Annotated in this window: 53 protein-coding genes, 1 tRNA gene and 2 pseudogenes (1 of these 56 cut by a window edge); 26 read left to right on the top strand and 30 right to left on the bottom strand. The window is 38.5% G+C overall.

From position 1 onward, the window contains the following. On the top strand, positions 1–92 hold the end of the coding sequence (gene argR, locus B0183_RS09760) for a transcriptional regulator ArgR (RefSeq protein WP_005713376.1). 370 nt of this gene lie to the left of the window's left edge; 92 of the gene's 462 nt are visible here — the last part of the coding sequence; the start codon falls outside the window, past its left edge; its stop codon occupies positions 90–92. After that, on the top strand, positions 92–970 hold the full coding sequence (locus tag B0183_RS09755; protein WP_035497058.1) for a TIGR01777 family oxidoreductase: 879 nt from the start codon (positions 92–94) through the stop codon (positions 968–970). The genes argR and B0183_RS09755 overlap by 1 nt, the downstream gene beginning before the upstream one ends. Positions 971–1,113: 143 nt before the next feature. On the opposite strand, the gene rfbB is transcribed toward B0183_RS09755, so the two are convergent. The 4 genes from rfbB to tkt all read right to left on the bottom strand — a co-directional run bounded on the left by rfbB (position 1,114) and on the right by tkt (position 5,888). Beyond that, a complete protein-coding gene (rfbB, locus tag B0183_RS09750; protein ID WP_035493424.1) occupies positions 1,114–2,169 on the bottom strand; it encodes a dTDP-glucose 4,6-dehydratase in 1,056 nt (351 codons plus the stop codon). A 140-nt stretch (positions 2,170–2,309) separates the two neighbouring features. Next, positions 2,310–2,663, bottom strand: coding sequence for a pyridoxamine 5'-phosphate oxidase family protein (locus B0183_RS09745; protein ID WP_234802054.1), 354 nt, complete (start codon positions 2,661–2,663; stop codon positions 2,310–2,312). Between the two features lie 104 nt (positions 2,664–2,767). Then, on the bottom strand, positions 2,768–3,808 hold the full coding sequence (locus B0183_RS09740) for a glycosyltransferase family 9 protein (protein WP_035493422.1): 1,041 nt from the start codon (positions 3,806–3,808) through the stop codon (positions 2,768–2,770). 73 nt (positions 3,809–3,881) lie between these two features. Beyond that, the gene (gene tkt, locus B0183_RS09735) at positions 3,882–5,888 is read right to left on the bottom strand and encodes a transketolase (protein ID WP_021113724.1); all 2,007 of its coding nucleotides are present in this window, start codon (positions 5,886–5,888) and stop codon (positions 3,882–3,884) included. 391 nt (positions 5,889–6,279) lie between these two features. On the opposite strand from tkt, the gene B0183_RS09730 reads away from it, so the two are divergent. The 5 genes from B0183_RS09730 to argG all read left to right on the top strand — a co-directional run bounded on the left by B0183_RS09730 (position 6,280) and on the right by argG (position 10,559). Beyond that, positions 6,280–6,843, top strand: a complete 564-nt coding sequence (locus B0183_RS09730) for a nitroreductase family protein (RefSeq protein WP_021113723.1) — start codon at positions 6,280–6,282, stop codon at positions 6,841–6,843. Between the two features lie 8 nt (positions 6,844–6,851). Continuing rightward, complete coding sequence (locus B0183_RS09725) at positions 6,852–7,418, top strand: elongation factor P hydroxylase (protein WP_021113722.1); 567 nt, start codon at positions 6,852–6,854, stop codon at positions 7,416–7,418. A gap of 8 nt (positions 7,419–7,426) precedes the next feature. Continuing rightward, a complete protein-coding gene (gene kdsB, locus B0183_RS09720; protein ID WP_016527686.1) occupies positions 7,427–8,194 on the top strand; it encodes a 3-deoxy-manno-octulosonate cytidylyltransferase in 768 nt (255 codons plus the stop codon). Between the two features lie 160 nt (positions 8,195–8,354). After that, positions 8,355–9,038, top strand: a complete 684-nt coding sequence (locus tag B0183_RS09715; protein ID WP_005713360.1) for a 2,3-diphosphoglycerate-dependent phosphoglycerate mutase — start codon at positions 8,355–8,357, stop codon at positions 9,036–9,038. A 189-nt stretch (positions 9,039–9,227) separates the two neighbouring features. Beyond that, a complete protein-coding gene (argG, locus tag B0183_RS09710) occupies positions 9,228–10,559 on the top strand; it encodes an argininosuccinate synthase (protein ID WP_005713358.1) in 1,332 nt (443 codons plus the stop codon). Positions 10,560–10,646: 87 nt separating this feature from the next. Here the strand turns inward: argG and B0183_RS09705 are convergent, their stop codons facing one another. After that, on the bottom strand, positions 10,647–11,207 hold the full coding sequence (locus tag B0183_RS09705; RefSeq protein ID WP_021111341.1) for a YtfJ family protein: 561 nt from the start codon (positions 11,205–11,207) through the stop codon (positions 10,647–10,649). Positions 11,208–11,412: 205 nt separating this feature from the next. Here B0183_RS09705 and yajC point away from each other — a divergent pair, with 205 nt between their 5' ends. Genes yajC through secF form a run of 3 tightly spaced genes read left to right on the top strand, consistent with a single transcriptional unit; the run spans position 11,413 to position 14,561 of the window. Further along, the gene (yajC, locus tag B0183_RS09700) at positions 11,413–11,706 is read left to right on the top strand and encodes a preprotein translocase subunit YajC (RefSeq protein WP_005713354.1); all 294 of its coding nucleotides are present in this window, start codon (positions 11,413–11,415) and stop codon (positions 11,704–11,706) included. A gap of 28 nt (positions 11,707–11,734) precedes the next feature. Beyond that, a complete protein-coding gene (gene secD, locus B0183_RS09695; protein ID WP_071610421.1) occupies positions 11,735–13,579 on the top strand; it encodes a protein translocase subunit SecD in 1,845 nt (614 codons plus the stop codon). Positions 13,580–13,589: 10 nt separating this feature from the next. Then, the gene (gene secF / locus B0183_RS09690) at positions 13,590–14,561 is read left to right on the top strand and encodes a protein translocase subunit SecF (RefSeq protein ID WP_021111340.1); all 972 of its coding nucleotides are present in this window, start codon (positions 13,590–13,592) and stop codon (positions 14,559–14,561) included. Positions 14,562–14,593: 32 nt separating this feature from the next. On the opposite strand, the gene lpxB is transcribed toward secF, so the two are convergent. The 5 genes and pseudogenes from lpxB to asd all read right to left on the bottom strand — a co-directional run bounded on the left by lpxB (position 14,594) and on the right by asd (position 21,437). Continuing rightward, positions 14,594–15,757, bottom strand: a complete 1,164-nt coding sequence (lpxB, locus tag B0183_RS09685) for a lipid-A-disaccharide synthase (RefSeq protein WP_078208726.1) — start codon at positions 15,755–15,757, stop codon at positions 14,594–14,596. A 79-nt stretch (positions 15,758–15,836) separates the two neighbouring features. Further along, positions 15,837–16,254: pseudogene (locus B0183_RS09680) on the bottom strand (transposase); the annotation flags it as partial. A gap of 55 nt (positions 16,255–16,309) precedes the next feature. Beyond that, entirely contained in the window at positions 16,310–19,540 is a 3,231-nt protein-coding gene (locus tag B0183_RS09675; protein WP_078208725.1) for a DNA methyltransferase family protein, read from the bottom strand. Further along, positions 19,540–19,876, bottom strand: a pseudogene (locus B0183_RS09670) (helix-turn-helix domain-containing protein). The gene B0183_RS09675 and the pseudogene B0183_RS09670 overlap by 1 nt, the downstream one beginning before the upstream one ends. 445 nt (positions 19,877–20,321) lie before the next feature. Next, positions 20,322–21,437, bottom strand: coding sequence for an aspartate-semialdehyde dehydrogenase (gene asd, locus B0183_RS09660; RefSeq protein ID WP_071610418.1), 1,116 nt, complete (start codon positions 21,435–21,437; stop codon positions 20,322–20,324). Positions 21,438–21,740: 303 nt separating this feature from the next. Between asd and ptsH the strand changes: the two genes are divergently transcribed. From ptsH to miaB, 4 genes are all read left to right on the top strand, one after another. Then, positions 21,741–21,998: a phosphocarrier protein Hpr gene (gene ptsH / locus B0183_RS09655; RefSeq protein ID WP_005714308.1), complete on the top strand. Its 258-nt coding sequence runs from the start codon at positions 21,741–21,743 to the stop codon at positions 21,996–21,998. 95 nt (positions 21,999–22,093) lie between these two features. Continuing rightward, the gene (gene ptsI / locus B0183_RS09650) at positions 22,094–23,815 is read left to right on the top strand and encodes a phosphoenolpyruvate-protein phosphotransferase PtsI (protein ID WP_021119192.1); all 1,722 of its coding nucleotides are present in this window, start codon (positions 22,094–22,096) and stop codon (positions 23,813–23,815) included. Between the two features lie 73 nt (positions 23,816–23,888). Beyond that, entirely contained in the window at positions 23,889–24,392 is a 504-nt protein-coding gene (gene crr, locus B0183_RS09645) for a PTS glucose transporter subunit IIA (RefSeq protein ID WP_078208724.1), read from the top strand. Positions 24,393–24,546: 154 nt separating this feature from the next. Continuing rightward, the gene (miaB, locus tag B0183_RS09640) at positions 24,547–25,974 is read left to right on the top strand and encodes a tRNA (N6-isopentenyl adenosine(37)-C2)-methylthiotransferase MiaB (RefSeq protein WP_021109763.1); all 1,428 of its coding nucleotides are present in this window, start codon (positions 24,547–24,549) and stop codon (positions 25,972–25,974) included. Positions 25,975–26,043: 69 nt separating this feature from the next. Here miaB and thrS read toward each other — a convergent pair whose 3' ends face one another. Further along, entirely contained in the window at positions 26,044–27,975 is a 1,932-nt protein-coding gene (gene thrS, locus B0183_RS09635; RefSeq protein WP_078208723.1) for a threonine--tRNA ligase, read from the bottom strand. A 263-nt stretch (positions 27,976–28,238) separates the two neighbouring features. Then, complete coding sequence (locus B0183_RS09630) at positions 28,239–28,532, bottom strand: helix-turn-helix domain-containing protein (protein WP_010786358.1); 294 nt, start codon at positions 28,530–28,532, stop codon at positions 28,239–28,241. A gap of 109 nt (positions 28,533–28,641) precedes the next feature. Here B0183_RS09630 and B0183_RS09625 point away from each other — a divergent pair, with 109 nt between their 5' ends. The 4 genes from B0183_RS09625 to holA all read left to right on the top strand — a co-directional run bounded on the left by B0183_RS09625 (position 28,642) and on the right by holA (position 33,355). Then, positions 28,642–29,037, top strand: coding sequence for a hypothetical protein (locus B0183_RS09625; protein ID WP_078208722.1), 396 nt, complete (start codon positions 28,642–28,644; stop codon positions 29,035–29,037). A 128-nt stretch (positions 29,038–29,165) separates the two neighbouring features. Then, entirely contained in the window at positions 29,166–31,751 is a 2,586-nt protein-coding gene (gene leuS / locus B0183_RS09620; protein WP_078208730.1) for a leucine--tRNA ligase, read from the top strand. 82 nt (positions 31,752–31,833) lie between these two features. After that, complete coding sequence (locus tag B0183_RS09615) at positions 31,834–32,328, top strand: LPS-assembly lipoprotein LptE (RefSeq protein ID WP_021112632.1); 495 nt, start codon at positions 31,834–31,836, stop codon at positions 32,326–32,328. 4 nt (positions 32,329–32,332) lie between these two features. Next, positions 32,333–33,355 carry a DNA polymerase III subunit delta gene (gene holA, locus B0183_RS09610; RefSeq protein ID WP_021110207.1) on the top strand — a complete coding sequence of 341 codons (1,023 nt, stop codon included), beginning with the start codon at positions 32,333–32,335 and terminating at the stop codon, positions 33,353–33,355. Here holA and B0183_RS09605 read toward each other — a convergent pair. From B0183_RS09605 to B0183_RS09575, 7 genes are all read right to left on the bottom strand, one after another. Then, positions 33,352–33,546: a DNA gyrase inhibitor YacG gene (locus B0183_RS09605; RefSeq protein WP_005712971.1), complete on the bottom strand. Its 195-nt coding sequence runs from the start codon at positions 33,544–33,546 to the stop codon at positions 33,352–33,354. The genes holA and B0183_RS09605 overlap by 4 nt on opposite strands. 3 nt (positions 33,547–33,549) lie before the next feature. Further along, complete coding sequence (coaE, locus tag B0183_RS09600) at positions 33,550–34,170, bottom strand: dephospho-CoA kinase (protein ID WP_010786354.1); 621 nt, start codon at positions 34,168–34,170, stop codon at positions 33,550–33,552. 86 nt (positions 34,171–34,256) lie between these two features. Next, positions 34,257–34,604, bottom strand: coding sequence for an ArsC family reductase (locus tag B0183_RS09595; RefSeq protein WP_078208721.1), 348 nt, complete (start codon positions 34,602–34,604; stop codon positions 34,257–34,259). 13 nt (positions 34,605–34,617) lie between these two features. Beyond that, positions 34,618–35,463: a dihydropteroate synthase gene (gene folP, locus B0183_RS09590; protein WP_075604945.1), complete on the bottom strand. Its 846-nt coding sequence runs from the start codon at positions 35,461–35,463 to the stop codon at positions 34,618–34,620. Positions 35,464–35,757: 294 nt separating this feature from the next. Beyond that, positions 35,758–37,056 carry an HlyD family type I secretion periplasmic adaptor subunit gene (locus B0183_RS09585; protein ID WP_021116061.1) on the bottom strand — a complete coding sequence of 433 codons (1,299 nt, stop codon included), beginning with the start codon at positions 37,054–37,056 and terminating at the stop codon, positions 35,758–35,760. Positions 37,057–37,132: 76 nt separating this feature from the next. After that, entirely contained in the window at positions 37,133–39,280 is a 2,148-nt protein-coding gene (locus B0183_RS09580; protein ID WP_021112629.1) for a type I secretion system permease/ATPase, read from the bottom strand. A gap of 129 nt (positions 39,281–39,409) precedes the next feature. Then, complete coding sequence (locus B0183_RS09575) at positions 39,410–40,672, bottom strand: TolC family protein (protein WP_035523169.1); 1,263 nt, start codon at positions 40,670–40,672, stop codon at positions 39,410–39,412. Between the two features lie 293 nt (positions 40,673–40,965). Here B0183_RS09575 and nudB point away from each other — a divergent pair, with 293 nt between their 5' ends. The 4 genes from nudB to ruvC all read left to right on the top strand — a co-directional run bounded on the left by nudB (position 40,966) and on the right by ruvC (position 43,473). Beyond that, positions 40,966–41,418 (top strand): dihydroneopterin triphosphate diphosphatase, encoded by a 453-nt coding sequence (nudB, locus tag B0183_RS09570; RefSeq protein WP_005712961.1) that lies wholly within the window; start codon positions 40,966–40,968, stop codon positions 41,416–41,418. A gap of 90 nt (positions 41,419–41,508) precedes the next feature. Then, positions 41,509–42,249: a YebC/PmpR family DNA-binding transcriptional regulator gene (locus B0183_RS09565; protein ID WP_021110979.1), complete on the top strand. Its 741-nt coding sequence runs from the start codon at positions 41,509–41,511 to the stop codon at positions 42,247–42,249. A gap of 116 nt (positions 42,250–42,365) precedes the next feature. Beyond that, the gene (locus B0183_RS09560; RefSeq protein ID WP_021110210.1) at positions 42,366–42,821 is read left to right on the top strand and encodes a hypothetical protein; all 456 of its coding nucleotides are present in this window, start codon (positions 42,366–42,368) and stop codon (positions 42,819–42,821) included. Between the two features lie 73 nt (positions 42,822–42,894). After that, positions 42,895–43,473, top strand: coding sequence for a crossover junction endodeoxyribonuclease RuvC (ruvC, locus tag B0183_RS09555; RefSeq protein WP_021116058.1), 579 nt, complete (start codon positions 42,895–42,897; stop codon positions 43,471–43,473). Between the two features lie 51 nt (positions 43,474–43,524). On the opposite strand, the gene B0183_RS09550 is transcribed toward ruvC, so the two are convergent. The 6 genes from B0183_RS09550 to rlmD form a co-directional block, all read right to left on the bottom strand. Continuing rightward, a complete protein-coding gene (locus tag B0183_RS09550; protein WP_021116057.1) occupies positions 43,525–44,505 on the bottom strand; it encodes a peptide ABC transporter ATP-binding protein in 981 nt (326 codons plus the stop codon). A 14-nt stretch (positions 44,506–44,519) separates the two neighbouring features. Beyond that, entirely contained in the window at positions 44,520–45,503 is a 984-nt protein-coding gene (gene dppD, locus B0183_RS09545; protein ID WP_021119184.1) for a dipeptide ABC transporter ATP-binding protein, read from the bottom strand. A 10-nt stretch (positions 45,504–45,513) separates the two neighbouring features. After that, positions 45,514–46,407, bottom strand: a complete 894-nt coding sequence (locus B0183_RS09540; RefSeq protein WP_005712949.1) for an ABC transporter permease subunit — start codon at positions 46,405–46,407, stop codon at positions 45,514–45,516. Between the two features lie 284 nt (positions 46,408–46,691). Then, positions 46,692–47,696, bottom strand: coding sequence for an ABC transporter permease subunit (locus tag B0183_RS09535; RefSeq protein ID WP_016527667.1), 1,005 nt, complete (start codon positions 47,694–47,696; stop codon positions 46,692–46,694). 93 nt (positions 47,697–47,789) lie between these two features. Further along, the gene (locus B0183_RS09530) at positions 47,790–49,385 is read right to left on the bottom strand and encodes an ABC transporter substrate-binding protein (RefSeq protein WP_078208720.1); all 1,596 of its coding nucleotides are present in this window, start codon (positions 49,383–49,385) and stop codon (positions 47,790–47,792) included. Between the two features lie 247 nt (positions 49,386–49,632). Further along, positions 49,633–50,973, bottom strand: a complete 1,341-nt coding sequence (gene rlmD, locus B0183_RS09525; protein ID WP_071610411.1) for a 23S rRNA (uracil(1939)-C(5))-methyltransferase RlmD — start codon at positions 50,971–50,973, stop codon at positions 49,633–49,635. Between the two features lie 70 nt (positions 50,974–51,043). Here rlmD and B0183_RS09520 point away from each other — a divergent pair, with 70 nt between their 5' ends. Beyond that, positions 51,044–52,366 carry an anti-phage deoxyguanosine triphosphatase gene (locus B0183_RS09520; protein WP_021115079.1) on the top strand — a complete coding sequence of 441 codons (1,323 nt, stop codon included), beginning with the start codon at positions 51,044–51,046 and terminating at the stop codon, positions 52,364–52,366. A gap of 18 nt (positions 52,367–52,384) precedes the next feature. Here B0183_RS09520 and ruvX read toward each other — a convergent pair whose 3' ends face one another. From ruvX to B0183_RS09500, 4 genes are all read right to left on the bottom strand, one after another. Then, positions 52,385–52,801 (bottom strand): Holliday junction resolvase RuvX, encoded by a 417-nt coding sequence (gene ruvX, locus B0183_RS09515; protein ID WP_021115078.1) that lies wholly within the window; start codon positions 52,799–52,801, stop codon positions 52,385–52,387. Continuing rightward, positions 52,801–53,358 carry a YqgE/AlgH family protein gene (locus B0183_RS09510; protein WP_021117520.1) on the bottom strand — a complete coding sequence of 186 codons (558 nt, stop codon included), beginning with the start codon at positions 53,356–53,358 and terminating at the stop codon, positions 52,801–52,803. The genes ruvX and B0183_RS09510 overlap by 1 nt, the downstream gene beginning before the upstream one ends. Continuing rightward, positions 53,359–54,093 (bottom strand): 16S rRNA (uracil(1498)-N(3))-methyltransferase, encoded by a 735-nt coding sequence (rsmE, locus tag B0183_RS09505; protein ID WP_012622020.1) that lies wholly within the window; start codon positions 54,091–54,093, stop codon positions 53,359–53,361. Positions 54,094–54,314: 221 nt separating this feature from the next. Then, positions 54,315–54,902 carry a YajG family lipoprotein gene (locus tag B0183_RS09500; RefSeq protein ID WP_016527661.1) on the bottom strand — a complete coding sequence of 196 codons (588 nt, stop codon included), beginning with the start codon at positions 54,900–54,902 and terminating at the stop codon, positions 54,315–54,317. An 83-nt stretch (positions 54,903–54,985) separates the two neighbouring features. On the opposite strand from B0183_RS09500, the gene B0183_RS09495 reads away from it, so the two are divergent. Further along, the gene (locus tag B0183_RS09495) at positions 54,986–55,297 is read left to right on the top strand and encodes a BolA family protein (RefSeq protein WP_021112617.1); all 312 of its coding nucleotides are present in this window, start codon (positions 54,986–54,988) and stop codon (positions 55,295–55,297) included. A gap of 110 nt (positions 55,298–55,407) precedes the next feature. Next, positions 55,408–55,497, top strand: a tRNA-Ser gene (locus B0183_RS09490). Between the two features lie 119 nt (positions 55,498–55,616). On the opposite strand, the gene rluD is transcribed toward B0183_RS09490, so the two are convergent. After that, positions 55,617–56,594 carry a 23S rRNA pseudouridine(1911/1915/1917) synthase RluD gene (gene rluD / locus B0183_RS09485; RefSeq protein WP_021110966.1) on the bottom strand — a complete coding sequence of 326 codons (978 nt, stop codon included), beginning with the start codon at positions 56,592–56,594 and terminating at the stop codon, positions 55,617–55,619. A 136-nt stretch (positions 56,595–56,730) separates the two neighbouring features. Between rluD and B0183_RS09480 the strand changes: the two genes are divergently transcribed. Beyond that, positions 56,731–57,510, top strand: a complete 780-nt coding sequence (locus B0183_RS09480; protein ID WP_071610578.1) for an outer membrane protein assembly factor BamD — start codon at positions 56,731–56,733, stop codon at positions 57,508–57,510. Positions 57,511–57,671: the final 161 nt, after the last annotated feature.

The raw sequence follows: 57,671 nt of genomic DNA, 5'->3' as shown, positions 1-57,671 counted from the left end.
GCGATGATACGATTTTCATTACCCCAACTCGTGATACCTCTATTTCAACATTGATTGCAACTATTACAGAACTTTTTGATAGCTCACTCTAATGAACATACTGATTACTGGCGGAACAGGCTTTATTGGAAAAGCACTTTGTCAGGCTTTAATCAAGCAAGGACATCAGCTAACCGTACTGACTCGCCAAAGGCTACCTCATCAACAAGCGGTAAGTTTTTGCCAAGATCTTACCGCTTTCCAGCATTTAAATACATTCGATGCGGTGATTAATCTTGCTGGCGAGCCGATTTTTGACAAAGCTTGGAGTACAACACAGAAACAAAAATTAATACAAAGTCGTCTTAGTATAACCCAGCGTTTAGTCGAACTAATTCAAGCGAGCGACACGCCCCCACACACTTTTATTTCGGGATCGGCAACAGGTTTTTATGGCAATTTGGCGGAAGGAAAAAGTTATGATGAACAGACCGCTTGTGGTACAACTTTTCCAGCCCAGCTCTGTTTTCAGTGGGAAAAGACCGCCTTACAAGCTCAAAGTGATAAAACGAGAGTTTGTCTTATCCGCACAGGCATTGTATTAGATAAAACAGGCGGTGCATTACAAAAAATGTTACCGCTTTACCGTTTCGGTTTAGGGGGAAAACTAGGATCTGGTAAACAGCACTGGGCTTGGATTTCGCTAAATGATGAAATTCGGGCAATTTTATTTCTACTCAATCATTTCGAATGCAATGGTGCTTTTAATTTAGTGTCGCCAAATCTACTGACTAATTCTGCCCTCAATCAAAAATTGGCTCAACACCTTAAACGTCCAGCTTTTTTTACTGTGCCTGAATGGATCTTAAAATGGTTATTAGGTGAACGTTCGCAATTGTTATTAGATAATCAACCGCTTGTGCCTCACAAATTACAATCTGCAGGGTTTATATTTGAAGATCCACTAATAGATAGGCTTACTCATTTATAACATAAGTATTTGAAAGAAGATAAAATTCAATAACTTTTGTTAAAATAGTAATTAGCAAATTCACTCTACAGCGATAAAATAACCAAAGGTATTCTTAAGTTTAATCATTCAGAATGTTGCTAAGGAATGAATATCTATTTTGTTTAACAAGAATACGAAAAATTATTTTTTCTTATGCTTTTCCACCATTTTTGATTATTTAAATACCACTCTACTGTCTTACGAATTCCACTTTCAAAAGTTTCTTGAGGTTTCCAATCTAATTCTTCGCGAATTTTAGTTGAATCAATAGCATAACGAGTATCATGCCCTAGACGATCCGGTACATAAGAAATTAGATCTTTATATTTCTTTACACCTTTTGGCTTATGTGGAAGTAGTTCTTCTAATATTTCACAAATAGCATAAACCACCTCCAGATTACTTTTTGTACTATCACCACCAATATTATAACTTTCTCCCACTCTACCTTCTTTAATTACCTTATATAAAGCTCTCACATGATCTTCAACAAATAACCAATCACGAACTTGTAACCCATTACCATAGATTGGTAATTTCTTTCCTTCTATTGCATTCAAGATGATCAATGGAATCAATTTTTCAGGAAAATGAAAGGGACCATAATTATTTGAGCAATTTGTTACGATAGTTGGTACCCCATAAGTACGCCTCCAAGCATGCACTAAATGATCGCTTGCGGCTTTTGATGCCGAATAGGGGTTAGAAGGAGCATAAGGCATGATTTCTGTAAACTGCCTCTCACTTGTTCCTAAATCACCATAAACCTCGTCAGTAGAAATATGATGGAAACGAAATATAGATTTTTTTTCCTCTGGCAAATCATTCCAATATTTACGAGCTACTTCTAATAAAGTATAAGTTCCCCAAATATTAGTCTTAATAAATACTTCCGAATTCTTAATAGAACGATCTACATGGCTTTCTGCAGCTAAATGCATTACTATGTCTGGCTGATATTCATTAAATATCTGCTCTAAGGCTATTTTATCGCAAATATCTATTTGTTTAAATGCATAACGAGAACTATTAGAAATCTCCTCTAATGAGCTTAAATTACCTGCATAAGTTAATTTATCTATATTAATTACTAAGTCTTGAGTATTATTAATAATATACCTAATCATTGCAGATCCAATAAAACCTGCACCACCAGTAATAAGAATTTTTATATTCATACTGTTATGTTCTAATAAATTTATTTCTCAAAAGAATCTATGATGTTGAAAGTATAAAACTATATATTAGAAATATTCTTCCCCATTCCATTCTATTACACTAAATAATCCTAATGAATTATCAATTAATCTAGCATACTCTAATTTTGCTTCCCAAATAGACAATTTATCAATAAGTTCATGTGAATATTCTTTTTTATATAATTCTCTAGCAATATTTTTTCATCCTCCTCTAATTTTCTTGCTTTACCTGTAAATTGAACACCTTGTAAAGAGGGATGAAAACGCGTTGGTACAAAGATTGTACCAGAAATATTAGGATTCTCTAACATCACTTGACTATGATAAGTCGTTAAACTCGTCACAAAAATTAAACGCAGATTATCTTCATCAAATACATAATAAAATGCATTAGACCAAGGAATATTATTCCTTGCACAACTTATAATACATAAATATTTTTTCTGGATAAAATTAAAAATTCTTTTTTGCATGTAGCCTCTCTAATTCAAAAGTAGATAGATTATAACAATAAAAAATACTATATTAATAACATTTAATTACTAGTAATAACTAAAACATATTACTACTTACTATCCTATAATTTTTTATTATCCATGATTTGTCTCATAAACGGCAGAATCTCCGTTAATGCTTTATCCATCGGAATTAAGGTTAAATTTTTTTGCGAAGCCTTATCCGATGGCGGACAAAATGCGATATGTTTATCGGCATCATTTAACGGTTTCCAACGGCGTGGAATAGCAGATAGACGACTTGGGTAAAAGCCGACCGTTGCAATATTTAATGCACCACAAATGTGTAAAGGTCCTGTTGAACCTGCAATAAAGAGATCAGCACAGGCTAACGATTTGGCAAAATCGACTAATCCATCATTTTTATCGTAAATCACCACATTCTTATGATTTACTAATTGTTGCAATGCCTGAGCAGTTTCACTTTCATTTGGCCCTGCTGTCAAAATCACTTGGCAATCAAATTTCGCTAAAATCCCTGAAATTAAATCTGCATATTGATTCAAAGATAAATTCGTCGCAGATCCCCCTGTACTACTATGAACAAAAAGCCATTTTTTATTGCCATCTAACTTTAGCAACTCCATTAATTTGCTTTTTTGCATATTCAAACATTCATTATCAAAAGACAAATAGGGTGTTGTTGGCTCAATCGCTGTAATTTGATTATCTTTTAAAAAATAACGTACCAAGTCTAAATTATATTCATACTCTGCTTTTTCAGAACGAGAACGACGCTGGGTTAAACGATGATTATATAAAAATTGAAAGAGTTTCGTTGCGGGTGCTAAACGGTAGACAATACGGCTTTTCCAAACCAATTTGGCATTATACCAATCAGACACAAAACTAATCACTGCATCAAACTGTGCTGATCTTACCGCTTGTAACACTCGTTCATTTTCAGCTTTATTTTGTTTATCTGAACTATCCAAAATAGTACCATCTAAATAAGGGCAGATTTCTGCTAATGGTGCTGTATATTTAGGAACAAGGGCAATAATTTGGCAATTCGGCATTGATTTTTTTAACATCGCAAATGCCGCCCAAGCCAGCATAAAATCGCCAATTTTATCGTTACGAATAACAAGAATTTTCTTCATTTTCTGATTTCCCAAATAGAAACTAAAAAATAAGGGGATATAAAATCCCCTTATTTTGCCACATTCTATATGATTACAGAATCTCTTTCGCCTTCGCTACCACGTTATCTACAGTAAAGCCGAAGAGTTTGAATAATTCACCTGCTGGTGCTGATTCACCGAAGCTATTCATACCAACAATGCGACCGCCAAAGCCAACATATTTATACCAGAAATCTGAAATACCCGCTTCAATCGCCACACGTTTGGTTACTGAGCTTGGTAATACCGATTCACGATAAGCTTCATCTTGTGCGTCAAACACGTTAGTGCTTGGCATTGAAACCACACGGACTTTATGCCCCTCTGCACTTAATACGTCCGCCGCTTTCATTGCTAATTCCACTTCTGAACCTGTTGCGATTAAAATTAAATCTGGGCAATCGCCTTTTTCGCAACATTGACGTAGGATATAACCACCGCGAGCAACGTTAGCAAGTTGTTCTGGAGTACGTTCCATTTGAGCTAGGTTTTGACGAGTGAAAATTAATGCACTTGGGCCATCTTTACGTTCAACAGCCGCTTTCCACGCTACCGCAGATTCCACTTGGTCACACGGTCGCCACGTTTGAAGATTTGGAATTAAACGTAATGCCGCAGTTTGTTCAACTGGTTGGTGAGTTGGGCCATCTTCACCTAAGCCGATAGAGTCGTGGGTGTAAACAAATAATGAACGTTGTTTCATTAATGCCGCCATACGCACCGCATTGTGTGCATATTCCATAAACATTAAGAAGGTTGCACCGTATGGAATAAAGCCACCGTGTAAAGCAATACCGTTCATAATCGCTGACATGCCAAACTCACGCACACCGTAGTTGATATAGTTGCCATCAACATTGTAATCTGCACGGATTGGTTTTGAGCCAGACCATAAAGTTAAGTTTGAACTTGCTAAGTCTGCCGAGCCGCCTAAAAATTCAGGAAGAATGTGTGCATAGGCTTCAATCGCATTTTGCGACGCTTTACGGCTTGCAATATTTGCTGGGTTTGCTTGTAATTTTTCAATGAATGCTTGTGATTCTGCCGCCCAATTTGCTGGTAATTCACCTGCAACACGGCGTTTAAATTCAGTGGCAAGCTCTGGGTAAGCGGTTGCATAAGCTGCAAATTTTGCATTCCACTCTTTCTCTGCGAGCAAGCCTTTTGCTTTTGCGTCCCATTCTGCATAGATTTCAGCTGGAATAACAAAAGGTGCGTGTTCCCATTTTAAGTATTCACGCGCAGCCGCAATTTCTGCATCACCTAATGGCGCACCGTGACAATCGTGCGAGTTACATTTGTTTGGTGAGCCATAACCGATAATGGTTTTACAGATAATTAAGGTTGGGCGATCTTTTTCTGCTTTCGCATTTTCAATTGCAAATTTAATTTGTTCCGCATTGTGTCCATCAACATTGCGGATAACTTGCCAACCGTAAGACTCAAAACGCATTGCAGTATCGTCAGAGAACCAGCCATCAACGTGACCATCAATCGAAATATTGTTGTCATCGTAGAAAGCAATTAATTTCCCTAAGCCTAAAGTTCCTGCTAATGAGCAAGCCTCGTGTGAGATCCCCTCCATTAAACAGCCGTCACCTAAGAACGCATAAGTGTAGTGATTTACAATCTCGTGACCTTCACGGTTAAACTGTGCCGCTAAGGTTTTTTCCGCAATCGCCATACCTACTGCATTAGTAATCCCTTGACCTAACGGACCTGTTGTGGTTTCAACGCCTGGTGCATAGCCATATTCTGGGTGGCCTGGTGTTTTAGAGTGTAATTGACGGAACTGTTTTAAATCTTCAATTGAAAGATCGTAGCCTGTTAAGTGTAAAAGGCTATAAATCAACATTGAGCCGTGTCCGTTAGAAAGTACAAAACGGTCACGGTTTGCCCAAGCTGGATTGGTTGGATTGTGTGATAAAAAATCACGCCATAACACTTCCGCAATATCCGCCATACCCATTGGCGCACCAGGGTGACCTGAATTTGCTTTTTGCACTGCGTCCATACTTAAAAAACGGATAGCATTTGCAAGTTCTCTACGTTCTGCCATTTTCGACTCCTAAAATTAATCAATATAAAAATGAATAGTGTTTAGACGACTAATCGATGATTAAAATCACCCTATATCATCACCTGAAAAACTTGATAAGTTTACACTATTTTTAGAATAACTTGCGGAAAATCTCACATAAAAAATGTGATCAAGATCAAATAATGAAAATTGGATCTTAAGCAAACGTTTACGATATTTGAAGCTCAATATTAAGCTATACAATAATGTGCTCAAACTGCTAGTGTACAGCAAACAATTTTAGGATCGCTAAATCTAAAAAATTATTTTAAATAAATAGCCAATCCTCCTTGTTTCCCTACAATCAACAAAACAAAGCGAAACAAAATATGCTATCCTTTGACCCATTTTTTATCACGAGGAATACTCAATGGAAACGTTAGATTTACTACAACGTCGCCGTTCAAGTAAAAAATTTGGTCAAGATGTACCAAATGCAGAACAACTAGAAAATATGTTTAAAGCGGCAGTTAGAGCGCCAGATCACGGGCGTTTAAAGCCCTATCATTTCGTAGTGATTGAGCCAACGGCAATGGAAATTTTCCGTCGTTGCCTGTTAGAAACCGCTCAAGAACTTGAAATGGGTGATGAAGGTGTTACAAAAGCAGAAAAATTAGCTAAACGCGCACCAATGGTTATCGGGATTATCGCTAAAATAGCAAAAGATTTACCCAAAGTACCCGCTTGGGAGCAAATGGTTACAGCAGGCTGTGCAACCTATGCAATGCAACTTGCAGCCAACGTTCAAGGCTTTGAAACTTGCTGGATTACCAATAAGTGGATTAAAGGACAGGCTTTACGCCAGGCCTTTGGTTGTCAAGCTGACGATGAAATTGTCGCATTACTGCTGGTTGGCTCGCCACTTGAGGGGGATAGCATTGCCACCGCTAGCCAAACAGAAGAAATTACTGATTTTGTAAGTTACATCAAATAGGATTTACAATGAACCAAAACGATCACGATCATGAAGATCTTATTCGTATCTTTGACGCTTGCTTTGCAGAAAGTTACAACACTCGTTTAGAGCGGGGCGGAGATTATCCGATTTATCTACCCGCTTTTATTGATGAAGGTAACGTAGCGAGTGAACGCCCTTATAATGTTATTTTATTTGCTCACGGCTACTACAGCAGTGCATTACACGAAATTGCTCACTGGTTAGTTGCTGGAACAGAACGCCGTAAATTAGAAGATTTTGGTTACTGGTATGAACCCGATGGACGCTCTGCTGAACGCCAAAGAGAATTTGAACAAGTCGAAGTAAAACCGCAAGCGATTGAATGGGTGTTAGCTACGGCAGCAAATTTCCGTTATTTTGCCAGTGCTGATAACTTAACGGGCGATGCTGGTGATAATTCTGCTTTCAAACAAGCCGTTTATGAACAAGTTAAAATCTATGCAGAAAAAGGCTTACCCAAACGTGCAGAACAACTTCGCCAAGCCTTGTGTGAATTTTATGGCACGCCAAATCATATTGATTTAGCGAAATTTGATCTTAGTCGCATTTAGGAGATTTTATGAGTTTTACCGTCATTATCCCTGCACGTTATGCCTCTACACGCTTACCGCGTAAGCCCCTGTTAGATATTGCAGGTAAACCGATGATCCAACACGTTTGGGAAAAGGCACAACAAGCTGGAGCCACCCGTGTAATCGTCGCGACCGATCACCCTGAAATCGAACAGGTTGTTACAAGTTTTGGGGGAGAAGTGTGCTTGACGTCAGATAAACATAATTCTGGCACAGAACGTTTAGCCGAAGTGATTGAAAAAATGGCGATTGCAGATGATGAAATTATCGTGAATATTCAAGGCGATGAACCACTTATTCCTCCCGTGATTGTGGCACAAGTAGCTGAAAATTTGGATAAACATCAAGTTAATATGGCAACTCTTGCAGTTAAATTGACAACACGAGAAGAGCTATTTAATCCAAATGTGGTTAAAACATTAACCGATAAAAACGGAATGGCACTCTATTTCTCTCGAGCAACAATCCCTTTTGGACGTGATTATTTTCCTCAATGTGACGATACTTTTGTTCAACAACAAAACTACCTTCGTCATATCGGAATCTATGCTTACCGTGCAGGTTTTGTTAAGCAATATGTGGCTTGGGAGCCAACGGCATTAGAACAGCTAGAGTCGCTAGAGCAACTTAGAGCATTATGGTATGGCGAGAAAATTCATCTCGATTTAGCCAAAGAAGCCCCTCAAGTTGGGGTGGATACGGCTGAGGATTTGGAGCGGGTGAGACAGATTTTAAATACCCTATGCTCGCAATAAGCAAATAGTAGCATTCTTACCAACATAGGAATAAATTATTACATCTTATTTTTTGTCATAGATCATTTTTATCTTCAAATTAATTGTGTTTAACTTTAAAAAAAAAGTATTTTTTGTTATAAATAGACATTAAATCAATTTATTTTATATAGGAGAACTTATGGAATTAGTATTTATTCGTCACGGTTTCAGTGAGTGGAACGCTAAAAACTTATTTACAGGTTGGCGTGATGTAAACTTAACAGAGCGTGGTATTGAAGAAGCAAAAGCGGCAGGTAAAAAATTACTTGATGCAGGTTATGAATTTGATATCGCATTCACTTCTGTTTTAACGCGTGCGATCAAAACCTGTAACATCGTGTTAGAAGAATCTAACCAACTTTGGATTCCACAAGTGAAAAACTGGCGTTTAAACGAGCGTCACTATGGCGCATTACAAGGCTTAGACAAAAAAGCAACCGCAGAGCAGTATGGTGACGAGCAAGTTCATATTTGGCGTCGTTCTTATGATATTTCTCCGCCAGATTTAGATCCGCAAGATCCAAATTCAGCACATAACGACCGTCGTTATGCACATCTTCCAAAAGATGTTGTGCCAAATGCAGAGAACCTAAAAATCACCCTAGAGCGTGTTTTACCATTCTGGGAAGACCAAATCGCACCGGCATTGTTATCCGGTAAACGTGTTCTTGTGACTGCTCACGGTAACTCTCTCCGTGCGTTGGCAAAACATATCATCGGTATTTCTGATGAAGAAATTATGGATTTTGAAATCCCAACCGGTCAGCCGTTAGTGTTGAAACTTGATGACAAATTAAACTTTGTTGAGAAATTCTATTTATAATTTAAATAGTTAATATAATGCATTTTATAGGCGGTAAGATAATACATCTTACCGTTTTTTTGTGACCTATAAATTCTTTTTCTTTGAATAGATTGTGTTTCACTTTTGCGTTAGAATATCGAACTTTGAACGCAATCGGTAAGATTGCGAGAATTTTTTAATTTCATTCAAAAAATATTAGGAAGTTTTATGTCAGCAACAATTTTAGAAACGCTTCCACTTGGTCAAAAAGTGGGAATTGCATTTTCGGGCGGGTTAGATACCAGTGCCGCATTACTTTGGATGCGTCAAAAAGGTGCCGTGCCTTATGCTTATACCGCAAATTTAGGGCAACCAGATGAAGATGATTACAATGCTATCCCTAGAAAAGCAATGGAATACGGTGCGGAGAATGCTCGTTTAATTGATTGTCGCCAGCAATTAGCTCACGAAGGTATTGCAGCAATTCAATGTGGTGCATTCCATATTTCGACAGGTGGCGTGCCTTATTTTAATACCACTCCGCTTGGTCGTGCTGTAACAGGGACAATGCTTGTTGCTGCAATGAAAGAAGATGATGTTAATATTTGGGGAGATGGCTCGACCTTTAAAGGCAATGATATTGAACGTTTTTACCGTTATGGTTTATTAACTAATCCAAAACTCAAAATCTATAAGCCGTGGTTAGATCAGACTTTTATTGACGAACTTGGTGGCCGTTTAGAAATGTCACAATTCTTAATTACAAATGGCTTTGACTATAAAATGTCCGTTGAAAAAGCATATTCAACTGACTCTAATATGCTAGGGGCAACTCACGAAGCTAAAGACCTTGAGTTACTCAGCACAGGCATTAAAATCGTTAAACCTATTATGGGCGTAGCATTTTGGGACGAAACGGTTGAAATCAAGCCTGAAGTCGTTTCTGTGACCTTTGAAGAAGGTGTGCCTGTTGCATTAAATGGTAAACGTATCGAAGATGCAGTAGAGCTTATTCTTGAAGCAAACCGCATTGGTGGTCGTCACGGTTTAGGAATGTCAGACCAAATCGAAAACCGTATTATCGAAGCAAAATCTCGTGGTATCTATGAAGCACCAGGAATGGCGTTATTACATATTGCCTATGAGCGTTTAGTAACAGGTATTCACAACGAAGATACGATTGAACAGTACCGTATCAATGGGTTACGTTTAGGTCGCTTGCTCTATCAAGGTCGCTGGTTCGATCCGCAAGCCTTAATGTTGCGTGAAACAGCACAACGTTGGGTGGCGAAAGCGATTACGGGCACAGTGACTTTAGAATTACGTCGTGGCAATGACTACTCAATTCTGAATACCGAATCACCAAACTTAACCTATGAACCAGAACGTTTAAGTATGGAAAAAGTAGAAGATGCACCGTTTACCCCAGCAGATCGTATCGGTCAATTAACAATGCGTAATTTAGACATTGTGGATACGCGTGGTAAATTAGGTATTTATACACAGGCAGGTTTGCTTTCTGTTCAGAATAATGTGATCCCACAATTGGATACAAAATAAATCGTAAAATAATTGAAATAACAAATCGCTTGTAGTGTAACACTAGAAGCGATTTGCACCATTTTTCTCCATTTGTGGAATTATCTATCACTGGGAAATTAATCTGTTCACTAATTCAATAATTTGTTGGTTTTGAGTATCAGATAATTTCCCTTCAGAAACAAACTGAACTTTACCGTTTTTATCCAATACCGCAATAAAACTCTCTTTTTCTTTTAGTTTCCACGCATTTTTTACACTACTTGTTTGATCAAGAATGACTTGAGAGTGAGGGTTTTCCAATTTACCGTTTTCTGCACTATTTTTGACAAATGCTCCCGTTGCAACAATCGCATCGTCTGCATTAATAATGGTTGTGGTTTGGTATTTACTGCGATCAAACCCTGCATTTTTAATTGCGTCCATTAATGGTTGATTTTTCTCTTTTACACTACTTCTGCCAGCAAGGTGGTGAACTACTCTTACCTTTCCAGCTAGGCTTGAAGATTGCCATTGGCGATAATCAACTTTTTTACCATTGGCAATTAATTCGCCATCTTGTTGAACGGTAACACTTGGTAACGTTTGGTTTAATTGTACATTATGGGCGAAAGCAACATTTGTAAGAAATAGGCAAGATACTGCCGCTTGTAATACGATTTTTTTCATCTTTTTTCCTTGTTAAGATTGAATTTCAATGATTTGACACAATATTTTGTGAGATTATCCTAAAACTTAACAGAAACAAAGCCGATCAGTAGATTTGTCTGAATTTCCACTCGTTAAACGGTAGATTTTATGTTATTTTAGTGAGTGATTATCTCAATGTCGAGATGAAGTCTAAATTTAGTTAATAATTTTAAAGGAGCTTTATATGCAACAAGGCGGCGGAATGGAAATGATCTTTATTTTGGTTGTTTTCGGTCTTATCTTCTATTTTATGATTTATCGTCCACAAGCAAAACGTCAAAAACAACAACGTGAATTATTAGCAGGTTTATCAAAAGGTGATGAAGTGCTAACAAGCGGTGGGTTAATCGGTAAAATTACTAAAGTAACTGCAGATAATGACAATGTTGTGATCGCATTGAACGATACTACCGAAGTAACTATCAAACGTGATTTCGTAGTTGCAGTGTTACCAAAAGGTTCACTCAAATCTCTTTAATTTTTTCCTTTAAGAAAGGGGACTTATCGTGTTAAACCGTTTCCCTCTTTGGAAGAACCTAATGGTGATCCTTGTGGTCGCCATTGGCATTTTATACGCCCTTCCAAATTTATATGGTGAAGACCCTTCGGTACAGGTTTCCGGTACTAGAGGGCAACAAGCTTCAGCTGAAACGCTGACGCAAGTTCAATCAGCACTCGCTTCATTAAATATTACGCCTAAGGCGATGAACCTTGAAAATGGTTCGATTTTAGTGCGTTTAAATAAGGACGAGGAACAGCTTCCAGCTAAGGAAAAAATCGCTGAAGTCTTAGGCAATAATTATTCTGTCGCTTTAAACCTTGCGCCTGCAACGCCAGAATGGCTAACTTCAATCGGTGGTGAGCCGATGAAGCGTGGTTTGGATTTGCGTGGCGGTGTTCGCTTCTTAATGGAAGTGGATATGAATACGGCATTGGCGAAACAGCAAGATCAGCTACAAGATACCTTGCGTAACGATTTTCGTAAGGAAAAATGGCAATACAAAGCGGTTAAAAAAGCAGAAAATTTTGCAACAGATGTAGAATTTAATGATACCGATACTGCAGATAAAGCAGTTCGTTATATTCGCCGTACTAATCCTAATTTAGAAGCAACTTATATTTCTCCAACCGTTGTGCGTTTTGCTCAATCTGCTCAGGGGTTAGCAACTTCTCGTGATTTAGCTATCGAACAAAACTTGTCGATTTTGCGTAAGCGTGTGGAAGAACTTGGTGTGTCTGAGCCGACTATTCAACGTCAAGGGGCAGATCGTATTGTTGTTGAACTTCCAGGGGTGCAAGATACCGCTCGTGCGAAAGAGATTTTAGGGGCAACTGCAACTCTTGAATTTCGTTTAGTCAATGGTAATGCTAACTTAGAGTCTGCGGCTCGTGGTATTGTTCCTGCGGATTCGGAGATTAAATATAGTCGTGATGGTATGCCGACGGTGTTATATCGCAAAACCATTTTAGGTGGTGAACATATTATTAATGCAACTTCGGGCAAAGATGAACGTGGTTTGCCTAATGTTAGTATTAATCTTGATGCACAAGGCGGGGATTTGATGTCAAATGCGACAAAATCTGCTGTAGGTAAGCCGATGGCAACCCTTTATAGTGAGTTTAAAGATTCAGGTCGCCGTGATGCAAACGGGAAAGTGATTCTTGAAAAACACGAAGAAGTGATTAACGTTGCAACCATTAACTCTCGTTTAGGTAGCTCATTCCAAATTACAGGTATTAACAGTGCGGCTGAAGCACAAAACCTTGCTGTATTACTACGTTCTGGAGCTTTGATCGCACCGATTGTGATTGTTGAAGAACGAACTATCGGGGCTTCATTAGGTGCAGATAACGTTGCTCAAGGTATGGACGCAAGTATGTTAGGTTTAGGTCTAACGATCTTATTCTGCGTGGTGTATTACAAAGTCTTCGGTCTATTTGCGACAGCTGCTTTATTAGCTAACTTAGTTTTAACCATCGGGTTGATGTCATTAATTGGAGCTACATTAACAATGCCTGGTATTGCAGGGATTGTGTTAGCTGTAGGTATGTCAATTGATGCTAACGTATTGATTTATGAACGGATTAAAGAAGAAATTCGTAATGGTCGTTCTATTCAGCAGGCAATTCACGAAGGCTATAATGGTGCATTCACCAGTATCTTCGACTCTAACTTAACCACAATATTAGTTGCGATTATTCTTTATGCAGTAGGAACAGGTCCAGTCAAAGGCTTCGCTGTGACTCTTGCACTAGGGGTAATGATCTCAATGTTCACCGCAATTACAGGAACTCGTATGTTAGTGAACCTTGTTTACGGTGGTAAACGTGTGAAAAAACTTTGGATCTAAGGGGAATTAAATGACTGTTCAAACAACAGAAAAAGAAGTAGAGATTAAACTACCTTATAAATTAGTTCCCTTTATGAAATACCGCTACATTGCGTATGTATTTTCATTGATCATTACGGCACTTTGTGTGTTTACCATTGTGACTAAAGGGTTTAACTGGGGATTGGATTTTACTGGCGGTACAGTAATTGAAACCAACTTTTCACAGCCTGCAGATTTGGCAAAGGTTCGTGAAGTATTAACAGAAAATGGTTATACTAGTGCTTTAGTTCAAACCTTTGGTGGACAAAAAGATGTAATGATCCGCCTACCTGCTTCGGCTGGCGATATGTCTTTGGGGAATACGGTAATGGATTTAATTCACCAAAAATTAGATCCAGAAGCTAAAATTCAAAGTATTGAGTTCGTTGGTCCAAATGTCGGTGAAGAATTAACCCAAGGGGCGATTTACGGCACATTAGCAACCCTTGCAATGTTGCTGATTTACGTTGGCCTTCGCTTTGAATGGCGTTTAGCAACAGGGGGGATTTTAGCCTTGTTCCACGACGTAATGGTGACTATTGGTCTTTTCTCATTCTTACAGATTGAAATTGATCTTACTTTCGTGGCTGCGATTTTATCCGTTGTTGGTTATTCTTTAAACGACAGTATCGTGGTATTTGACCGTGTTCGTGAAAATTTCCCTAAAATTCGCCGAGCAAATTCAGTCGAAATTGTGGATATTTCACTGAGCCAAACATTATCAAGAACATTGATGACCTCTGTTACAACGCTATTTGTAGTATTCTCACTCTATCTATTAGGTGGTCCAACATTACATAGCTTCTCACTGGCATTATTGATCGGTATCGCTTTCGGTACTTACTCGTCTATTTATGTGGCGGTAGGTGTTGCTCTTGAATTAGGCTTGAAACGTGAGCATATGATTCAGCCTGTAGTAGAGAAAGAGGGTGCGGATCAACAATCACTTGTTGATTATTGATTTTGTATAAAACGGGCAAAAATCGCCCGTTTTTACTCTCTATTCAAGACATCAACCACAGCCTGTGCAGCTTGAGCATCAGCATCACATTGAATATATTGATGTAATTCCATAAAACGCTGTTTCAACGCATTCTTCCGAGCCACATCTTCGGGCATTTGAGATAAATAAATACTCAAATGTTTTGCTAAATTTTCAGGGGAACAATCCGCTTGAATAAGTTCTGGGACAAGCGGTTCGTTTGCCAATAAATTTGGCAAAGAGATGTAATCTGTTTTTACCAATCTTTTTGCTAACCAATAGGTTAAAGGTTTCATCTTATAACCCACCACCATCGGCGATTTACATAACATCGCTTCAAGTGCGGCTGTACCAGATGCTAATAATGTCGCTTCAGCAACCATCATCGCAGCGCGCGCATTACCAGCTAAGGATATTACATCTAATTCTGGAGCGACTTGTGCTTTAATTGCTTCAAATTGTTCACGACGTTTTTCATTAACTAACGGCACTAAAAATTGAATATCAGGATATTGAGTTTTAAGTAGTTGTGCTGTTTTTAAAAATGGTTCAGCTAGGAAATTTACTTCACTTCCACGGCTTCCAACCAAAATCGCCACATAACGTTGGTTTTCATCTAATTGCAACAAACGGTAAGCCTCTTGTCGATTAGGTTTCAAGGCAATCGCATCTGCCATTGTATGTCCAATAAAACGGCAAGGGACATTAAAACGGTCGTAAAAGGCTTTTTCAAAAGGTAAAAATGCTAAAACAAGATCGGTTGCACGAGCAATTTTATACACACGATTTTGTCGCCACGCCCAGACTGACGGGCTAACATAGTGTATGGTTTTGATACCTTGAGCTTTGAGCTTTTCTTCTACGCAAAGATTAAAATCTGGGGCATCAATCCCGATAAAAATATCAGGTTTCAATGCAAGCATTGTATCAATGACTTGTTTACGGCGTTTGAGCAAACGTGGCAAATGCTTAACCACTTCGGCAAGCCCCATTACCGCCAGCTCTTCCATATCAAACAGGGTTTCACACCCTTCCTTTAACATTTTTTCACCAGCAACGCCGATAAAACGAGCATTTGGATAATGTACTTTGAGTGCTTTAATCAATCCGGCACCTAAAATATCGCCTGAGATTTCACCAGCGACAATAGCTATAAGGGGGGATGATATTATCATAAATAGTCCATAAATAGTTAAAGATGCTTATATTATATGAGAATTTACTAGGTTAGCCTATGTTTTTTGGTATATAGGTTTGATACGCCATATTTTCATCACACATAATATTACCACCTTGTTTCACGAATTGGTGGTTTAATGCTAAAATTGTTTTGGCATTTTCAGTATAGTTCATTGCCACAATAGTTCCATTTAAACCCCACAATCATCATTAAAAGCTCATTGATTGAGACTGATAATACAACGCTTAGTCGGCCTGAACTTTGGGAATTTTCGCCATTGTTTATCGGCTTTTTGTTACTATTTATAGCGATTTTTAGAGAAGTTAGTGTTGCACAATTAAAATTAACCTAGGCACCATCTGCGAGGATTTCACCTTGTAATGGGCTTAAATCATAAGTTTTGAATGGCACTTCACGTAATTTATGGCAAAGGACAAAATCGGTCTTATAGTTCACATTCAAATGGCGGCTCATTGAAATCGCTGAAACACCTCCAAACTTTATATAAATTTAAAATGTCAATTTAGTTTTTAGCCACATATTTATGTTAAATAGAATCGCATAATTCCAAGTATAATTCTTCTATTCTTGATATTCCTTCTTCATAATTTATTTTCTTCACAGTCAATTCTTGAGCTAATTTTGCTATTTCGTATTGAATTGAATTTTTGCGGTTAAATTTAGGTAATTTAATTTCAAAATTTATACTATAAGATCTTCCACTGAAAGTGAATTTGAAATATTTATTAATGATGTCGGTATTTAAAATTCCGCATAAATAATATGCTTCTTCTTCCGTTATTTCTGCGCCGTTCTTATCCATTGATATATAAGGGGCATGTTTTGCTGGAATAGGCAAAATTTTCTCTCCCCATGGAGTTTCCTGTTCAATAACAACACTAGCACACATACTTGTATTATCTCGAAAAACAACTTTATATGGAGAAAATGTGTAATTACCAACTTTGGATAATGAATAAAAATCATTTCCCATAGAAATCATCAAACTTCTTTTAGATTGTTTTTCTATTAAATTTTTATTAATTATTAAATAATTAGATAATAATTCACATTCTTTAACCAAATTCTCTAATGATATTGATTTCCGACTATTATTTTCATAAGGAAATATACAATAGTTATTAGACTTTAATATCTCAAAAGGTTTAATAAATGGGCTTTTTATTACTGGTTTTATATATTTTGTTTCAAGCTCAAATTTATAATTACTGTCATTTTTGTAAACTGAATTTTTGAATTCAGAGTTTCTAAAATAAAAAGTGTTTTTACTGGTTCTTTTCTCAGGTTCAATGAAGTAAACCTCAGCAGGCGTAAACTCAACACCACTCCTAGCTTTATAATCCGAAGTTCCAGAAATTAACTTTAGCTTCCTTAAAATTGTATAATCTCTTTCAGGGAGTAAAGTAAATCCCGTTCTATTTTCGCTTAATTGATAAGCCATTCCATCTTTAATCTGAAAGAAATCTTTTACTTTTTCAAATGTATGAAATCTATTTACTTCTGTGATTTTCACATTGGATTTTTTATAGAATAAATTTATAGGTATCCCATTTGAGTAATCTACAGGATTTTTTTCATAAAAATATGTCATAAACTTTTCAGTAGTTACAATAAAAGGGTTTCCGGCATTAGACCAATCATCTATTTCACTTAAATACATTCGACTACCATCAGATAAATAAAAATTTCTGAAACCAGCATAAGAATCTTGAGTCATAATTGTTTTTGGCATTAAGAATGCTAGTAAGCCTTTATTAGTTAGCCATTTATCTGATGTGACATTTGCAATTAAAGCACATAAATTGAGTGATATAGCTCCCATATAACTTTGGCCTGAGAATAATTTTCTATCAATACACAAACTCTTGATCTTTTCAGCATAATTTTGGGGTAAAAATTCCCATTTTACCCAAGGTGGGTTACCTAAAATTAGATCCATCTCTTTAACTCTTGCAATTAGCATAAAGTTTGATGTAATTCTAATCCAAATACCGTCCCATTCATTTTTATGTAATTCAACCAATTTACTTGACAATATTTTTATACTTTGTTTGATCTTGTTATTGATAGAGTCTTTATCTATATTTTCAATAATTTGATGGTATAATAATTTAGGGTCTTCAGCTTCTACTGTTGTTTGTAAACGATACATTCTTTCAAAAAAAGAACTACTTTCAACAAAATTACAAGGAAAAATAATATTAAAATCCCCTTGTTTTGTGTCTACGGTATATGTATAACAAGCTATATTATCGAGTTCAATTTTTTGTGGTATATTAGCTGAATCACCAAGATAGACAGGGATTTCTATTTTTTGATCGTCAATTAATGGTCTTATAGCCAAAAAATAACTAACTCTTGCAGTTAAAACTGATAGAGGGTTTAAATCAATACCATATACACTTGATAGTATTCTTAATAATAACTCTTGTTTTTCTTTTATAGTTAAACTATATAATTCGTGTTTATCTAGTATCGATTTTATTAATGATATTAAAAATACCCCACTTCCACAACATGGATCTATAGCTTTCCAAGATTCTTTGTTTAGTTTCTCAAGTGAACGAGATACAACATGATCAGCCATCCAAGATGGAGTGAAATATTCTCCTAAACTATGCCTAATTTCATTAGGCATTATTTCCATATATAAATCTTTAAAAATATCTATCGTCTGAAATTCATAACTAAAATTTGAACTTGAATAAAACTCTAACTCTTTAATTATATTTTTTATACTATTATATATTTTTTGGTTCCATTGGTTTTTATCTGAATACCAAGAATAGAAGTCACCTTCCAGTAAGTTTCTAATTCCACCACTAGAAAAAACATATCCATCTTCAAGTTTCTCCATAAAACGCTGTAATTTAATAGAATCAATAACACTAAGATCTGAGAAAAACTTAACATCTTCACTAAACGAAAGAGTTTGAATGACTTTACATGCTATTAATTTCACAATTATCGCATAAGATGTTTGAAGAACATAGAGAGCCAGATATTCTTTCTCATTATTATTAATGTTATCACTAAATATTTCCGATAGTTTTTTTCTTCTTTTTTCTATATCTTGATTTTGACCTTTATCAGACTCAGATAATCTAAACAAAACTTGCCATTCTTCCATTAGCATTTCTGTTTTTTGTGTTTTATGAGTACAAATGGCATCATATAAACTATTTGATAAGTTTTGTGTTATATGTGATGTGGATTTAAAGTCAGATACTATATTTTTCGGTGAAAATTGCTTTGAACCTACATTGATTAATGATTGAATAATTCTATCCAAATCCTTTACTTCTATTGTTGAAAATGCAGTATTTTTTATTTCATCACCAATAAAATATAAATATGCGATTTTCTTCCCATTTGTTACCAACCCTTGATAATTATTCCCAGATTCATTATGTATTTGTTTCAAATAATCTTTTGTTTGTGAAATAGCATTTTTTTGATCTTTTTCACGTGTTAATTTATCAATTGATTTGTACTCAATAACTAATCCATTTGATATGGCATCAATTCTTCCTAAAAATTTATGTCTAAAAAAATTCTTTCCGCTTTCTTTATGAAAAATTATTTCTTTTCCAAAAAAACTCTTTATTAAATAATGTAAATTATTTTCAAAAATAGAAGCGATTGTAGCTTCTGTTTCCGCTTTATTAATTTGCTTTATAATTGATGTTAAAGTTTCAGATAGTTTTACTTGATATTCACCACTACCAAGTTTTCTAAGAATGCTCGTTGAATACATTAATTAACCTTATTTAATTTATTGATTTCTTGAAATGAAATAGAAAATGAATTTTGAAGATTTTCAGGCATTGTGCAGTGACCTGCGAGCAGTTGTTCTTCCTGTTCCAACACTTCATTTCTTTGTTTTACCGTTTGAAACATTTCACCTTCACAACTAACTGACCAATTCAAATTTACTCCTGCTTTAGCAATCGCAGTCATTCCTTCTGCATTTGGCTCGCGTTCATCTCTGACATAACATTGGTGCGTAAGGGATACCTGTTTGCTCTGCAACGTCTTTAATTTTCCAGTTTTTTGCTTCACAAACTTGTCTTAACCTTTCTGATATATACATTTGAGCGTTCTATTTTCAAAAGTACACAACTGGCTGTTGTTACTTTCGGAGAAACACAATCGACAGTTAAACGCTTTGCTAAATGAGCATTAAACGGTTGGCAGTTCTCCAAGACATTTTGGAGAATGTGTCTCACAATACACATGAAACCGCATATCAAGAGGTGATTTTTCACTGATGGCAAAACAAGTGTATTTAAACCAAATTGAGAAAAAACTGACCGAGTTACAATGAGAACTAAAATAAGTGTTACAACATTTAGCATTGGTGGATGAAAAGATTGCAACACTTCATCAAGCTATCAACATTATGCAAGCACAATGCCGTTTCACTCAATTATACTGTATCAGAAATTAATTCATCAAGCGGATGAAACCTCTGCGCAACTGTTACATAATATCAGGATTTTGCAATAATCTGACCGCTTGATCATTAGATGAAAAGATTATTTAACTAACTGCACTAAAATACGACGAACAGGCTCTGCCGCACCCCATAATAATTGGTCACCAACGGTAAATGCCGCTAAGTACTCTGGCCCCATTGCTAGTTTGCGTAAACGACCCACTGGAACAGTTAATGTACCAGTCACTTTCGCTGGTGTTAATTCACGCAACGTCGTTTCACGATCATTTGGAATGACTTTCACCCATTCATTGTGAGCTGCAATGATTTGTTCAATTTCTGCTAATGGTAAATCTTTTTTGAGTTTGATGGTGAACGCTTGGCTGTGGCAGCGTAATGCACCGATACGCACACATAAACCATCAACTGGGATTGGATTTGCACTTAAACCTAAAATTTTGTTGGTTTCTGCGTAACCTTTCCACTCTTCTTTGGTTTGTCCTGTTTCCGGTAATAATTTATCAATCCAAGGAATTAAGCTACCTGCAAGTGGCGCCCCAAAGTTTGCCGTTGGGAAATCTTCTGAACGAATTTCAGCGGTCACTTTACGTTCAATCTCTAAAATAGATGACGCTGGATCTGCAAGCTCTGCTTTTACTGCATCTTCTAACTCGCCCATTTGTACCAGTAACTCACGCATATTCTTCGCACCTGCACCGGAAGCCGCTTGGTAAGTTGCCACAGACACCCATTCCACGAGATCTTTCTCAAATAAACCACCGATTGCCATTAACATTAAGCTCACAGTACAGTTTCCGCCCACAAAGGTTTTAATGCCTTTTTGTAAACCTTCGGTAATAACGTGTTGGTTTACTGGGTCTAACACAATGATCGCATCATCTTGCATACGCAGTGCAGAAGCGGCATCGATCCAATAACCATTCCAACCTGTTGCTTTTAATTTTGGATAGACTTCGTTGGTGTAATCGCCGCCTTGACAGGTCACGATAATGTCTAATTTTTGTAATTCTGCAATATCAAAAGCGTCTTTTAATGCACCAGCCTCTTTGTCTGCAAAAACAGGGGCTTTTTGACCCGCTTGTGATGTGGTAAAGAAAACAGGGTTAATGTTCGCAAAGTCGTTCTCTTGAATCATACGCTCCATTAGAACCGACCCCACCATACCACGCCATCCGATAAAACCTACATTTTGCATTTTATGCTCCTAAAAAGTTGAAGTTGTGTTTGAATTGAAAGTATGGATAAATACAAGATTTTAAGGGTAATTGCAATCAATAATTCTATAAAAAAGAAAATAAAACACATAATTCATAAAATACGCAAACGATTTTATAAATTGATTAAAATACACACTAATAATTGACATTTATCATTTATTTAATCTCTTTTATCGTGTTTTTATACCGATTTTGTAGTAAAGTAATCCCGTGACTTACTTTGGAGGCTCTTCCCTAAAAAGTCCTCCATTTATTATTTGATATACACAGAGGAACCAACAATGTACTCAAAAGATGTAACAATCACTTGCCCGAATGGCTTACATACACGCCCCGCGGCTGAATTTGTAAAAGCAGCAAAAGGCTTCGCTTCAGATATTACTGTCACATCTAATGGTAAAAGTGCCAGTGCAAAAAGTTTATTTAAACTTCAGACCCTAGGTCTTGCGCAAGGAACTATCATCACTCTTTCTGCTGAAGGCGAAGACGAACAGAAAGCTGTAGATTTCTTGGTAGATTTAATCCCTACTTTAGAATAGTTGTCCTTTTGATATTGATGACTTTACCATTTTATTTAATGGTAAAGTCTTTCGTGCTATTTAGCATCTACTAAATTCTAGCCGAGGATTAATTTATGATCACAGGTATTGCCGCTTCCCCAGGTATTGTATTTGGTAAAGCCTTAGTTCTGAAAGAAGAACCTATTGTTCTTAACACACATAAAATTACACCCACTCAAATTGAAGCTGAAAAAAGTAAATTTTTTACTGGACGTGAAAAAGCAGCAGCACAACTTACAGCAATTAAAGAAAAAGCAAGACGCACGTTAGGCGAAGAAAAAGAAGCAATCTTTGAAGGTCATTTAATGATCTTGGAAGATGAAGAATTAGAAGAAGAAATTCTAGGCTACATCGAAGACAATCTTGTAACTGCCGATGTTGCCGCAAGTAAAATCATTGATATGCAGGCTTCAATGCTTGCGGAAATTGATGATGAATATCTAAAAGAGCGCGCTGGTGATATTCGTGATATTGGTAACCGCTTGATCCGTAACATTTTAGGTATGAACATTGTTGATTTTGGTGATATCCAAGAGGAAGCTATCCTTGTTGCTTACGATCTCACTCCATCTGAAACTGCACAATTAAACTTAGATAAAGTGCTTGGCTTTGTTACTGATATTGGCGGTCGCACATCTCATACTTCTATTATGGCTCGTTCGTTAGAGCTTCCCGCTGTTGTAGGTACAAACAATATTACTTCATTAGTCAATACAGGTGACATTTTAATTCTTGATGCCATTAACAATGAAGTTCACATCAATCCTTCGGCAGAACAGCTTGAAAAAGCCAAAGCATTACAAGCAAGAATTGCGGACGAAAAAGCTGAACTGGCTAAATTAAAAGATTTACCAGCCGAAACCTTAGACGGACATCGCATTGAAGTTGTTGGAAACATTGGTACTATCCGTGATGTTGATGGCGTGTTGCGTAACGGTGGCGAAGGAGTTGGTTTATACCGTACCGAATTTTTATTTATGGATCGTAACCAGTTACCTGGTGAAGAAGAACAGTTCCAAGCCTATAAAGAAATTGTTGAAGCAATGAATGGTAAGCTCGTAGTGCTTCGTACAATGGACATCGGCGGTGATAAAGAGCTACCATACTTAGAATTACCAAAAGAGATGAACCCATTCTTGGGCTGGCGCGCAGTTCGTATTGGCTTAGTACGTCGTGAAATTTTAGATACTCAATTGCGTGCTGTATTAAGAGCTTCTGCATTTGGTAAACTTGCGGTGATGTTCCCGATGATTATTTCTGTGGAAGAGATCCGTGAATTAAAAGGCATTATTGCAGAACTTAAAGCACAGCTTCACTTGGAAGGTAAAGCCTTTGACAAAAATCTTCAAATTGGCGTAATGGTCGAAACGCCATCAGCTGCAGTAAATGCTCGTCACCTTGCAAAAGAAGTAGATTTCTTCAGTATCGGTACTAACGATTTAACACAATATACCCTAGCGGTAGATCGTGGTAATGAAATTATCGCTCACCTATACAACCCATTAACCCCATCTGTCTTGAACTTAATCAAACAAGTGATTGATGCTTCACACGCAGAAGGTAAATGGACTGGTATGTGTGGTGAGCTAGCAGGTGATGTGCGCGCAACTGCGCTATTACTTGGTATGGGCTTAGATGAGTTTAGTATGAGTGCAATTTCAGTGCCTCACGTTAAAAAATTAGCGCGTAACATTAACTATGCTGATGCCAAAGCTCTTGCAGATAAAGCACTTGCACAACCAACAGCAGCAGATATTGAACGTTTAGTTGATGAGTTTTACCAAAACCTTAACTAAAATTGAATACAAACACAAAATTCTCGTATAAAATATGCGAGAATTTTGTTCATTTAATAATGGAGATTAAATTATGGGATTTTTTGACAAACTATTCGGCGGCAAAAAAGAAGCTGTTGCGAAGGAAGTGAAAATCTATGCACCGCTTTCAGGTGAAATTGTAAATATTAAAGATGTTCCAGATGTTGTGTTTTCGGAAAAGATCGTAGGTGATGGCATTGCTATTCGTCCTACTGGTGATACGATTGTTGCTCCAGTAAACGGCACAATTGGTAAAATCTTTGAAACTAATCACGCATTCTCTATTGAGTCAGAAGATGGTGTTGAGCTTTTTGTTCACTTCGGTATTGATACCGTCGAGTTAAAAGGCGAAGGTTTCACACGTCTTGCAGAAGAAAATCAAGAGGTTAAAGTTGGTGATCCTATCATCAAATTTGATCTTGAATTACTTCAATCCAAAGCAAAATCAGTATTAACACCTGTTGTAATTTCAAATATGGATGAAGTAACAAATCTTCAAAAATTGTCTGGAGAAGTTGTGGCAGGTGAAAGTACTGTTTTAGTTTTAACAAAATAGTTACACTACTTGAATAAAAACCACGAGTTTTTGTCGTGGTTTTCTTTTTTATAGCGATGATATATACAAACATGTAAAATAAGGTACACCCTATTCCAAAGGATAAACAACTCTACTTTTATTTTTTACTTACTGATTTATCTATTATTTGAAAATGGCAAAATTACATATTACCACTTGGGGTTGCCAAATGAACGAGTATGACTCGTCAAAAATGGCAGACCTTTTAAATAGCACACACGGTTTAGAATTAACCGAAAATCCTGAAGATGCAGATATATTACTGCTTAACACCTGTTCTATCCGTGAAAAAGCACAAGAAAAAGTGTTCTCTCAACTTGGTCGCTGGAAAAACTGGAAAAAAGATAAACCTGATTTAATTATCGGTGTGGGTGGTTGCGTAGCTTCACAAGAAGGTGAACATATTCGTGAACGTGCCCCTTTCGTCGATATTGTTTTCGGACCGCAAACTTTACATCGTCTGCCTGAAATGATTAACCAAATTCGTGGCGGAAAAAGTTCAGTAGTAGATATTAGCTTCCCTGAAATTGAGAAATTTGACCGCTTGCCTGAACCTCGTGCAGAAGGTCCAACTGCATTTGTGTCGATTATGGAAGGTTGCAATAAATATTGTTCATTCTGTGTTGTGCCTTATACCCGTGGTGAAGAAGTTAGCCGTCCTGTTGATGATGTGCTATTTGAAATTGCTCAACTGGCTGAACAAGGCGTGCGTGAAGTAAATTTGCTTGGTCAAAATGTGAATGCTTATCGTGGTGAAACCTTTGACGGTGGTATCTGTTCTTTTGCGGAATTACTACGTTTAGTTGCTTCGATTGATGGCATTGACCGTGTTCGTTATACTACAAGTCACCCTATTGAATTTACGGACGACATCATTGAGGTATATAAAGATACCCCTGAGCTAGTGAGCTTCTTACACTTACCTATCCAAAGTGGTTCAGACCGTGTCTTAACGATGATGAAACGTAACCATACGGCGTTAGAGTATAAAGCCATTATCCGTAAATTGCGTGAGGCTCGCCCTGATATTCAAATCAGCTCTGACTTTATTGTTGGCTTCCCAGGTGAAACAGCTGAAGATTTTGAACAAACAATGAAAATCATTGAGCAAGTCAATTTCGATATGAGCTTCAGCTTTATCTATTCTGCTCGTCCAGGTACGCCAGCAGCGGATCTGCCTGATGATGTGACAGAAGATGAGAAAAAAGAGCGTTTATACCGCTTACAACAACGTATCAACAACCAAGCAATGCAATTTAGTCGTGCAATGTTAGGCACAGAACAACGTATTTTAGTTGAAGGCCCATCTAAGAAAGACATTATGGAATTAACAGGACGTACTGAAAGCAACCGTATTGTCAATTTCCAAGGTACACCTAATATGATCGGCAAATTTGTGGATGTTAAAATTACTGATGTTTATACCAACTCATTGCGTGGTGAAGTGGTGAGAACCGAAGATCAGATGGGTTTACGTGTTATTGAATCCGCTCAAAGTGTAATTAATCGTACTCGCAAAGAAGATGATCTTGGGGTTGGGAAATTTGTGGTGAATTTGTAAGCACTCTATATTAGTAATGAGAGGAGAATTACTCTCCTCTACATTGGCCTCCTAGTGTATCTAAACTGACTACTCTTCCCCAAGTAACTTCAACTCACGTCCACGTACTTGTTTTTTGAGCATTTCGACAAACTCTTCTACTTTGTAAGTACCTAAATCCGCACCTCTGCGAGTACGCACAGACACTTTGCCTTCAGCGATTTCTTTATCACCGCAAACAAGCATATAAGGTACACGGCGTAAGGTATGTTCACGCACTTTAAAGCCCACTTTTTCGTTGCGTAAATCTGCTTTCACACGCAAGCCAGCGTCAGAAAGTTGTTTTACCACTTGTTGAACGTATTCTGCTTGGCTGTCGGTAATGTTCATAACGACTGCTTGAACCGGTGCTAACCATGCTGGGAAGAAACCTGCATATTCTTCGGTGATAATGCCGATGAAACGCTCGATTGAGCCTAAGATCGCACGGTGGATCATTACTGGTGTTTTACGGTCATTATCTTCTGCCACATAAGATGCACTTAAACGCTCTGGTAAGAAGAAGTCTAACTGGATCGTACCGCATTGCCATTCACGATCTAAACAGTCACGCAAGGCAAACTCAATTTTCGGGCCGTAGAATGCACCTTCGCCTTCTTGAATTTCGTAAGCTAAACCGTTAGCCGTTAATGCCGCTGCTAAGTCTGCTTCCGCTTTGTTCCACATTTCATCTGTACCGATACTGTTTGCTGGGCGAGTTGAAAGCTTCACTTGAATATTTTCAAAACCGAAAGTGCTGTAAATGTCATACACCATTTTAATGCACGATGTGACTTCGCTTTCTACTTGCTCTGGCATACAGAAAATATGGGCATCATCTTGGGTAAAGCCACGCACACGCATTAAACCGTGTAATGAACCAGACGGCTCGTTACGGTGGCAAGAACCAAATTCTGCCATACGCAACGGTAAATCGCGGTATGATTTTAAACCTTGATTGAAGATCTGAATGTGACCTGGGCAGTTCATCGGTTTGATCGCATATTCACGGTTTTCCGATTGAGTGGTGAACATTAAATCACCGTAGTTTTGCCAGTGACCTGTTTTTTCCCATAACACACGATCCATCATAAATGGACCTTTCACTTCTTGGTAATCGTACTGTTTTAATTTGGTACGCACGAAGGTTTCAAGCTCACGGAAAATCGTCCAGCCGTCATTGTGCCAGAACACCATACCTGGTGCTTCTTCTTGCATATGATATAAATCTAACGCTTTACCGATTTTACGGTGGTCACGTTTTGCCGCTTCTTCTAAACGGTGTAAATAGTCGGCAAGTTGTTTTTTATCTGCCCACGCCGTACCGTAAATACGTTGCAACATTTTATTCTTGCTGTCGCCACGCCAGTATGCGCCAGCCACTTTTTGTAATTTGAAGTGATGGCAGAAACGCATATTCGGAACGTGCGGACCACGGCACATATCAATATATTCTTCGTGATGATAAAGTGCTGGGCGGTCATCTTTACTGATATTTTCGTCCAAAATCGCCATTTTGTACGACTCGCCACGGCTTTCAAAGGTATCTCTCGCTTCCTGCCAGCTCACACGTTTTTTCACTACATCGTAATTGGTTTTCGCCAGTTCCAACATACGCGCTTCAAGTGCATCAAGATCTTCCTGCGTTAAAGAGCGGTCTAAATCAATGTCATAATAGAAACCGTTGTCGATTGTCGGACCAATCGCCATTTTCACATTCGGGAAAAGTTGCTTGATTGCGTGACCCAGTAAGTGTGCCGTTGAGTGACGGATAATCTCTAAACCGTCTTCATCTTTTGCGGTAATAATTTCAAGGGTGGCATCTTCGCTGATAATGTCAGAAGCATCACGGCGTTCACCGTTTACACGCCCTGCGATTGTTGCTTTCGCAAGACCTGCACCGATACTTTGAGCCACTTCCATCACAGAAACTGGGTTGTCGAATTGGCGTTGTGAGCCATCAGGTAAAGTAATAATTGGCATTGTTAATCCTTATACAGTGGTAACCCATACGAAAGGTTACTTGTTGGTTTATGTTATTCCCGTAGAGACACACTGCGTGTGTCTGCTAAATATCATCAATACAAAATAGAACGGACACACGCAGTGTGTCCCTACGTGTAAATCATTGAAATTCGTAAATTTTTCAAAACAAAAGACCGCTTGCAAGCGGTCAGTTTTTCAAAATTTTTTGCAAGTTGCTTTACTCGCCCTAACAATCGGGCGGACGAAAAAGCCAGCGAATTTTAACACAAATCTAAATTTCTTTCAGTATTTTGATTGCTATTTTCTGGGTATTTCAATAACTGCCAAGCTGGACAAGAAAGTGCAGTTGCTAACTTTTCAATATTTGAAAGCGAAACGTTCCAGCGGCAACGTTCAACCGCTGAAACATAAGTTCTATCTAACTCACACTCATTCGCTAATCGTTCCTGTGACCAACCTTTTTGCACACGCAACGTTTGAATGTTGTAAGCCAAAATTTCCCTGAGATTTTCTCGATCAGGTAATTTTGCTGGGGCTTTAGGCTTTGCTGACATAGCCTAAAGCATGAACAAATGACTAATTTACATCTACGGAGTTTGCTTCACTATTTAATTTTGTTTATACTACAAATTGTATATCAATGGCATTGGAGGAGATGTAAAAATGTTAGATACACTTTTTAATTCATTTTCGACAAAATGGCTATTTGAAGATAATCACGTCTTTGCTTTCAATTGTGAAAGCCACTCTCATAAATTTATTGTCTATTATGATGGCAGTGGATTTTCAATTAAACCTAACCCAGACTCAAAAGAACTTTTAACTGAACGTTATGCTTATGGTGCAACGCTTTCGGTTGAATTTTTAGTTGAAGATCAGACTTTGTCCTTTCCGTTCTCTGCCGTATTTAAAAATGATTTTTTACACATTATTGATGGAGAAGTGTTGTTTCATTTTGAGTCCATTTTAAAACAATATGGGTTAGTCAAAGTTTCAGTTGAAAGTATTTTTATCGGTTCTTATAACAATAAAAATTACCCTTTCCAAACCTTTAAATAGCTTTAAAGGATTAAACTTAGCCTACTCTTGCAAAAAATCCCTAAAATCTTACCGCTTTCATTTCAAAAATCCCCATTTTTACGCTATTCTATACCGCAATTTTTCGACAAATTTGAGGAATAAAGATGATGCAACAACAATACAATCCAAGTGCGATTGAGCCTAGAGTACAGCAGTACTGGGCAGAAAATAAAGTATTCAAAGCAATTAAAGACGAAAGCAAACCGAAATATTACTGTTTATCTATGTTCCCATACCCGTCAGGTCGTCTGCATATGGGACACGTTCGTAACTATACGATCGGCGATGTGGTTTCCCGTTATCAACGTATGAACGGCAAAAACGTGTTACAACCAATGGGTTGGGACGCATTCGGCTTGCCTGCAGAAGGGGCAGCGGTAAAAAATAAAACTGCACCAGCAAAATGGACTTATGAAAATATTGAATATATGAAAAATCAGCTCAAGGCCTTAGGTTTTGGCTTTGACTGGGATCGTGAAGTGACCACTTGCCGTCCTGAATATTATAAATGGGAGCAATGGTTCTTCACTGAATTGTACAAAAAAGGCTTAGTATATAAGAAAACATCGACAGTAAACTGGTGTCCGAATGATGAAACGGTGTTAGCAAATGAGCAAGTCCACGAAGGCTGTTGCTGGCGTTGTGATACCCCTGTGGAACAAAAAGAAATTCCGCAATGGTTTATTAAAATTACTGACTATGCGGAGCAATTGTTAAATGACTTAGATCGTCTTCCGTTATGGCCAGATCAAGTGAAAACAATGCAACGCAACTGGATCGGTCGTTCTGAAGGGGTTGAAATTACTTTTAAAGTGAAAGGCACTGATCAAACCTTGCCTGTTTATACTACTCGTCCAGATACTTTCTTTGGTGTGAGCTATGTGGCAGTGGCGGCGGCTCACCCATTAGCAACCCTGGCAGCAGAAAACAATCCTGCATTAGCTGCCTTTATTCAAGAAGCGAAAAACACCAAAATGGCGGAAGCGGATATTGCCACAATGGAGAAAAAAGGAATGGCAACAGGGTTGTTTGCTATTCACCCCTTAACAGGCGAAGAAGTTCCTGTCTGGGTCGCTAACTTTGTGTTGATGCACTACGGCACTGGGGCTGTAATGGCAGTACCTGCTCACGATGAGCGTGATTTTGAATTTGCACAAAAATACAATTTACCAATTAAACAGGTGATCGCACCGCTTGATGGTTCTGAATGGGATTTCAGCAAAGCGGCAATGACTGAACACGGTAAATTGATTAACTCTGCGGAATTTGATGGGTTAGATTTTGATGGCGCTTTCAAAGGCATTGCGGATAAATTAGAAGGAATGGGGATCGGTAAACGTCAAGTTAATTACCGCTTGCGTGACTGGGGCGTTTCTCGCCAACGTTACTGGGGGGCGCCAATTCCAATGCTTACCCTTGAAAATGGCGAAACTGTGACTGTACCAATGCAAGATTTACCTGTGGTGTTACCTGAAGATGTGGTGATGGACGGCGTGAAAAGCCCGATCAAAGCAGATCCAGAATGGGCGAAAACCACTTATAACGGTCAGCCAGCGTTAAGAGAGACAGATACTTTCGATACCTTTATGGAGTCTTCTTGGTATTATGCACGTTATGCGTCGCCACAATATCAACAAGGTATGTTAGACAAAGAAGAAGCAAACTACTGGCTACCTGTGGATCAATATATCGGCGGTATCGAACACGCAACAATGCACTTGCTCTACTTCCGCTTCTTCCACAAATTATTGCGTGATGCCGGTTTCGTGACTAGCGATGAACCGACAGAAAAATTACTCTGTCAAGGTATGGTGTTAGCGGACGCTTATTACTACACCAGCCCAACCAATGAACGTATTTGGGTGTCGCCAACAGAAGTGACAGTTGAACGTGATGAAAAAGGGCGTATTTTGAAAGCCTTTGACAAAGAAGGGCGTGCGTTGGTACACAGCGGTATGACCAAAATGTCGAAATCGAAAAACAACGGTATCGACCCACAAGAAATGGTGGAAAAATATGGTGCGGATACGGTGCGTCTATTTATGATGTTTGCTTCCCCTGCGGAAATGACATTAGAATGGCAAGAGTCTGGTGTAGAAGGAGCGAAACGTTTCTTAGGTCGTCTTTGGAACTTGGCTTATGAGTATGCACAATCGCCAGCCACTGTTGCATTAGATCCTACGGCATTAAGCAAAGAGCAAAAAGATTTACGCCGTGATGTACATAAAACCATTACGAAAGTGAGTGATGACATCGGTCGCCGTCAAACCTTTAATACCGCAATTGCGGCAATTATGGAATTGATGAATAAGCTCACCAAAGCACCGCTTGTTAATGATCAAGATAAAGCGGTAATGGCAGAAGCGTTAAATGCGGTGATCCGTATGCTCTACCCAATCACCCCGCATATCTGCTTTGAACTATGGCAAGCCTTAGGCAATGAGGGTTCAATTGACTTTGCACCTTGGGTTGTGGCAGATGAAAAAGCAATGGTAGAAGATGAAAAACTGGTTGTGGTGCAAGTAAATGGTAAAGTGCGTGGTAAAATTACTGTATCTGCAACCGCAACGGAAGATGAAGTCAAAGCGATTGCGAAAGCCGATGAAAATGTGGCGAAATATCTTGAAGGCGTAGAAATCGTGAAAGAGATCTATGTACCGTTTAAGATGTTGAGTTTTGCGGTGAAAGCATAATAGTAGGGTGGGTTTTAACCCACCATCTAATCTACATCGTATATGGTGGGTCAAGACCCACCCTACAAAATAGGAATATGGTATGTTAAAAAAACTCTCTCTCATTTGTGTGCTATTTTTAACCGCTTGCGGTTGGCATTTTAAAAACAATGAACAGTTCCCTGAAGAATTGCGTACGCTGAGTTTTGAAAGTGCGGACCAATACAGCGATATGTCACGCATTTTGCGTAACAAAATGTTACTCAGTAACATTCAAATCGTACCGAAATCTACTAACGTTGCGAATTTACGTTTAAATGCAACAGAAAGTGAATCTCGTGTTGCATCAGTCTTTAAACAAGCGCGTGAAGCTGAAAAAATCCTTAGCTTAACCGTAAAAGCAACGGTAACAATACCAAATAAAGGGATATATCCGATTGAAACTAGCGTTCATCGTACATTCTTCGATGACTCTCGTGCCGCTTTAGCGAAATCAGAAGAGCAAGAAAGTATTCAGCGTCAAATGTATGAACAAGCCTCTCGCCAACTTCTTATTAAAGTCGCAGGATTACAAAAAGAGTTAGCAAATACGAAATAAGATGATGCAACGTATTTTCCCAGAAGGATTAGAACCTGCCCTCAATAAAGGCTTACAGCCGTTTTATTTATTGACAGGGCAGGATCTTTTATTGGTTGGTGAAGCAAAAGACTGTATTGTGCAAACGGCTCGTTTACAGGATTTTGATGAAAAGCAAGAGTTTACCATTGCCAATGATACCCAATGGGATATGTTGTTTGACCTCGTTCAATCAAATGGGCTTTTTTTTAATCGCCAAATTCTAATTCTTAACCTGCCTGAAAACCTAACTGTAACACAGCAAAAACAGCTATCTGAACTACTGGCTTTTTCTCACACGGATTTACTTTTTGTTCTGCACCAACCAAAACTAACCAAAGCAATGGAAAAACAGAGCTGGTTTGTACAACTAAATAATGCCGTAGTCGTAAACTGTCAAACACCAGATATTACAAAACTACCTATTTGGCTACAACATCGAGCTAAAACAATGCAGTTGCAGCTTGAGCCTGATGCTATTCAATTACTTTGTTATAGCTACGAAGGCAATCTACTGGCACTAAAACAAGCATTGCAGATGTTACAACTTCGTTTTGCTGAACAAAAGATTGGATTAAACCGAGCAAAAGAAGTGATCGAACAATCGGCACAATTCACCCCATTCCAATGGGTTGATGCCTTATTAGAAGGCAAAATTAACCGAGCATTAAGAGTGCTTCAACATCTGCAGAATGAAGAGATACAACCAGTGGTGTTGCTACGCATCGTACAAAAAGAGCTACTTTTATTACTTGAAATGACACGCTCACCACAGCCGATTATCAATAGTCACCGACCTCTGTATAGCGGTAATTTACGAGCCGAATTTGACCGCTTGAAAGTATGGCAAAACCGCCGTGGGTTTTATCAAGCTGCAGTACAACGTTTAACTTACCATAAACTCTATCAACTCATTCAATCCCTTGCCGAATTGGAAAAACAGGTAAAACAAGAATTTAGCGATGAGGCTTGGCAAGGCATTGAACGGTTTAGTTTGTTATTTCATTAGAAAATACCCTCACTTACCACCATATCATAGTCATCTGCAGACTGAATATCACTTTCAAGGACTTGATTTTCTTCATTGAGCCATTCGCCAAGATCAACTAAATGGCAGCGTTCGCTGCAAAATGGTCTATATTTATTGCCCAAAACCCAAGCCACTTCTTTGCCACAATTTGGACAGAATACGACGAGCATGATCTATTTCCCTTTTGTTTTACTTAGAGTCAAATAATATTCATTCAATTTTGCCACTTGATGAGTCAGATGGACTTCATTATCACCAAAAGGTAAATTATTTTCAATCACGTCGTTAGCATAGTTTAATCGTGTTTGACGATCAACCTGTGATAGCATAATACTCTTTATCATTTCAACATTGCTTTTATCTCGCTTCATAGCTCGTTCTAGCTGAATTTCAGGCAATACATCAACAACTAAAATACGATCACATAATGCCATTAGCTGGTTTTCAATCAATAATGGAACAACCCAAAGCACATAGGGAGATTGGCTTTCATTCAACTGCTTTAACATTTCTGTGTGAATAGCTGGATGAAGTAACTGATTTAACCACAGTCTCTCATATTCTGTCTGGAAAATCCGCTGTCGTAATGCTGTACGATTAAGCTCACCATTTTCAAACAAAATTTGTTTGCCAAAATGAGCTACTATTTGAGCGAGTAAAGGACTGCCTTTCTCAACGATATTTCGAGCAATAATATCTGCATCAATCACTGGCACACCAAGTGCAGCAAAAAGATTAGCAATAGTTGACTTACCACTTCCTATACCGCCAGTAAGAGCTACAATATAACTCATGATCCAAATCCTATCCAATACCTTTGAATAAACAGAGAGCCCTTAAAATTGCCCCCTTTTACTCAACATAATTAATATGTTGGGTATCATTTCATAAATACCTTTTGATACTCTTTCTCATCAAAACCAATCAACGCAGCATCATCAGCAATCACAATAGGGCGTTTAATTAAGGTTGGCTGTTCGTTTAACACCTTTAGTGCCAGCTCTTTGGTGAGATTATTTTTGATTTCATCATCAAGCCCACGCCAAGTGGCGCTACGTTTATTGACTAAGTTTTCCCAACCAAATTTCTCTGCCATTTCAGCCAGCCAAACAGGATCTAAGCCATCGACACGGTAGTCGTGAAGTTGTGGGTTTAAGTCGTTATCCGCAAGCCATTTGATCGCTTTTTTCACGGTATCACAGTTTTTAATGCCGTAGATTTTTGTCATTTTGTCTTCCTTTTTATTCACATTCATTCATCGCTTGCCACACTTTCAAGGCATCAGCGGTTTCTGCTACATCGTGAACTCGCACGATCTTCGCTCCATTTTGCACTGCGAGCAATGCCCCTGCGACACTGCCTGCTACACGTTGATCGACTGGTTTATTGATTACATTGCCGATCATCGACTTACGGGAAAGCCCAGCTAACACAGGATAGCCCGAAGCTACAAAGGCATTTAGATGTTTTAGCAGTTGATAATTATGTTGTACCGTTTTACCAAAACCAAAGCCGACATCTAAAATAATATGCTCTTTGGGAATGCCTGCCATTGTGCAAGCAAAAATGCGTTGGTTGAGAAAATCTGCGACTTCTTCCACCACATCATTATATTCAGGATTTTGTTGCATATTTTGCGGTGTGCCTTGCATATGCATTAAACAAACAGGCAAACCTAATTCTACGGCAGTTTCTAAGGCATTCGGCTCTTGTAACGCACGAATATCATTGAGAATATCCGCTCCAACTTGTGCGGATTGACGAAATACTTCCGCCTTTGAGCTATCTACCGAAATCAAACAATCAAACCGCTTGCGAACCGCTTCAACCAACGGCACAACCCGTTCCAACTCTTGCTCAAGGGTAACAATTTCTGCATTCGGACGGGTGGACTCACCACCAATATCAATAATATCCGCCCCGTCATTGAGCATTTTCTCCACTTGAAACAGGGCTTTATCAAGGGTAAAAAATTTGCCCGAATCGGAGAACGAATCAGGGGTAAAATTCAAAATCCCCATAATTTTCGGGGAGGTGAGATCTAACAAGCGGTCAGATCCTTGATAATTTGGGTAATATATTTGCATTGTCCTTAATTCTACCTATCGACAATATTATATAAAGAAGACACATATTAATGAATAAGTTATTATCTATATAATTACTAGCTTCACTCCCACAAGAACTAAATATGAGTAGAGAGTAGATGTCAACATAACCATATTAACCAATACAGAAAGAAGAAATCAATCATAGATATGTGACAAAATAAACTTCTCCTTCTTATTTATAAAAAATAAAGAAGGAGAATGAACATTGTTATTCATCTATTAGAAAAGATAGGACTTATTTGTGATGTTTAAAATATTAAACTAAATACATTATCTCTCTTGTAGAGCTTGTTTCATTCTAGTAATTGGCTTAATTAAATATTGAAATACGGTTTTCTGCCCCGTTTTGATATCAACCGACGCAATCATACCAGGGATAATAGGCATTACTTTCCCATCTTTATCAGTCAAATGGCTACCATCTGTCTTAACTAGAACTCGGTAATAGGCTTCATTTGGATTCAGCTTCAAATCACTAGGACGCTTTTGATCATGCAATGTATCAGGACTAAGTAATGTTACTATTCCATCAAGTCCCCCATAGATAGCATAATCATAAGCAGTTAATTTAACCAAAGCAGGCATTCCTGGACGAACATATGCTACATCACTTGGACTAATATAAGCCTCAACGAGCAATGTATCTTCAATCGGAACTATTTCCATAATATCTTGCCCAGCCTTGATTACACCACCAATTGTATTTACTCGAATATTTTTTACTATTCCTTTTAATGGGGAACGAATATGAGAACGTTCAACAGGATCGGCTCTCATAGCCATATTCTCACGGGCTTGAGATAACTCAGCTTCTATTTTAGTTAGCTCAGCACTCGCATCTGTCGCATACTTATTTTTACGTTCTGCTAATTGTAATTGCAAATCACTAGACTGGCGTTTCATACGTAACAGCTCTATTTCGGATACTGCTCCTCTAGCTACCATAGGCTCTGTCATTTGAATTTCTCTATCCAACAATGCCTTACTTGCTTGTAAACTATCTAAGGATTCTTTAAGAGAATTTTTCTTCTTTTCGTAAATAGCACGTTCACGCTCTTGTAGCTGTACTGGAGTTGTCTCTGCAAATACCAACTCCACACCATAAGCCTCAGCTTTTAAACGAGCCGATAATGCTTCTAGATTTTCTACTTTTGCTTGGCTTTCTCTCAAAATAGCAGAACTTCTAGTATCATCTAGTTTTAATAACACTTGATCTTTGTCAACCGTATCACCTTCTTTAACAAGCATTTCTTTAAGAATACCAGGATCCAAACTTTGAATAACCTGTTCTCGGCTTGTAGGAATAATACTGCCTTGTCCACGAGTAACCTCATCAATAGGACTATTATAAGCCCAAATGACAAATACAACTAATAAAGTAAAAAATAAAGATATTGTCGCAAAAATAGAACGATGATCTTCCTGCTGTAATGCTGCATGTAAATCATTTAATAAATACAGATCTTTATTTCTCAATTTAGCTGCTTTCTGCTTACCAATCTCTTTTGGTTCTGAATTCGTAGTTTCTAACTTTTCATCTAATAACTTAGGATTTTTATCTTTATCCATTTTTACATTAACCTAATATAAATTGATTAATATAAAGTAATTTTGATTACACAGATTTTATACTGTAAGATCGCTATTACTTTTCCTGCTCACGAGAAGTATCTTCACTCTCATCTCTAGCTAAATGTTTTAATACCGCATCTCTAGGACCATCTAATACAACTTTACCATCTTCAATAACAACAATGCGATTTACAATTTGTAATACCTGTGATCTATGTGTTACAACCACTAACGTTTTATTTCTTGCCCATTGTGCAATCCCCTGTAGCGCTTGAATTTCTGACATTTGATCTAAACCAGTTGTAGGTTCATCCAACAATGCAATACGGGGATTCTTCATTGTCATTCTGGCTAAAGCAACCATTTGTTTCTGCCCTCCAGATAATCCTAGACCACCTTCTCCCAGTGGCATATCTAATCCTCTTGGATGATTACGAATTAAATCAATTAGCCCAAAACGAGCGAGAGCTTGCAATAGATCTTGATCTGTTGAAAAACCATCCATTCTAGCCAAATCTAGATTTTCACGTAATGTACCTAAAAATAAACGAGGACTTTGCTCAAGCAGAAGCACTTGATTACGTAAAAAATGTGGATCAATTTGGCGTAAATCTACACTATCTACAGTAATATTTCCTTGTTTAGGATCATATAAGCCCGAAGCTAATTTTAATACTGTAGATTTACCCGATCCTATTTTTCCTAAGATTCCTACTTTCTCTCCAGGTTTAATGTCTAAATTAAGACCATTAATCGTCGGCTCATCTTCTTTTCCATAACTAAAAGTTATATTGTTAAACTGTAATTCTCCGCGAATAGACTTCAGTGTCACATAATTCCGCTCATTATCTCGTTCACTCGGGCGTTCAACAATACTATTTACACCTTTTAGTGCTAACCAAGCCTGTTGGAAACGAATAGCCAATCCTGCAATTTGTCCTAACGGGGCTAAAGCTCGTCCAGATAAAATAACGCAAGCTATTAATGCTCCCATAGTGATTTTACTATCTGGATTGTCACTATGAATAAGATAAGTGCCTGCTAACACTAAAAAAACAGTATTAAGCTGCTGCATCATCATCGTAAAATTCGTTACAAAATTACTAATATTTTTTACTTTGATTGAAGACGAAGCTGATTTGGCGGTGAAAAAATCCCACCTTTTTTGCGCCCAATTCGCAGCATTGTTTGTTTTCAGGGTTTCCAAGCCTTCAATGGCCTCTACAGTTAAACCTTGACGTTGGGAGCTTTCCCTCATAGATTCATTAATATAGCGAGAAAGAGGAATTTGCGCTAACAATCCAACAATAATGACTATAGGAATGATCGCAAGAGGAACAAGAGCTAATTTCCCTGCAACCATGAACATCACAAATAAGAATAAAAATAAGAATGGAAAATCAACCAAAGTAAGTAGACTAGCACTAGTCATAAACTCTCGAACTGATTCAAAATCACGAAGATTATTAGCGTAGGATCCCGAAGATGTTGGTCTATCTTGTAACTTAATATTTAAAACTCGTCTAAATAATGCCGAACTAATAATCAAATCCGATTTTTTGCCCGCCATATCTGTCAAATAAGCTCTCAGCATCTTTGCAATAAGCTCAAATACGATTGCAGCAATAACACCTAGACTTAAAACCCAAAGCGTTCCATATGCCTTATTTGAGACAACACGGTCGTAAACATTCATCACATATAGTGAACTCACTAAAGCTAGAAAATTTACAATAAAACTAGATAATACAACTTGATAATAATAACTTTTAAATCGCCAAATTACTTTAAAGAACCAAGCCTTAGGTAAATTATATTCTGGTAGATCGGAACGAGTGTCTACACTTTCTCTTGGCTTAATAAACCAACAATGATTCAGATATTTTTCCTCTAACTCATTTTCAGAAAACCATTGTGTTAATCCATCTAATAAATGAACTTTATAAGAGCGTCCATCACTATCTTCTTTAATTTCCGTGACTAATGCAGCTTCCTCATTCTGCAGAAATAATAATACAGGTACGGCTAAACTAGGAATTTCTCTTAAAGATCTCTTTGAGAGTGTATTCTCGAATCCCTCACTTTTTAAGTACTCTCGTAGAGAACTAAAATCTAACCCCATATTTTCTGTGCGAATTGTATGTGCAGTTAAGGTTGCTACTGATAAATTCGCTCCAAGCAACTGGGTTGCAAGAGATAAATTTTCAATAATATGTTTCATAAGTATCCTAAACCTAATTTATGGATTTTTTAAAGTTATTTTCAAATCAAATAAGTAAAATAGGCGGCTCAATCCGCCCAATAAATGAGAAGCAGGATAACAATATCCCCTTATCTATACACTGTAGAATTAAGGATGTATAACCTGTTTTTTTACATCGCCCCAAGTAGAGATCATTCCTTGAGTATACAAATAATCTAATATAGACAAGCGTAAATTATGTTGTGTAGTTGCGTAAGATAACTCTACATTAGATAATTCTTTCTCCGCATTTAATACATCTAATAATGTACGTCTTGCAATATCAAACTGCATTCGATAGAAATCAATCACTTTTTCAGAGGAAACGATTTGTTTCTTCAATACACCTAACTGTACTCTGTTTTCCTTAATATTAATTTTTGCTAAATTTGCACCTTCTTCAATATCCCTTGCTGTGCGTAATAAACGCTCTCGACTAGCTGAGATCTGGCTAACTTTTTCTTTCGCAATATAGTTGTTACCACGATTAAATACCTCCCACTCAACCTTTAAACCAATCTGTCTATTCTCCTGAGTTGCTGAACCGACAATATTAATGCGTGGCAGCTGCTTTTTCTTCTCAGCATCTACTGACAAATTCTTTGCATCTAAATCGGAAATATTAGCTTGGTAAAGAGGATTATCCTCCTTTCGTTTTAAGGTATATTTTTGATAAAGCTGTTCTTCCTTCAACTGAAGGAAAGGATCACTTAATTGTTCTTCAACAACTTTAGTCCTTGTATATTTTGATAGTGTATTCAAAGTAGCTAATAATTTTTGTCGATAATTATTAATTTCTTGTTGAACCATCAACATACGTGTCTCAGCTTGAACAAATTCGGATTCTCGTCCTTCATCATTCTCCATGATAATATCCAAATCCTGTAAAATTTTCTGGTGGCGAAATAAGCTCTTTTCCATTACAGAAATGGCTTCCTTCATATTCAGTGCCGTTAAATAAAGTTGTCCAATAGTATACGCTATTTCCTCTTGAGTAGCGGTATAGGTATGCTCATAGTACTCCTTCTCTTTATAACTGCGTTCAATATCTTTCTCAATAGCGCCAAAAGCAAAGATATTCATTTCAGCCTGAATACCAGGGATTATTTTGGTTGAACCATAATTATCTTCATACTTATGATACTGTCTTAAAGTTTTTGAACCTGTTACGCTAACAATAGGAAAATGTTGAGATTTACTTTGTTCAACACGATTCTGAGCAGCTTCAACGTTTGCAAGCGCTTCTTTCACTTCAGGTGCATTTGATAAATTCTGCTGTAAGATGGTTTTCAAGGGATTTGCATAAGTGCTTATAGATAAAAAACTACTTAACATGATGCACGATACAGCATTTTTTCTAATAAATTTCATACAAGATAAGTCTATTCAATTACATTGTCGTTAGGATAACAAAAAAAATTGATATAAGGGAAATTTGAAATCGTATTCTTATGAAAATCTCACTGCTTTAGCATAAATTTAAGCATTTATTTCTCAGAAAAAAATCGCACGATTTGACTAATCAATTCATTTCAATATCTAATCTTGTTATTTACTCTTTGAAATTTTACAATGTTCTGGCACATGCTGAAAAACCATAAACCATAAACGATAAAGGTAGAGCGCACATATCCGATGTAAAAACTCTTATATGGTACATAAAAATGAACTACAAAAATTCCTATTCTGTTCTCGTGGTAATTTATGCCGAAAAAACTCAGCGAGCACTAATGCTCCAACGGCAAGACGATCCAACCTTTTGGCAGTCGGTGACAGGGACGATTGAAATAGGGGAAACACCTTATCAAACGGCATTGCGTGAAGTGAGAGAAGAAGTAGGAATTGACATTATTGCTCAAAATTTAGCACTTTATGATTGCAAAACGAGTGTGAAATTTGAGATTTTTCCGCAATTCCGTTATAAATACGCCCCTGACGTTACGCATAACACGGAGCATTGGTTTTTATTGGCATTACCCGATGAAATTGAGCCGATATTAACGGAACATTTAGCGTATCAATGGCTTTCGGTAAATGATGCGGTGGCACTCACCAAATCCCCCAATAATGCCGAAGCGATTGCAAAATATTTGGCGGTTCAGACCGCTTGTAATTAAAAAATGATGGTGGGGACAGCCCGTGGACACACGCAGTATGTCCCTACCTTCTTATATTGAAACATAAATTAAAAAGAAGGAAACAAGAGAATGGCAGGTCATAGTAAGTGGGCTAACATTAAACACCGCAAAGCAGCACAAGATGCACAACGCGGTAAGATTTTTACCAAATTAATTCGTGAATTAGTAACGGCCGCAAAATTAGGTGGTGGCGACACTAGCTCTAACCCACGTTTGCGTGCGGCGGTGGATAAAGCGTTATCTAATAATATGACGCGTGATACTATCAATCGAGCTATCGACCGTGGTGTCGGTGGTGGTGATGATACCAATATGGAAACCAAAGTGTACGAAGGTTACGGTCCGGGTGGAACTGCTGTGATGGTTGAGTGTCTAAGTGATAATGCTAACCGAACAATCTCACAGGTTCGTCCAAGTTTTACTAAATGTGGTGGTAACTTAGGAACTGAAGGTTCAGTTGGCTATTTATTTAGTAAGAAAGGGTTAATTTTAATCGCAAGTGCAGACGAAGATGCATTGACTGAAGCAGCAATTGAAGCAGGTGCCGATGATATTCAGCCACAAGAAGATGGTTCATTTGAAATCTATACTGCTTGGGAAGATTTAGGCGCTGTGCGAGATGGCATTGAAGCGGCAGGTTTTAAAGTTGAAAATGCAGAAGTGACAATGATCCCATCAACGACTGTCCAACTTGATGCAGAAACTGCACCGAAATTATTAGATTTAATTAACCGCCTTGAAGATTGTGATGATGTGCAAAACGTGTATCACAACGGCGAAATCAGTGATGAAGTGGCTGCATTGCTTTAATTAAAAATGAATAAAAAGTAATCTCAAGTATTTAGCTTGAGATTATTTTTTTGAACTTTCCCATTTTTTCCTTTTCTAAGAGAGCGATCTTTTTAATCAATACAAAAGGAAAAGGAATGAAATTAGTTAAATTACTTCCAACATTTGCAGCAGCTGCGATACTTACAGCTTGTTCAACAGTTTCTGATGTTGCATCTTCAACAGCAAATATTGAGGGTAATGCAGGTAGCACTGCTGTTGATAGTACAACTGCAGCAAAAAATATCACAACAGGCTCAAAAACTGTTACTTACACTTGTAGTGTGAATGGCAAAACAAACCAACCTGTTTCAGCGGTTTATACTTTCAACAATGGCGAACCATCAACTGCAACAGTCACCATTAACAAAAAAGTGGTAGGCGAAAATCTGAAAGTAGATGCAACCTATCAAGACGGTGTGAAATTTGTTTCAGGCACAAATGTATGGAGTCTAGATATAGGCTTTAGTGCGAAAACAGCAGAAACAACTGTACCTGTCATGTTTACGGCAAACAATCAAATTCTTGCAAAAAACTGTGTAGTTACAAAATAAGTTGATTATCTAATTAAGATTGACTATAAAGTGGGTTTGTGAATAACAAATCCACTTTCTTTTTGGACATAAAATGGCAATTATTTTAGGTATTGACCCAGGCTCTCGCGTAACAGGCTATGGCGTGATTCATCAAACTGGACGGCATTTAGAATATCTCGGAAGTGGCGCAATCCGTACATCCGTGGATGACCTTCCAACCCGATTAAAACGTATTTACGCCGGGGTGACAGAAATTATCACTCAGTTTCAACCCGATATGTTTGCCATTGAGCAAGTATTTATGGCAAAAAATGCGGATTCAGCATTGAAATTAGGGCAGGCAAGGGGAACGGCGATTGTTGCTGCGGTTAATCATGATTTACCTGTCTTTGAATATGCTGCACGCTTAGTAAAACAAACGGTTGTGGGTATCGGTTCGGCGGATAAAGTACAGGTGCAAGATATGGTTACACGTATTTTGCAACTTTCCGCTAAACCTCAAGCTGACGCAGCAGATGCATTGGCGATTGCCATTACTCACGCTCACTCTATTCAACATTCGCTTACGGTGGCTAAACAGAGTAGCCAAGCGGTATCAAGCGAAAAAGAGCAAATTCTGGCGTTGATGAAAACGAGATATAGTCGAGGAAGATTTAGATTTAGAAATTAAATTGCCTTACTATAGAGTAAGGCAATAAAGCGTACAACAAATATAAAATTCTTACTCCACCATAAAACAAGCTATCTTCGTGCTGTTTTCATAGTTTTTTAGCTCAGGGCGTTCTTGTTTACAACGCTCTGTCGCCAAACGACAACGGGCGTGGAACGCACAGCCTTTTGGTGGATTAAGCGGACTTGGTAATTCGCCAGTGAGTTTAATTCGTTCACGGCGATGTTCTGCTTCCAGACGAGGTGTTGCTGATAACAAGGCTTGAGTGTAAGGGTGGCGTGGGTTGCCGAAAATCTCTTTGGTATTGCCTTGTTCTACGCAACGTCCTAAATACATCACCATCACTTCATCAGCAATATGTTCTACCACCGATAAATCGTGAGAGATAAACACATAAGACAACCCAAGCTCTTCTTGTAAATCCATCATCAAGTTTAACACTTGTGCACGGACGGATACGTCAAGGGCTGACACAGGTTCATCGGCAACTACAATATCAGGTTTCAACATCAAACCACGGGCAATCGCAATACGTTGGCGTTGTCCGCCTGAGAACATATGCGGATAGCGGTCGTAAAATTCAGGTTTTAAACCAACCTTCGCCATCATTTCCAACACTTGAGCTTTACGCTCTTGTGCAGATAATTCGGTGTTAATAAGCAAAGGCTCTTCTAAAATTGCCCCTACTTTTTTGCGTGGATTAAGTGACGCATAAGGGTTTTGGAATACGATCTGGATTTTCTTACGACGTAATTTTTCTGTTTCCGTATCGCTGACTAAGAAATTTTGTCCGTTATAGAACAATTCCCCTTCTGTTGGTGGCTCAATCATTGTCAGCATACGTCCTAAGGTTGATTTGCCACAGCCCGATTCACCCACCACGGCAAGGGTTTTGCCACGTTCAAGGGTAAAAGAAACACCGTCCACCGCTTTTACTAGTTTCGGCTTGCTAAACATTCCCTTTTTTACAGGGTAGTATTTTTTGAGATCCACCGCATTGAGAAGTGGTGGGTTTTGGGTATTGTTTTGCATATTTATCTATCTTACTAAATTGGTTGTGGCAATCCACTCTCATTCAACGGCGTATGGCATTTCACCTGTCTGCCGTTTACTGTGCGTAGTTCTGGCTCTTTTTGTCGGCATAAATCCGTTGCATACGGACAGCGTGGGTTGAGCAAGCAACCTTGCGGACGGTCATATTTACCTGGCACGACACCTGGTAGTGATTGCAAGCGAGATTTACCTTCTGCAAACTCAGGCAACGCTTTTAATAACGCTTGGGTATAAGGGTGAAGCGGTGATTTGAAAATTTGTTCAGACTTGCCTTCTTCTACCACTTGCCCTGCATACATCACGATAATACGGTGAGCCGACTCGGCGACTAAGGCTAAATCGTGAGTGATCAAAATCAATGCCATATTTTCTTTGCGTTGCAACTCAAGCAATAAATCAATAATTTGTGCTTGAATGGTTACATCTAACGCCGTTGTCGGCTCGTCAGCAATCAATAATTTCGGATTGCAAGCAATCGCCATGGCGATCATCACACGTTGGCTCATACCGCCTGAAAGTTGGTGCGGATAGACATCTAAACGAGATGTTGGATCAGGAATGCCAACCATCGTCAATAATTCAATTGCACGCTCTTTTCGCCACGCTTTTGAACCGCCTTGATGAACCTTCAGGGCTTCCATAATTTGATAACCCACAGTGTAACTTGGGTTGAGGCTTGTCATTGCATCTTGGAAAATCATCGCTACATCAGCGCCGACAATTTTCTGCTTCTCTTTTGGTTTTAAATCAAGCAGATTATGTCCGTTGAAACGTAACGAATTTGCCATTACACGCCCAGGGAAATCAATAAGCCCCATAATTGCAAGGGAACTGACCGATTTACCCGAACCTGACTCGCCCACAATGCCTAGCACTTCGCTTTCATTGACTTCATAACTTACTCGATCCACCGCTCTAAACGGGGCTTTTTTATCGCCAAAGTGAACCGAAAGTTCATCTACTTTTAATAATGCCATTTCGTTCCCCTTACTGTTTTAATTTTGGATCAAGTGCATCACGCAAGCCGTCACCCATTAAGTTAAAGGCAAGCACGAGAGATAAAATCGCTAAACCTGGGATTGTCACCAACCAGTTTGCCGATTGCATAAAGCCACGAGATTCGGCAAGCATTGTGCCGAGTTCTGGTGTCGGTGGTTGTGCGCCGATCCCCAAGAAGCCAAGTGCCGCAAGCTCTAAAATCGCATTAGAGATCCCCATTGTCATCTGAACAATCAGTGGCGCTAAACAGTTTGGCAAAATTACAATAAACATCAAACGCCATACACCAGCCCCAGCCACACGAGAAGCGGTCACATAATCACGATTTTTTTCGCTTAGCACAGAAGCTCGGGTTAAACGCACATAGCTTGGAATAGACACCACAGCAATTGCAATCGCTGCGTTCAGTAGCGAGGGACCAAGAATAGTCACGACACCGATGGTTAATAATAGGCTTGGAATTGCGAGCATAATATCGACAAAACGCATAATCACGATATCAATAGTGCCGCCGTAATAACCCGCTAACAAACCTAAAATCACCCCTAGAATACAGGACATCACGACGATCAACAGACCGATAAAGATTGATAATCTTGCCCCATAAATAATACGAGAAAGAATATCACGCCCGATGTCGTCCGTGCCGAGTAAATAGGCAGAATTACCGCCTTCAAACCACGCAGGTGGCAATAACAATGCACTGCGGTTTTGTGTAATCGGATCGAAAGGGGCAACAAATTCTGCAAAAATGCAGGCAAGCCCAACAATCACAATAAAAGTTAAACCAACCACCGCCCCTTTATTTTGGCGAAAATAGAGCCAAAACTCTTGTAAAGGTGTTAGTGGGGCTGGTGAGGTTGTTTCTACTTGAGAAGACATTTATTACTCCAACAAATAAATCTATTTTTATATATTTCCCCCTATATTATTTCCCCTCCCCCGTTCACGGGGGAGGGTTAGGGAGGGGGGATTGCCCGTAAGGGCAACTACAAGCGGTTTAATTTTATAAAAATCTTGCAAACTCTGTTTGTAATCCCCCCTTCCGCCTTCGGCACGTTATTCGCTTCGCTCACCCTTCGGGTCGTTGGCGAAGCCAACGCTCAAATGCTATCGCATTTGTCCTCCCGTAAACGGGGGAAGGGATTATTAGGGGAGGGATTTTTTTAAGTATGTCTAATCCGAGGATTAACCACGCCGTAAATCAAATCTACGGTTAAATTCACTAAAATAATCAAGGTAGCAATAATCAACACTGAACCTTGTAGCACAGGGTAGTCACGCGAATTGATCGCATCAATAATCCATTTCCCGATCCCTGGCCAAGAGAAAATGTTTTCGGTTAAAACTGCCCCTGATAATAGTTGTCCCACAATTAAACCAACCACCGTTACCACAGGAATTAACGCATTACGCAAGGCGTGGATAATCACAATACGCGTTGTGTTTAACCCTTTCGCTTTGGCGGTGCGGATATAATCTTCACCCAACACTTCCAACATCGAAGAACGGGTCATACGAGTAATAATGGCTAATGGAATAGTACCAAGAACAATCGCAGGTAAAATCAACGATTTAATCGCTGCTACAAACGCACCTGGTTCGTCAGAATTCCAAGTATCAATCAACATAAAGCCTGTTTCAGCTTCGATCCAGTATTCTGCAGGTAAACGCCCTGAGGCAGGCAAGCCCAATGGCGTTGAAAAATAAAGAATTAAAATTAAGCCCCACCAGAAGATTGGCATTGAATAACCTGTTAAAGAGATCGACGAAATAGCGTGGGAAAGCCAAGATTCTTTCTTCACCGCCGCAATCACGCCAAATAAAATACCAGCAACCAACGACCACAACAGAGCAAAAAATGCTAACTCTACTGTTGCTGGGAAAAGGGTAAAAAATTCTTTCAGCACAGGTTCGTTATTACGAAACGAATTACCTAAATCCCCCTGAAACACACCCTTGATATAGTTAAAATACTGTTCGTGTAACGGAAGATCTAAACCAAGCTGTGCCATCATCTGTGCGTGAACTTCGGGCGTTAAACCACGTTCACCCATTCGGATCTCAATCGGATCGCCAGGGATTAAATGCACAAGAGCAAAGGTAATCAAGGTTATCGCAATAAAGGTTGGGATAACCATTAAAAGACGTTTAAGAATAAATTGAAACATTAAATATCTCAGCGTTTTTCAATTTGTAGGGTGGGTCTTGACCCACCATAACTAAACTAAAAGGTGGGTCAAGACCCACCCTACAATGTTGCCTTATTTCTCTAAATCTACTTGGTAGAAGTTATGTAAACCGAACGGGCTAACCACATAACCTTTCACTTCTTTGCGTACTGGGAAGTACGTTGTTGAGTGGGCGATAGTGACCCACGGTGCTTGTTCTTTGAAAATCACTTGAGCTTGTTTATAAAGCTCAGTACGTTTTGCTTGATCTGTTTCTTGAGCCGCTTGAACCACTAAATCGTTAAACGGTTTATAACAGAATTTCGCATAGTTAGAGCCAGCTTCTAATGCAGAACAGCTTAATAGCGTATTTAAGAAGTTATCAGGGTCACCATTATCGCCCGTCCAACCGATCATTGAAGTAGAAGCTTCGCCATTGCGTAAACGTTTTAAGTACTCACCCCATTCGTAGCTGACGATTTTCGCATTTACGCCAACTTTTTTCCAATCATCTTGAATAATTTCCGCCATACGACGTGCATTTGGGTTATATGGACGAGAAACTGGCATTGCCCATAATTCTGTTTCAAAGCCATTTTCAAAGCCAGCTTCTTTTAACAAGGCTTTCGCTTTTTCAGGATTATAGTCATAATCTTTCACATCGTCATTATAGCTCCACATTGTTGGTGGTAATGGGTTTTTAGCTACTTGGCCGAAGCCTTGATACACGGACTCGATAATCGCTTGTTTATTAATTGCGTGGTTCAACGCTTGACGTACTTTTTGGTTATCCAACGGCGCTTTAGTCATATTTAACGCTAAATAACCCACGTTTAAGCCCGGTTTTTCTAACACTTCAATGTTTGGATCTGCTTTTAATTTCGCAATATCCGCAGGGTTTGGATAAGGCATTGCGTGACATTCGCCTTTTTGTAATTTCGCTAAACGTACAGACGCATCTGGCGTAATAGAGAACACTAAGCGATCAATTTTCGCTTTACCTGCCCAGTAATCATCAAAGGCTTTATAACGAACGGTTGAGTCTTTTTGATAATCCACAAATTGGAACGGACCTGTACCCACTGGATTGCTATCTAATTTCTCAGGGGTTTTTGCTGCTAACATCTTATCAGCATACTCTGCCGAGTAGATAGAAGCAAAGTCCATCGCAAGATTTGCTAAGAACGGTGAATTAGGCACTTTTAAGCTAATTTTAACCGTGTAGTCATCAACTTTTTCCACTTTATCAATGATATTTTGCATATCCATACCAACGAAATATTCGTAGTTACCGCCCGAAACTTTGTGATATGGGTGATTTGCATCTAATTGACGATGAAATGAGAAAAGTACATCATCTGCATTAAAATCACGGCTTGGTTTAAAATCTTTGGTAGTATGGAATTTCACCCCCTTACGCAGGTGGAATGTGTAAGTTTTACCGTCCGCAGAAACGTCCCATTTTTCCGCTAAAGATGGAACAACAGTGGTTTCACCTTCTTTAAAATCGGTTAATTTATTAAAAATGGTACGGCCACTTGCATCTAGTGTTGCACCATCAGTACCTAATGCTGGGCTAAAATAAGAAGGTGATGCTTCCAAGCAGTAAACAAAGGTTTTTGGTGCAGCCATTGCAGACCCAGAAGCCACTGCTAATGCTAATAAAGAGAGTTGTGTTAATTTTTTCATTATTTCACTCCAAGTGATAGTTGTTTTTTGTTGTGTTTGAAGGGTTAATTTTTACCTGACAGAATGGAATATATAAGTTTTTTTATGAAATGCAATACTTTTTTTTATTAAAAAATCGCTTTTTTGTTAAAAAAATGTTCTGGGTTTGTATCTAACATCTCCTCTATTTTAACCATATATGAAAAATAGTTTACTTTGGCTGCGACAAAAGTAAGAACATTATAACTTAAGTCTACATAGGAATTCATTAATTAGAGAACCTATTCTTTGTTCTTCTTTCAAACAACGAAATCGACTCCAAATGTGCCGTATGGGGAAACATATCAATCATTGCGGATTGGCTTAAACGGTATCCTTTTGCAATCAGTTTTTCAGCATCTCGGACTAAGGTGGCTGGATTGCAAGAAACATACACGATCCGCTCTGGTTGTAACTCGCAAAGATGATCTAAGGCGAAGTAAGCCCCGTTGCGTGCTGGGTCTAGTAGTACTTTGTTAAAATGTGCTTTCGCCCAAGGCTGATCCACAAAAGGTTTATCCAGATCCGTTTGGTAGAACTTCGCATTGTTAATCTGATTTGTTTGAGCATTCTGTTTGGCTTGTGCAACCATCGGCTCAACCCCTTCTATACCAACCACTTCTTCAACAAGCGGTGCGATAGGCAAGGTAAAATTCCCCATTCCGCAGAAGAGATCAAGCACACGATCCGTCGGTTGCAGATCGAGCCACGCTATCGCTTTGTTCACCATTTGCTTGTTCATTTCTCGGTTGATTTGAGTAAAATCACGGATCGAAAAGTGAAGCGTTAAGCCGTTGATTTGATAATACGGAACTTCACCACGCCACTGACTAATCTGATCTTTATCCGTCATCACGAATAACAAAAGATCTTCTTGTTCCGCAAAGCGTTGTAATTTATCACTATCTTGTGAATGAAGTTCGCCGATATGGCGTAACAGCAATGCCACCCCATTATCCGCCTGAACCAGCTCAATATGCCCTAACTGTTTTTTATTTTTCCAACTGGCAAAAAGTTGCTGTAATTTGGGTAAAAGCGTATTAAGTTCAGGCTCAAGAATATCACAATGATTTAGAGGGATAATCTCTTGCGTATTCGCTTGGCGAAAGCCGACCACTAAGGTATTTTTTTGAACCACCATACTCAGCTTTGCTCTACGGCGGTAGTTTATACCTTGTCCTATAAGCATTGGCTCAAATGCGATAGGCTCTGCTTGAAGTTTCTGTAAACGGTTAAAAAGCGTCTGTTGCTTGGTTTCTCGCTGTAAAGCCAGTGGAATATGTTGCATTTGACAGCCACCGCATTGTCTATAGATTGAACAAAATGGCGTTTGGCGATCTGCGGATTTTTGTAGAAATCGTACCGCTGTCGCTCGTCCATATTGGCGTTTATCTTCAATAATCTTGGCTTCCACCTTTTCATTCGGCAACGCATTTTCAATAAACCACGTTTTGCCATTGACTTTCGCCACGCCTAATCCTTGATAGTCTAAAGATTGGATATGAAAGATCTGTAAAGCGGTCGGTTTTGCGGATTTTTTTGCGGAATTATCAGAATAAAAAAGTGCCATTTGAATAAGGTTTAAACAAAAAGAATTATCCGCTATTATAGCCTAAACTGTGACTAAGGAGGAAAATAAAATGGATTCAGCTTGGACATCACGTTTTATTGCAGACAAACAACGCGAACAAGATCACCGTTCCCCTTTCCAACGAGATCGGGGACGCATTTTACACTCGGAAGCCTTTCGTTGCTTACAAGCTAAAACACAAATTCACGCAGTGGGCGAAGATGATTTTTATCGCACACGCTTAACCCACTCTTTAGAGGTTGCCCAAATTGGCAGTAGCTTAAGAGCAAAATTGGCGGAAGATAGGCAAGGCTTTCAAGCTGTCTGTTCCAATTCAAAATTTGCAAAATTCAGTGAAGATCCCACCGCTTTATTGCCTTCTCGTAGTTTGACGGAATCCCTATGCTTTGCTCACGACATTGGTCATCCCCCTTTTGGGCACGGCGGTGAAATGGCATTGAATTATAAAATGCAGGATTTTGGTGGTTTTGAAGGAAATGCTCAGTCCTTTCGCATTGTCACTCAGCTTGAGCCTTATACCCAAAATGCAGGAATGAATCTGACGCGTCGCACCTTGTTGGGTATCATCAAATATCCTACCTTTATTGATTTAACTCAGCCACAAAGCCCAAAAGCCATTCCAAATAGCCGTTATATCAACTTGCACGATCTAAAAACAAGCAAGGGGATTTTCCGTGCAGACGCTCACTTTTTTGACTGGGTACTTGAACCGCTTTCCGTTACAGATAGAGAGTTATTTCAACAAATTGAAATAAGCCAAGATCCACAATTCCCCCACAAAACCCGTTATAAATCCTTAGATTGCAGTATTATGGAGCTGGCTGATGATATTGCTTATGGGGTTCACGACTTAGAAGATGCGATTGTTGGCGGAATGGTCACGCCGCAATCGTGGCAAAATGCGGAACAAGCCTTCTCTCAATGTAAATCAGCTTGGATTCAAAAAATGTTACCTGACATCAGCAAAAAATTGTTCTCAACTCACCGCTACGAACGCAAAGATGTTATTGGAGCGCTAGTCAATTATTTTGTGACAAATGTAAAATGGGCAGAAACAGCAGCGTTTGAAGAGCCACTACTGCGTTTTAATGCGATATTACCAACGGAAGTACAAGCGGTGTTAGATGTACTAAAAACCTTTGTCTATCAATATGTTATTTGTGATGTCAAAACGCAACGGGTGGAATATAAAGGTCAGCGAATTTTAATGGATCTGTTTGATATGCTAAGTTGCGATCCAACCCGCTTACTGCCTAAATCTGTGGCGGAACGTTGGATACAAGCAGATGAACAGCAACGTCCAAGAGTGATTTGTGACTACCTTGCGAGTATGTCTGATGGGCAAGCGTTTAAGTTGTATCAAAGTTTATAGATTCAAAACTGCTATATTTTATGATTGCTGTTCAAACCAACTTTCTAAAATTAAACAAGCGGAAATCGCATCGACTTTGCCTTTTTTGAGAGCTTTAAAACCGCCTCTGGCAAAAATTTCTGATTTTGCTTCTACGGTGGTTAAGCGTTCATCTTGTAATTCAACGGGCAAATTAAAGCGTCCGTTTAGGCGCTTGGCAAACTTTTTGGCTCTTTGCGTGAGCGGTTGCTCCGTACCGTCCATATTAAGCGGTAAGCCGACAACTAAGAGATCTGGTTGCCATTGTGCAATCACTTTGCCAATCTGCTCCCAATTCGGTATGCCATCTTGAGCTTTAAACGCAGACAAACCCTGTGCCGTGCCCGTAATACTTTGTCCAACGGCACAGCCAATACTGTTTGTTCCAAAATCAAAGGCAAGCACAGTTTGGCTCATTAGGCTCTCCCTGCTTTAGCTAAAATGCCTTCGATACCCAGTAATGCATTCGCTTCGCTCCAACGATCTAAATAACCTGTTTCAAAAAGAATTTTATGGGACGCAGGGGCAGTTACCCAGTAATTGCGTGCAATTTCTTGCTCAAGCTGATCGGCCTTCCAAGTGCAACAGCCTAAGCAGACGATAAAATCAGCGGGGGCATCTTGTCGTCCAAAGGTGTCTAAAATATCCCCCGATGTGGTAAGCATTAAATCATCAGCGGTTGGATAGCTATGTAAAAAGAGCTGATCGGTTGCGGTATGCAAAATAAAACCACGCTCTTGCCCCACAGGTCCACCACTGAGAACCAGCTGATCTTTGGTGTAATTGCGTTCATTTGCCATTAAAAAATCCATTTTGGCGAGCAATTCCATCACGGACAGATCTGTCGGTGAGTTGATCATTATGCCCATTGCCCCGTGTTCATTATGTTCACAAATGTAGATCACCGCACGATCAAAATAGTCATCATTCATATCAAGCGTGGCAATCAAAAATTGTCCTTGTAAATTCATCATTTAGCTGAGATCTCCATAAAGCATTTGTAATGCCGTGATCGTGGCAAGTGAAGCCGTTTCTGTGCGTAAAATACGTTTTCCAAGTAAAACTTCCGTAAAATTCTCCGCTTCTGTCATTGCAATCTCTTCAGAAGAAAGCCCACCTTCCGAACCAATCAACAAACGTACGCCCTCTTTGGGTATATTCGGTAACGATTTCAAACTGTATTTAGCACGAGGGTGAAGATTTAGTTTGAGCATTCCATCTTGTTCTTGGCACCAATCGGTCAGCTTCATTATCGGGCGAATTTCAGGAATAATGTTCCGTCCACATTGCTCACAAGCCGATATTGCAATTTTTTGCCATTGTTGGATTTTTTTATCTTGACGCTCGCCATCTAATTTTACACCACAGCGTTCTGACCATAATGGTGTAATGGTAGTTACCCCCAATTCAACCGATTTTTGAATGGTAAACTCCATTCGATCTCCACGGGAAATCACTTGCCCTAAATGGATAGGTAACGGCGACTCTCTATCGTCCAGTTGGCTATTTTGGATTTTTACGCTGATCTGCTTTTTGGATACGTTATCAATGATCGCATTAAAAATATGGTTAGAGCCATCAAATAAAACAAGTTCAGCCCCCTCGCCCATACGCAAAACACGCCCAACGTGGTTAAAGGCATCTTCACTCAAGATACAGTGGCTTTTGCCAGCAAGGGCTTCTGGGTGGTAAATTCTTGGTATTCTCATTATTGCTATTGAAATGTGGGTAGGTTTTATCCTAAAGGTAAGCAGGCAGTATTATGTAATAAATATACAAGCTTTTTTATACAATGAACGCCGAATACCCGTTGATTATAGATTGTTTGCAAATTTAGAGAATGGACGCCAAGCCTGGCCTCCCTACTATTTTTGCTACATAATACGGATAATCTCCAAAAGATTATCTCAATCTTACCGCTTCTACATTGTTACTTAAATTGATGAATAGCGTTACTAATTTCATTATCGTTATAGATTGCCTGAATAGACTCACTATACGCTTGACCTAACACCTTATGAATTTCATTATTATTTGCACCAAACGCCCCTTCATAAGAACGGGAGGTATTAAAGTTTTTCGCAAAATGACCTCTCGCACCTTGAACAACAACCTCTACACCAACATTAGCGGTTACTTTATAGCGAACATTTCCTTGTTCCACATTAGCAAAAAATTGACGAATATTCACAATCACATTCGCATTTCCAGCACCAGAAACTACAGTAAAACCTTTGCTGTTCAGATTTTGTTGCATTGCTTGTTGGTATAACTGTGTCACCGTTGGCACAGCACTTAAACGATTAACATTGCCAGCACTGGTATAGCTTGCTACTTCAGCCGATGTACGCAAATCTTGTGTACTCACATTCACTAACGCTGTTTGATTATGAGTATTAAACATTGCGGTCGGTGCTGGTGTAGTGAACGTCAGTGTATTTGACTGAGATTGACAGCCTGCTAATAATGCGGTTGCAAGCGTAGTGGCAACTAAAAATGTTTTTTTATTAAATTTCATATAGGATCCTTGATAATCTCAATTAAAATTAATGCAAAGTATAGTATTATTCCACCCAAATTTCCAAACCAAAAGGATAAAAAATGTCTGTTGAACAAACTATTGTCGAAAAATTACAAACACAATTTAACCCAGTGACGCTTTATATTGAAAACGAGAGCCATCGCCATAGCTCTGGACGAGGCTCAGAGTCACATTTTAAAGTGACAATGGTTAGTGAACTCTTTGAAAACAAACGTCCTGTTGCTCGCCACCAAGCTATTTATGCCTGCCTTGCAGAAGAATTAGCCAACGGCGTTCACGCCTTAGCCTTACATCTTTACACCCCAACAGAATGGAAAGCTCGAGGCGAAGAAGTTCCATCATCAACAAATTGCTTAGGACACGGACATTAATTCACAATTTATTTTATTTTTTGAAGAAAATACTTGATTAGACTATGAAAAATCAGTATAGTTCGCACGTCTTTCAAATGTGCATTTTAATGCACATTTTTTATTGATTCGGTGAGATGTCCGAGTGGTTGAAGGAGCACGCCTGGAAAGCGTGTATATGGGAAACTGTATCGGGGGTTCGAATCCCCCTCTCACCGCCATTCAATATAAATAGAGAGATTCCTTACTGTTTTCATAGATATTTCCTTGGTTAAATTTTAAGTATTTTATACTTTTTTCGTTTTATCCCCAGACATAGGTTTGGGGATTTTTTTCTCATTTAATAATCTAACTCATCTTTATGCAATAAATAATCCGCTTTTAATGCCTCAATTAATTCAACAAAATCATCAGGTAATGGAGCGTGCCATTCCATCAGTTCACCAGTGATAGGGTGATGCAAGCGAAGCATTGTTGCGTGTAATGCTTGACGTTTAAAATTGCGTAAAACCTCTAAAAACTCACCGCTTGCCCCTTTGGGTGGACGAGGACGACCGCCATATAATTGATCGCCTAACAATGGGTGGGCAATATGTGCCATATGAACACGAATTTGGTGAGTACGCCCAGTTTCTAAGCGTAAGCGTAAACGGCTGTAATTACGGAAACGTTCCATAATACGATAATGTGTTACTGCAGGTTTTCCCATTGGGTGAACAGCCATTGCGGTACGCTTAGTTGGGTGGCGAGCCATTGGTTCATCAACTTTGCCTCCTTGTGTCATAATACCGCTTGCTACGGCTTCATATTCACGAGTAATTTCACGTCTTTGCAAAGCAGTGACGAGGTGAGTTTGAGCAGGAACAGTTTTAGCTACTACCATCAAACCTGTGGTATCTTTATCCAAACGATGTACAATCCCAGCTCGAGGCACTTCTGCAATTTGAGGATAATGGTGTAATAAAGCATTTAACACCGTGCCATCTGGATTGCCAGCCCCAGGGTGAACCACTAAATCTTTAGGTTTGTTAATCACTAAAATATCATCATCTTCATAAACGATATTTAATGGAATATCTTGCGGTTCAAAACGGATTTCTTCTTCAATTTCCGCTTGAATTTCAATTAATTCACCGCCGAATACTTTCTCACGAGCTTTATTCACAATCTTGCCATTGACCGAAACGAGATCACTTTCGATCCAAACTTTAATGCGTGAACGAGAATAATCGGGGAAAAGTTGAGCGAGCGCTTGATCTAATCTTGCACCTAATAAATCTGAAGTTACTTCAGTTTGTAATGTTATTTGTTGAGTCATTAATGATAAAATTCCAAATTATGTTTTCTTATTGTAGAATATGAGCATTTTCGTACGAACTTTACGAACAATGCTAGGTCGAATAGCATTGTACATTAACTTTCAGTTTGCAGACACTTTTTATAGGTAAATCATTATGCGTAAATTTTATTCTCTTGCTTCTTTAGTCCTTGCAGGGCTTCTTGTTGTTGGTTGTTCAGGTTCTAAAAAAGATGAATTTGAGGGTATTCCTTCTCAAGAACTTTATGACAAAGGACAAGCATATTTACAAGGTGGTGATTATAACAATGCAATTCGCTATTTAGATGCAGTTGATCTACGCTCAAATCAAGGGGCTTATGATGAGCAAGTTCAATTAAGTTTGATTTATGCGAACTATAAATTAGGTGAATATTACAAAGCATTAGAGGTTGCAGAACGTTTTGCGAGAACTCATCCAAACAGCTCAAGCATGGATTATGTTTACTACCTTGCAGGATTAAACTACGCACGTTTGGGCGATAATTGGATACAAGATTTCTTCGGAATTAACAGGGCCTCTAGAGCAATAGAGAACATTCGAAATGCGTACGGTAATTTCCAAACAATTACCTTTCAATACCCAAATAGCCAATACACCTCAGATGCTCAAAACTGGATGATTTATTTGAAAAACCGCCTCGCTGAACATGAACTAAAAATCGCCGAATTCTATATGGAAAGAAAGGCTTATGTTGCGGTTGTTAATCGAGTAGATGAAATGCTACGTTTATATCCCGATACTCAGGCAACATATCAAGCATTACCCTTACTAAAAACATCTTTTGAAGCGATGGGTATTAAAGATTCTGCGCAAAAAATTTCTGAAATGATTAAAGAGAATCAAAATAAAACCTTTACAAATATTGAAAAGCCTAAATATGGCGAGCAATTTTAATTCGTAGGTATTTCTAGGGCATATGATAGCATTGGCTAAAAATGCCCTTCTCTTGATAAAAATGCACTCAATTCAATCACACCACCTAGCTTTTCTCCCTTTTCTTCACTTTTTCAACTAAATGAGTTCTTTTCCTATCAAATATCCCTTATAAAACAATG

Source organism: Glaesserella parasuis (assembly GCF_002015085.1).
GTDB classification, from domain to species: Bacteria; Pseudomonadota; Gammaproteobacteria; order Enterobacterales; family Pasteurellaceae; genus Glaesserella; species Glaesserella parasuis.
The sequence above is the reverse complement of the archived record's forward strand: the minus strand, read 5'-3'. Positions and strand labels throughout refer to the sequence as shown.

Excerpts from the sequence above, each read along its gene's own strand:
- B0183_RS09755 (WP_035497058.1), top strand. The coding sequence starts at position 92 with ATGAACATACTGATTACTGGCGGAACAGGCTTTATTGGAAAAGCACTT.
- rfbB (WP_035493424.1), bottom strand. The coding sequence starts at position 2,169 with ATGAATATAAAAATTCTTATTACTGGTGGTGCAGGTTTTATTGGATCT.
- B0183_RS09745 (WP_234802054.1), bottom strand. The coding sequence starts at position 2,663 with ATGCAAAAAAGAATTTTTAATTTTATCCAGAAAAAATATTTATGTATT.
- B0183_RS09740 (WP_035493422.1), bottom strand. The coding sequence starts at position 3,808 with ATGAAGAAAATTCTTGTTATTCGTAACGATAAAATTGGCGATTTTATG.
- tkt (WP_021113724.1), bottom strand. The coding sequence starts at position 5,888 with ATGGCAGAACGTAGAGAACTTGCAAATGCTATCCGTTTTTTAAGTATG.
- B0183_RS09730 (WP_021113723.1), top strand. The coding sequence starts at position 6,280 with ATGGAAACGTTAGATTTACTACAACGTCGCCGTTCAAGTAAAAAATTT.
- B0183_RS09725 (WP_021113722.1), top strand. The coding sequence starts at position 6,852 with ATGAACCAAAACGATCACGATCATGAAGATCTTATTCGTATCTTTGAC.
- kdsB (WP_016527686.1), top strand. The coding sequence starts at position 7,427 with ATGAGTTTTACCGTCATTATCCCTGCACGTTATGCCTCTACACGCTTA.
- B0183_RS09715 (WP_005713360.1), top strand. The coding sequence starts at position 8,355 with ATGGAATTAGTATTTATTCGTCACGGTTTCAGTGAGTGGAACGCTAAA.
- argG (WP_005713358.1), top strand. The coding sequence starts at position 9,228 with ATGTCAGCAACAATTTTAGAAACGCTTCCACTTGGTCAAAAAGTGGGA.
- B0183_RS09705 (WP_021111341.1), bottom strand. The coding sequence starts at position 11,207 with ATGAAAAAAATCGTATTACAAGCGGCAGTATCTTGCCTATTTCTTACA.
- yajC (WP_005713354.1), top strand. The coding sequence starts at position 11,413 with ATGCAACAAGGCGGCGGAATGGAAATGATCTTTATTTTGGTTGTTTTC.
- secF (WP_021111340.1), top strand. The coding sequence starts at position 13,590 with ATGACTGTTCAAACAACAGAAAAAGAAGTAGAGATTAAACTACCTTAT.
- lpxB (WP_078208726.1), bottom strand. The coding sequence starts at position 15,757 with ATGATAATATCATCCCCCCTTATAGCTATTGTCGCTGGTGAAATCTCA.
- B0183_RS09675 (WP_078208725.1), bottom strand. The coding sequence starts at position 19,540 with ATGTATTCAACGAGCATTCTTAGAAAACTTGGTAGTGGTGAATATCAA.
- asd (WP_071610418.1), bottom strand. The coding sequence starts at position 21,437 with ATGCAAAATGTAGGTTTTATCGGATGGCGTGGTATGGTGGGGTCGGTT.
- ptsH (WP_005714308.1), top strand. The coding sequence starts at position 21,741 with ATGTACTCAAAAGATGTAACAATCACTTGCCCGAATGGCTTACATACA.
- ptsI (WP_021119192.1), top strand. The coding sequence starts at position 22,094 with ATGATCACAGGTATTGCCGCTTCCCCAGGTATTGTATTTGGTAAAGCC.
- crr (WP_078208724.1), top strand. The coding sequence starts at position 23,889 with ATGGGATTTTTTGACAAACTATTCGGCGGCAAAAAAGAAGCTGTTGCG.
- miaB (WP_021109763.1), top strand. The coding sequence starts at position 24,547 with ATGGCAAAATTACATATTACCACTTGGGGTTGCCAAATGAACGAGTAT.
- thrS (WP_078208723.1), bottom strand. The coding sequence starts at position 27,975 with ATGCCAATTATTACTTTACCTGATGGCTCACAACGCCAATTCGACAAC.
- B0183_RS09630 (WP_010786358.1), bottom strand. The coding sequence starts at position 28,532 with ATGTCAGCAAAGCCTAAAGCCCCAGCAAAATTACCTGATCGAGAAAAT.
- B0183_RS09625 (WP_078208722.1), top strand. The coding sequence starts at position 28,642 with ATGTTAGATACACTTTTTAATTCATTTTCGACAAAATGGCTATTTGAA.
- leuS (WP_078208730.1), top strand. The coding sequence starts at position 29,166 with ATGCAACAACAATACAATCCAAGTGCGATTGAGCCTAGAGTACAGCAG.
- B0183_RS09615 (WP_021112632.1), top strand. The coding sequence starts at position 31,834 with ATGTTAAAAAAACTCTCTCTCATTTGTGTGCTATTTTTAACCGCTTGC.
- holA (WP_021110207.1), top strand. The coding sequence starts at position 32,333 with ATGCAACGTATTTTCCCAGAAGGATTAGAACCTGCCCTCAATAAAGGC.
- B0183_RS09605 (WP_005712971.1), bottom strand. The coding sequence starts at position 33,546 with ATGCTCGTCGTATTCTGTCCAAATTGTGGCAAAGAAGTGGCTTGGGTT.
- coaE (WP_010786354.1), bottom strand. The coding sequence starts at position 34,170 with ATGAGTTATATTGTAGCTCTTACTGGCGGTATAGGAAGTGGTAAGTCA.
- B0183_RS09595 (WP_078208721.1), bottom strand. The coding sequence starts at position 34,604 with ATGACAAAAATCTACGGCATTAAAAACTGTGATACCGTGAAAAAAGCG.
- folP (WP_075604945.1), bottom strand. The coding sequence starts at position 35,463 with ATGCAAATATATTACCCAAATTATCAAGGATCTGACCGCTTGTTAGAT.
- B0183_RS09585 (WP_021116061.1), bottom strand. The coding sequence starts at position 37,056 with ATGGATAAAGATAAAAATCCTAAGTTATTAGATGAAAAGTTAGAAACT.
- B0183_RS09580 (WP_021112629.1), bottom strand. The coding sequence starts at position 39,280 with ATGAAACATATTATTGAAAATTTATCTCTTGCAACCCAGTTGCTTGGA.
- B0183_RS09575 (WP_035523169.1), bottom strand. The coding sequence starts at position 40,672 with ATGAAATTTATTAGAAAAAATGCTGTATCGTGCATCATGTTAAGTAGT.
- nudB (WP_005712961.1), top strand. The coding sequence starts at position 40,966 with ATGAACTACAAAAATTCCTATTCTGTTCTCGTGGTAATTTATGCCGAA.
- B0183_RS09565 (WP_021110979.1), top strand. The coding sequence starts at position 41,509 with ATGGCAGGTCATAGTAAGTGGGCTAACATTAAACACCGCAAAGCAGCA.
- B0183_RS09560 (WP_021110210.1), top strand. The coding sequence starts at position 42,366 with ATGAAATTAGTTAAATTACTTCCAACATTTGCAGCAGCTGCGATACTT.
- ruvC (WP_021116058.1), top strand. The coding sequence starts at position 42,895 with ATGGCAATTATTTTAGGTATTGACCCAGGCTCTCGCGTAACAGGCTAT.
- B0183_RS09550 (WP_021116057.1), bottom strand. The coding sequence starts at position 44,505 with ATGCAAAACAATACCCAAAACCCACCACTTCTCAATGCGGTGGATCTC.
- dppD (WP_021119184.1), bottom strand. The coding sequence starts at position 45,503 with ATGGCATTATTAAAAGTAGATGAACTTTCGGTTCACTTTGGCGATAAA.
- B0183_RS09540 (WP_005712949.1), bottom strand. The coding sequence starts at position 46,407 with ATGTCTTCTCAAGTAGAAACAACCTCACCAGCCCCACTAACACCTTTA.
- B0183_RS09535 (WP_016527667.1), bottom strand. The coding sequence starts at position 47,696 with ATGTTTCAATTTATTCTTAAACGTCTTTTAATGGTTATCCCAACCTTT.
- B0183_RS09530 (WP_078208720.1), bottom strand. The coding sequence starts at position 49,385 with ATGAAAAAATTAACACAACTCTCTTTATTAGCATTAGCAGTGGCTTCT.
- rlmD (WP_071610411.1), bottom strand. The coding sequence starts at position 50,973 with ATGGCACTTTTTTATTCTGATAATTCCGCAAAAAAATCCGCAAAACCG.
- B0183_RS09520 (WP_021115079.1), top strand. The coding sequence starts at position 51,044 with ATGGATTCAGCTTGGACATCACGTTTTATTGCAGACAAACAACGCGAA.
- ruvX (WP_021115078.1), bottom strand. The coding sequence starts at position 52,801 with ATGAGCCAAACTGTGCTTGCCTTTGATTTTGGAACAAACAGTATTGGC.
- B0183_RS09510 (WP_021117520.1), bottom strand. The coding sequence starts at position 53,358 with ATGATGAATTTACAAGGACAATTTTTGATTGCCACGCTTGATATGAAT.
- rsmE (WP_012622020.1), bottom strand. The coding sequence starts at position 54,093 with ATGAGAATACCAAGAATTTACCACCCAGAAGCCCTTGCTGGCAAAAGC.
- B0183_RS09500 (WP_016527661.1), bottom strand. The coding sequence starts at position 54,902 with ATGAAATTTAATAAAAAAACATTTTTAGTTGCCACTACGCTTGCAACC.
- B0183_RS09495 (WP_021112617.1), top strand. The coding sequence starts at position 54,986 with ATGTCTGTTGAACAAACTATTGTCGAAAAATTACAAACACAATTTAAC.
- rluD (WP_021110966.1), bottom strand. The coding sequence starts at position 56,594 with ATGACTCAACAAATAACATTACAAACTGAAGTAACTTCAGATTTATTA.
- B0183_RS09480 (WP_071610578.1), top strand. The coding sequence starts at position 56,731 with ATGCGTAAATTTTATTCTCTTGCTTCTTTAGTCCTTGCAGGGCTTCTT.